Source organism: Martinezella tropici, from assembly GCF_008370325.1.
Taxonomy (GTDB): Bacteria; Pseudomonadota; Alphaproteobacteria; order Rhizobiales; family Rhizobiaceae; genus Rhizobium; species Rhizobium tropici_B.
On record NZ_VNIP01000003.1, the window covers coordinates 1 to 57,428 of the forward strand.

Sequence of the window (57,428 nt, forward strand, 5' to 3'; positions counted from 1 at the left end):
CGGCCCCCACCGTGGGGTTACCTTGAATCGGGCCGCACGCCCGAGGAGCTTGCAATGATCGGCAAGGCGCTGGCTGCTCACTCACAGTGATTGGCAGACCAATAGGTATCGATAAGGCTTTTGCCGTCCTGGTCCAGGATGGCGAAATCCCCTGGGATGATCACGAAGAAGCGCTGACCAAGGTTGGGACTTCCGGCGTCATCGCCCGCTGAAGGACCTCTCCGACCGCAAACGACGAAGCCGGGCATTCGTTCGCTGGGTTTGGCCGCCAATATGTGAATGGCGGACGGTGGCACATCTATCCGTCGCGCGACTGCCGCCCTGGCAAGCTCAGGCACATCGCCCATCGTCGGCACTGCATCGCCCGGCGCGGCTGCAAGCAGGATACTGCCTGCCATGACGAGAAGTTTCACCAGCATTCTCCCGAACACAGAACGGCAGGTCTACAACCTGTTGCAGCGATATCGCTGCAAGCCTCCGCAGCCGCCAGCTGCCCTGCGGAAAGTTTATTGCGATTCGCGGGGCGGCAGAAGAAGCGCCGCTTGCCTTCGCATCTCGATCGCGTATGAAGATTGTCCCCGTGCCGGGGAATATTTTGAAAGTCATCTTGCGAATGCGAACACGCCTGTCGACACTCCCGGCACTCGGTTTCCTTTTTGTCCTTGCCCTAACGAACGCCAGCTTCGCCTACGAGCTCGTGCGCGTTCCGCCGGGCAATCGCAACAATGTTCAGCCTCCCATACCCAACACCTCGGTTCTGCGGGCCAAGGCGTTCAACACGACATATGAGGAAAAATACCAGAAAATTGTCGGCGTGCTTCGCGAGGACAAGGACCTGATGGCTTCGATCAGAAAGGCCGCGAAGGCCTATCAGATTGATCCTATCCACATTCTCGGCGCGCTGGTCGGCGAACATACCTACAACATCACGATCGTGAACAGGGTGAAGTCTTATTACGTCAAGGCGCTTGCCTATTCGCAATCCGACTTCAAGTTCGCCTACAAGGACGTGACTGTCCAGATCTTCTTGAAGAAGCCGGAATTCGCCCGTTGCAATGCCTTCACAGGTAGCGCCGAACTCTGGGAATGCCGTGACGAAACCTGGGATAAGAATTTTCGCGGCAAGGTCGTCGATGGCGTCGCCTATGAGAACATGACATTCCAGCGCGCCTTCTTCCAGCCGTTCTTCGCAGGCCAGACCTTCGGGCTTGGTCAGATCAGCCCGTTGACCGCGATCGAGGTCAGCGATCTCGTGCATGCCACCAGCGATTTGCCGAAGCTGTCCGTCGACGATCCGCAGGCAATCTACCGTGACATCATGGACCCGGATCGCAGCGTGATCTATATCGCCGCGATCGTCAGGGATGCGATCGACGCCTATCGTGCCCACGGCTTCGACATCACAGACAACCCCGGACTGACGGCCACCCTCTATAATGTCGGACAGCCGCGGCGCCGCGCACTTGCCTTGCGGCAGGCCGCGGACGCTTCAGGCGGCAAAAAGCTGCCGGAAGAGAATTATTATGGCTGGCTGGTGAACGACCGGCTGGTGGAACTGCGCGGCTTGCTGGGAGAGCAGTGATCACGGGAGAAGCCTGCGAAGCTCTCGAAGCGATCGCGTCGGATCGGTCACCCAAGCAGAGCGATGCGGCCGTTGGCGATCTTGTTTTCGACCCAGACGCGCTCGTTCTGCCAATCGTGCCGCTTCCATCCTTCCCAGGTGAAACCGCACAGCTTGAGGTCCCATTCGGACGGCGGAAAATTCGCCAGCGCATAACCGATGCCGAGGAAACCGGTGCTTGGAAAGACGTCTCGCATCCGAGGCCCGGCAATGCCGAGCTCGCTGCAGCTATCGACATAGGTCTGCGGCGGCATGATACAGATTTCCTTGCCGGCCTTGCCCATCAGGCCGATCGCCTGCATCGTCCAGTCGGCTCTCCTGCCCTGCAGGCGCTGGAAGATGTTGGGACGAGGATGATATTTGCGAATGATGTTCGGATGATAGGCGAGCATCAGCACTCTGGCCGCCTTCAGCGCCGCATTCTCCAGAAAGTCGGGATCGATCAGCCGCCGATACAAGGTCTTGCTCGACGCGGCCAACATGATCATATCGGTGCGCTCGCCACTCTTGCCGCCGGTAAGGTTCGGCTCGTTGAAGCGCATGACAAATTGCGCGTCGTCCACGACCCGTGAGAGATCGCGCTCGATCTTGCCGTTGCCAACGATGATTGCGGTCTTGTGCGCCAATGCGGTCATCCGGAAAATAGGTTAGTGGATTAGCAATGCGTTCTGACAGAATGCTGAAGCATTGATGATGCCGAACTGAAAATCCCTGCGGAGAACTGTTCTGGCGCGTGCGGACGAATGAGAGCCTTTGCCAAATAGCCTATCTAATGGCTCTCCCATCGGCCGGCGATCATCAAGAGAGGCCCTTCTGGCAGACTTTCCTAAACTTCCGTAAACTGCCGCTTTCCAACGCCGGAACCAAGTCGAATGGACAGCTTATGAGCCTTAGGTGCTAAGGGGGGTACACGAAGGCTGTCGTCTATTACTACTTCAAGAACAAAAATCAGGTTCTCTGGGAGATCTTCCAGCGCATTCACGAAGCGTGGTGGCAGGATATGGTCGCAATTATTGAGACCGATCTTCCTGCGGATGAGCTGCTTGGTGCAATGATCCGCAAGCACGCCCTGAATTTCATGGGACGCGCGGCGTGGAAGCGTATCGACAAAAGCGGCATGTTTCAGACAACGCGCCATTCCTGTCACGATCGCAGTGCGATATTGGCCGAATGAAAGGGGACCAATCCTGCAGTCATCGGGCAGGCTGTCGTTGCCCGGCAGGCCGCGAGCGCGGAGCTCGGCGTAAGTCTCGAAATATTCCTCGAGTTCCCTGGAAATTTCGAGAGCGACCTGGTGCGGCCTCGAAGCGAGACGGAGAGGCAACAGTCGGCGAAATTGTTACCTATCCTGGGTCAAAACTTGAATTACACCCAGGATAGGTAACAAGTGGCCGCATCGAAACAGCAGCATCTGCTGCGTGACTACATCGCCGAACACCCGATCGTACGGTTCCATGAGCTGCGGCGGGCAGGCATATTCGCGATGACCATCGCCCGCGCCGTGGAGGCAGGAGAGCTGGTACGACTGTCACGCGGGCTCTACCAGCGTCCGGATGCAGATCTTGACACGCTGCAGGCTCTGGCTGAAGCAGCGAAACTGGTTCCACAAGGCGTCGTTGCTCTGACCTCCGCGCTCGCCTTTCACGGTCTTACGGATCAGATCCCACGCGAAGTACGGATGGCGGTCAGCCAGAAGGACTGAGCAGTTGCGCCCGCCTATCCGCCCATTAGAATTACGGAATTCAAGGACGCCTATATGAAGCAGGGCGTAGAGCATCATCAGATTTCCGGAGTTGCCGTAAGGATTTTTTCGGCCCCGAAGTCGCTTGCCGATGTCTGCTGCAGCAGGCTCGTTGATCGATCGGTTGCCATAGAGGCGCTGCGCGCTGCGCTCCAGCAGCGAAAGGCGAGTCCGGCGGCCATATTCCCCAACCGAAGCTGGAAATGGAAACGGCTTGGCTCTCCACGGGGCGCCCATCTCGATCAACCATGATCGTGGCGAGTACAGCTAGCAAGGCCGAGACGGCAGCTTCCATGTCGATGCTGCCGAGAATGATTTGGTAGTAAAGCTTTTGATTGGGGAGGCTTTTCTCGCCACCATTCTCCCAAGGCAGCGCGTCTTTATCGATTTGGGCGATACGATATCGAACGCCGCTCGCGAGATCCTCGGGCTTTCGAAAGGACGGAGGAGACAACACCTCCATCGCCGTCCACGCTGACAGGATGCTTTCGGGATCATTACCGACAGAGGGGCGTTCTAGGGTAGGACGGATTGGTACTGCCGAGACTGACGCTGGTCTGGGAAGAGGAGAAGCCGGGCGGCCTACTGGTGTTGCGGCAGCAACAATCGGGCTTTCCATAGCAGGTTCGTTGGTGTCAACGCGCGAGGCAGATCGTTGAGCGATTGTTCCTCTGGCCTGCATTGCTCGCTGCCGTAGCTCCTGCGCACGCTGCGTTTTTCGCTCGGAAAGTTCTTCAAGCAGGCCCTCCAAAAACTTGGGATCATCGCGCTGTTGATCGAACAGCTTTTCAAGCTCTGCTACGCCCTTCTGGATCAGTGGTCTTTTTGGCATGTAAAATATTCTCAAAATTACTGCTGGCTCTATTTGCCACCAGAAGCTGTGTAAAATCAAACATGACGATTGGAAAAATGCGGTGGCGGTCGGCGGTGCCTCGGCTATTAGCCGTGATGAGCCTGCGGGTCATCTAAGTCATGACGCACGAATCCATCGGCTTGGGACGGATGAGCCAGCTCACCAGCCGATCGAACAACTGCGAATGCTTCGTGCCGCGCCCAATTTGAATGTCTTCTGCCCGGCGGATATCAGCGCGTTTGCTCGCGACTGCGTGCCGTCCAGCATAAACCTTTAGAGTACCCGACTCATCTGCCGTGCCTTACGGGCAGCTACGGCCATCCAATCATGTAATAAACCTTGATCCATCTTGGAGAAACGCGCCCTATGTTTAAGCCATTCCAAAGTATCACCAGGATGGCAACGGGCGTAATCCTCCCGAATCAGTGCCTCATATTCCTTACGAAGCTCCGGATCTCCCGGTTCGATCGGCAACATAAGTGAATAGCACGGACATTGAGGCCCTGCACGAGATCCTCGCGGCGATCGATGTCATGGGTGAGTTCATCGAGGCCAACCTCGACGTCGGTCTGGCGAACATTATCGTCCGACAGCCTGATGCGGTTGAACGGAATGTCGCGCGCCCGCGAGAAGACGATCATCTGGACGGCGGACTTCTTCTTGGCAGCTTTTGCCATGGTGGTTTCTCCACGACGGGCGACCGAGAGCCACGCTCTCGACCTTCCAACCCGTCACGAAGCAAAGCGCCGCCCTCTCACTCTAAGAGGCAGCGACAACGACCGACGAACCGGAATGCACGAAAGCGCAAAGCCGGAAACACGGACATCCGTATTTCCGGCGCAGCGCCTCGATCGCGGCGTCCTACCGCGCGACCTTGCGGCGAAGCGTATCACGCGGCCCTCCTTTCGATTTCGGTCTCCGGCTCCGCGCCGGGGCGCTCGGCTTCCGGCAGGAAGGACAAGATCCAGTCGGCCGCCTTGCTGGCCTGCGAGGCGGCGCGGACGATGACGCGATTGTCGGCGCGCATCGTTTCGATCCATGCACCGATGTAATCGCTATGCCTCACGGTCGGGACGATTCCCATCGCCGCGCAGCAAAAGGCGCTCGATATCTCCGCGACACATTCCTCGAAAAAATAGGGCTTTGAGCCGAAGGAACCGGAGAGATCACGGTTGAGCCGGCTATGGTGGCCGCTCGCGTGACTAACTTCGTGAAGCGCAGTTCTGTGCCAGTTGATCGGCTCGAAATAGGCAGCCGGCGGAGGCACCTGGACGTAGTCGAGCGCCGGAACGTAGAACGCCTTGTTGCCGCCGATGCGGAAATCGATGTCGGTCGCCTTGATGAGCGCCTCGACGCGAGGCTCGATCATGCCGGGCGGCGGAGGCGGCGCGACGGCCTGGATCGCCTCGGGCAGACCCTCGCATTGCGCCGTGTTGAACACGGTGAAGCGTTTCAGGAAGGGAATGGCCTGGGCTTCCTCACCGGCCTCGCGGGCGCGCTTCTTCTCGTCGTCGGGAACGAAGCGGTCGGCATAGACGACGGTGGTGCCGCGCTCGCCCTTGCGGACATTGCCGCCAAGGGAAAGGGCCTGACGGAAAGTGAGCCAGCCCTGACCGGGGAACCCGTGCTCGATGACAGCTCCCCAGAGGATCAGGACATTGATGCCGCTGTAGCTGCGGCCGGTACTTGCATTGTTCGGCAGGCCGAGCGGCGCTTTCGCTGTCGACGTGCCCCACGGCTGGACCCAGGGAATACGTCCGGCCTCCAGCTCGGCGATGATCTTGTTGGTGATTTCGTCGTAAAGGTTCGCCCGGTCCGCGCCGGTGCGCACGTTGCGGTCATATCTGGACATCGCGGTTCTCCGCGACGGGCGCCGGGAGCCTCTCTCCCAGCCCTCAACCCGTCACGGCAAACCCCGTCCGCACTCTCACTCTAAAGGGGGCGCTGCGGGGTCTCCCCGCTGAAGGGGCGTGCCGGCAACGCAGTGCCGGCCAGGGGGAAGGCTTTCCCCACAAGAGCGCAAAAGTGCAAAGACGTAAATTCGGAATGCGGGATTTCAGAAGCTCGCGACAAGAAACACATGAAACGCCATGAATCGCTCGACGCCAATTCGGGTCACACCCTTGGCGAATGAAAATCAAAGGAATACCTGCGCTGCATAGAAAGATCAGGTGCAGACCTCTCCGTAGAGAGCAGTGCTTTGTTCGCCCACGAGCGCTTGGAATTCGCGGTAGCATTTCGACAGGGAAACGCATTGGGTCTTCAATTCATGCACCACGGTTTCCAGCTTGATCGGATCGCTGCCTCCCATCCCGTAGCAAGGCTTTCCGGCATTTTTGGAGGGCAGTCGCTTCATCATCTGCGTCATCCCGAGTTCCACGCGCGGCGTGAACCGATGGGTATGCTTGCTGCGAAAATCTCCTGTCGCCGTTTTGTAGTCGCCCACATCGACTTTATTGAGAGCCTTGATCAATCTTTTCCATGACCGGCAAGGTTTCGTCAGTCTCGCGGCGACCTTTTCATCAATTTCCCAATCTTCTGGAAGAGTCACAAAGTCGTCCGACCATTGCTCCCCTTGCTGCACACAATTCGCCTGATGAGAAAGGTGCGCAATCGCGAAATAACATCTTTGCTTGAGCGTGTACGGAGCAAGAAGACCCGCTGAGGCCAGATCCTGAACGAATTCGTGTAGCAGGTCGCTTTTCTGAGAAAGATCCAGCCCTTCAAGAACCGCCTGCCAGGCCTCTAGCCGCATGGTAAGGCCGATCAGGTGATTGATGCCATTGGCCAGATCCCGAGCAGCATCATCCGCCTGATCCCGATAGACCATCTGCTGACGGCCGAATTCCGCATCCAGCCTGATCGTCTGCGGCGGCTTGAACCATTTGTACGGCATGAATGGAGTGCATGGTTCAATTTTTCGAAGATATGTCCTGTATTCCGAATATTTCTTGGCAAGAAACTTGTCTGCGTGGTCCATCAAACTTCAATCCCATCTGCCGCCAGCATCGCGGCGACATCAGCAATGGACCGCAGCAAGACCAATGGGTCATCCTTTGAAGGGATGAACCCGCGGCGCAGCCAGAACCGGGCAGCCTCTTCATCGACGGCGTTGACCATCAGTGCCCGCCCACCGATCAGGCGCGCAGCCTGTACGCAACGCTGCAGGGCATGCTTCATCAAGCCTGTGCCGATCCCCTGCCCGGCCCATTCCGTATCCGTGGCGAGTTGCCCCAGAAGCAGGCAGGGAACAGGATTGGGGGGCTGCCCGGTGCGGATCGCACGGGGCAGGATCGAAGGGACAGCGCCTGTCGGCGCCAGCCCGTAGTATCCGACGACGCGCCCCCCGTCATGAACGACGACAACTGCCGTGAAACCCTTTTCCTGATTGGTAAGAGCGCGGATCTTCAGCCAGTGGTCGAGCGTCGGCTTTCCGCATGAGAATTTGGATACGTCATGCGCCGCGGTGAGCGACTCGGGAGCCGATAAAGCCACGGCTCAGCGCTTCGGCTCGTAACCGGGTTCCCACGGGGCGGGCCGCCTGAGCACTTCCATCATCTCCGGAACGATGGTGGGAGGACGGGACAGGATTTCCATGAAATCGGCAAAGCCTTCGGGACTCATACGGATAAGCCCCTGCTCCATGACGACTTCCTCTGCGGCGCGCACGGCGGCGTCCCGCACGAAATCCGTGCGAGAGCGGCCGCGCAGGCTAGCCGCGCGATCAATCATCGCGACATCCGCCTCTGGTAGGCGCATCGAGATCGGGTATTCCTTACGTTCGATAGTGGCGGCCATTGTTTTCTCCTTTCCGAGCAAGATAATATCTTGTAGCGCCAAATGCAATACGCTATCATCCACATCGTTCACTACCTATCGCGCTTTGCTGAACACGACGCCAAGGTAGCCGAGGAGGTCACATGCTTCAGAAGCAGGCTTCACGTAAATTCCATAGGTCATTTTACGACGCCAGCGCGCGCCATGCTACGCCGACGCGCGCTACAGTACGTGCATCCGCTCCGTTTCACGCCGATCATTCTCCTTTGAATTCAGTTGTTTATCTCAGCTTTGGCGTGAATTCTAAGGGCCATGACCCCGAAAGCACGCAAAGCCACAAAAACGGTTACGCCAAGCGAGCGCCGAGAACTGCTCGCAGCGATGCTTCCCGACGCGCCGGAACTGACCTTCACTCCGCGCGGAAACCCGGACCCTCGTCTTATTCAACTCGCCCGTCTCCTCGGCAGACAGATGGCGCGCAAGGACTTCGAAGCGAAGATGCGCAAACGGGGTCCGAACGGCTCCTGATGACGGGAGACCTCATTTGAAAGTTGCGATCTACGCCCGCTATTCTTCCGACAATCAGCGCGATGCCTCGATCGCCGACCAGCTTCGCATGTGCCGGCTGCAAGCCGAAAAGCAGCGCTGGCAGATTGTCGAGGAATATAGCGACCATGCGATCTCGGGGGCTTCGGCGGCACGACGTCCAGCCGCTCGGAGCGGTCCTCGCCGATCAGCACTTTTTCCAGCCCCTCGCACCCGGCCGGGATTTCCGGTTCGATGACCTCCTCAATGCGCTCGAGATGTGCGGCAAAACCCTTGCGTGGACGCGGCGTTCGTTTCGGCTTGTCCTTGGCCGCGCGGTCGAGTTCGCTCTGGATCGCCGAAAGGCCCGTTTCGACCTCTTCGAACGCAAACGAGACCTGCTCGTCATTGACACCAAGGCGCAGCCGTTCTGAGCGCTTGCCATTTTGCGTGCGCTGCAAAACCTTCATGATCAAGGTCAGGTTGGCAATCCGCTCGTTCGCGCTTTTCTCCACCGCCTCCAATCGGGCAATCTCAGTCTCGGCGGCCTTCAGCCGGGCTTCCTTCGCAGCCTGCTCACGCGCCAACGCGAGAACCATCGCTTTCAGCGCGTCAACGTCGTCCGGAAGGTCGTTAAGGGGCAAATCCATGGGGTCAAGTAGAGCACAAAAATAGCCACTTTCCCAATCATTACAGCAGCATGATTCATCTTGTCACAGGTCGGCTTCAGCCTGTTAGCAACGGCCGCCGGACATGGACCGGCCGGATCTTCTTCCAATCCAGACCGGCCAGAAGCGCCATCAATTGCGAATGGTCCAGGCGTATCCGTGCCGCCGATATGCCCGGCCAGCAAAAGCTCTGCCCTTCGAGCGTTTTCGAGTATAGGCAGACACCGCTGCCATCCCACCAGACGATGCGAACACGGTCCGCCCGTTTCGACCGGAACACATAAAGCGCTCCGTTGAACGGGTCGAGACCACCATCTCTAACCAGAGCCATCGAGGATGCCGCACCTTTGCGAAAGTCGACAGGCTGGCACGACACGTAAACGACGACACCGGATCCGATCATGCCTTGCGGACCGCCCGAAGTATCTTCGAAAGGTGATCAGGTTCAATATCGCTCGCGACGCGCACCATGACACCACCGATGACGATTTCCACCGTAGAGCTTGCCACCGGCTCAACGCGCGCGAACTTGACTTCCTCCTTTGCGGCTTCCGTCAGAGGCGCGACCATACCCGACGACAGTGCCTTGCGACGCCACCCGTAAAGCTGCGAGGGATCCAATCCCTCGGCACGTGCGATTGCCGACACATTGGCTCCAGGCAACAACGTTTGGGCGATCAACCGCTCTTTCTCCGCGTCCGACCAGTCGCGTGGCTTGCGCCGCGTCCGCACCGGCGTTGCCGTCAAAACCTCGAATGTTCGTGGCTGATTCACACTATCGCTCATAGGATTCCTCGCATGATTCACGCAGAAGATTCCCGATCAGCAGGCTAAATGATACGTGGGATTGCCTACTCGCTTACCTAATTCCGAATATTTAAGTGGCATCATTCCGGCAATCCTGCATAAATCCGCCGAAAAAATAGACCAGCCTTCTTTACCAGGGTCATTTATGAAGGCGGCCCTCGCATTAACAGGCGATCGGCAAGCCTACAAGAAATAGCGGTACTTCAACGGCAGCAGCGCCGCACCGACCGCGCTCGCATCGCCTCGCGTCTCGCTGAGAACCAGCCGCGGCCCATGCGGCGCAACGCCGTAACGATGTGGGCGCTGCGAGGGCATATTCGCACGCTCGATCATCATCTGCCCGAGGGCAGGCGGCAGCTGGCCGCCGAAGACGATCGCCTGCGGATCGATCACTCCGGTCAGCGTAGCAATCAGGCGATCGAGCATCGGCATGGTTTCGGAGAGCCAACTCTCCACGCCCGGCCAGGAAGGATCGAAATTTTGCTTCAGCTCTTCGATGGAGCCAACCTCAATACCGTTCTTACGCAATATGCGGATAAGATATTGCAGAGCTAGCCGTCGCAGCGCCTCATCCGGATCATAGATGACGCTGAACTCGCCTGCATTGCCGTGGAAACCTAGATGGGGCTTGCCCTCCAGGACGAGACCGCCACCAAATCCGTAATTGAAGGACAGGTATGCGAAGGTCTGGCACCAGCGCCCGACGCCGCGCAGGCTTTCGCCGATGGCGCCGGTCGTCGCATTGTTTTCCAGCCACACGGGCAGTCCGAACGCTTCCTCAAGCTCCGGCTGCAGATCGATCAGCGACCAGTCCCGCAAAGGTTCCGGCGCATTGAAATGACGATCTTCGCCGACGAAGAAGCCAGACATGGCGAAGCCGAGCCCGATAAGGCTTTCGCGCAGTATTTCCTGCCTCGTCAAGATGGAGTTCAGCTTTCGGACAAGCGCAGCCAGCGTTGCCTTGCGGTCACCCGGTACTCCCCGAAGCGTCTCCTGGCCGACGATATCGCAGCCGAAATCGGCAACCGACAGGGTGACCGCATCGGTATTGACGGAAATGCCGATCGAGTAAGCGGCCTTCCTTGTCAATTCGATCATCGGGCTTGGCTGCCCGCGCGTGCCCTTGAGCGGCGCACCGGCGCGGAGCAGGCCCCGCGCCATCAAGGTTTCAACCAGGCGGTGCACCGATTGCTGTGTCAGATTGGTGTCGGCCGTTATGGTCGCGCGCGGAATCGGCTCATGCCGGCGAACGATATCGAGGATGAGGCGTTCGTTTCCGCTTGCCAGCGGGGATTTCTCAAGCACTGTCATGACTGCAATTCCGCCCCCCTTGATCCCGCCTTCGCCTCTCATATCCGCGCCCGCAATCCGGCCCATTCGGCATAATCAAGAGCAGCCTGTCACAAATATTACACTTTATGTGTATTAATAACCATGCAGGCGACCGGTGCCAATGGGCATCGCGTCGGCGCGCAGCCAATGGCGTCTGCATTCCACGACGGACATCGAGCGGCGCATTCCGTCAGAACGATCACGAAAGCCATTCCCATGCACAGCCAGACTGCCACCTCGCCCTCGCCTCGCCCTGCCGATATCTATGATCTCCTCTCCCGCGCCAATCCGGACATTCTGACGATCGCACATCGCGGCCTTTGGTCGGCAGCGCCGGAAAATTCGCTGGCAGCCCTCCGCGCCGCCGCCGAACTCGGCATCGATTTCGTCGAGATCGACACACAGGCAACGGCCGACGGCCACCTCGTCGTCATCCACGACAAGACGTTGGACCGCACCACGTCGGTCAAAGGCGTCGTTGGCGCAAGCAGCTTCGCCACGGTTCGTGACGCGCGGCTGCGCGCCGGCGCCGGTGGGCAAACCGCTCTCCTGACGGATGAGCGCGTGCCGACGCTCGAAGAAGCGCTTGAAGAGGCGCGCGGACGCGTTTTCGTCAATATCGATACGAAGTTTCCGAAAGAATTGCCGCTGGTCATTGCCGCCGTCCGACGCCTTGGCGTCGAGGATCACGTCATCATCAAATCCGATATCGATCCGGAAAGCCCCAGATTTTCGGTCCTCGATGCCGATTGGTTCGGCTCTATCCCGCATATGCCGATGTTTCCCGCAAGACCAGGCAAGTTCGCCGACGATCTGCGCTTGATAGAGCCGCTGCGCGCGCCGATGATCGAAGTCAAGTTTACCAACGTCGCCGATCTCGCCGCGGGGCGCGAAGAACTGGAACGCCAGAACATCAGGCTGTGGGTCAATACGCTCGATGTGTCCCACAATGTCGATTTCAACGACAGCCGCGCGCTCAAGGATCCGGAAAGCGTCTGGGGAACGCTTATCGCAGCCGGCGTCGGCGCGATCCAGACCGACACGAATGTCGAATTCAAACACTGGTTGGCAGGCCGTTAAGCCGGAACAGATAGAACCACGCTAGTTGCAACCGGTATCGACCAAGCCGAGCCCTACCTGCGCGAGATAGGTCTCCAAGGTCTCCATATCGCCGCTCGTGACGATGGCGCCAATGTACCCATCCGGGCGCACCAATATCCAATCGCCGACGGCAGGGGCGTAGGCATCACGGAAGTGCCCTTCGTCATCGAGCATATCGCCCTTTGGACCGAATATATGAATATGCATGTCCCGACGCGGACGCACGGCCCCTCGCTCAACCTCATAGCCAAGCAGCGTCCAGTGCGTCCCTTTGAACAAATCGAACAGCCGCACGGCTCGGCCGGCTGCACCACGGACCGGTGCATCCGGTGCACGATCGCCGGCAAGGAGACCGCCAACCCGGCTTGGCTGCTCCGGCGCGAGCGAGGATTCGGGATAGCCGATATCGAGTTGATGGACCTCACGGCCGCGACGCATGTCGCCACGCTTTAAGGCATCGAGAAGTTTTGTCGCCAGGCCGAGCATTGCTGCGGCGACTGGCCTGCGTTCCTCTTCATAGGTGTCGAGCAGTGCCTCAGGCGCGCCATTGGCGACCGCAGCCAACTTCCAGCCTAGATTATAGGCATCCTGCACGCTGGTATTGAGGCCTTGACCGCCGGTTGGCGGATGAATGTGGGCGGCATCGCCGGCGAGGAACACACGATCGACGCGGTAGCGATCGGCCAGCCGCGCATTCATGCTGTATGCCGAGGCCCAGGACACGGATTGGATATGAATATCGTCGCGATTGGTGCGCTCAGCCACGATAGCCTTCAGCCCTTCGGCGGAAAGATCGATATCGCCTTCGAGAGGGATTGGGCCTTGAATCTGGAACATTCCAGTCCCGGCAAGCGGGCAGAACGAGATCTGCCGCGCCATGTTTCCTTCATTGAAGCGATGCCAGGCATCGCGAGTGAGACCCGTCAGTATGACATCAGCCACGATGGCACGCACGCCCAGGGTCTTGCCCGGAAAATCGATGCCGAGCACATGGCGCACGACGCTGCGGCCACCATCAGCGCCAACGAGCCAGCGCACGCGCAAGGTCTCGGCGCCAGCCTCGCCCATAAGACGCACCGTCACACCGTCCGCGTCCTGCTCGAAACCGATTAGCTCCCGGCCGAATTCGGCTCGATGACCCAGCTCCTCCAGGCGTTCTCGCATCAGGCCTTCGGTCAGAAACTGGGGCACCATCAGTGGAAGGTGATAAGGCTCGGCGGCGCTCGAGACTCCATGGTCCGTCGCGTCGGAGTCGACATAGCTGCCGTCCTCTCGATGTCGCCGTTCGGACGGATACAGGCCGCCGATCGCGACGAGTCGGTCGAGGATACCGAGATCTTCGAATATTTCCTGCGTTCGCGGCTGAATGCCTTTGCCGCGTGAACCGTGGAAGGGGCCATCCATCTTCTCGATCAGGCGGAAGGAAATGCCTCTCCGCGCCAGCTCGATCGCCAGCGCCAGACCGGCTGCACCCGCGCCGCAAATCAGCACATCGGCTGCAAATTTCTCTGTCATTTCGCGCTCCATATGTGTATTATGCACATATTAAGAGAGGTGTGGTTGGGTGTCAATGAAAAAGGTGCAAAATACACATATTAGTGCTCAACTGCGTGAACTTCATGGTGCGCTGGTCGAAATCGTCGGCGTCATGAACCGGCCTCAGCGTGATGAAGCGATGGTTCGGGAGGCGGGCATATCGCTCGACCGTGCGCTATTCCCGCTGCTTGTTCTGGTAGAGAGGCTCGGCCCCATCGGAGTTGTCGAACTGGCCGACCGCGTCGGGCGCGACTACACCACCGTCAGCCGGCAGGTTGCCAAGCTGGAGAGCCTCGGGCTGGTCGACCGCCAGGAAAGCGCGCAAGATCGCCGCATCCGGGAAGCTGTCATTACCGGGCAAGGAAAAGCGATGACCGATCGTGTCGACGCGGCGAGAGAGAGAATCGGCCGATCTATTTTCGCCAATTGGGACGAACGGGATATCGAAGACCTGGTGAGGCTCATGCGCAAATTCGCTGATGACATAAAAGGCGATGCGCCGGGCGCCTCAGGTGACGCAAGCTGAGACGCGCTGCAAATGAAGATAAGCCCGGCCAATCGAAAAGATTGGCCGGGCTTATCTGCGTCTTGGGAGACGGGGCTTAACGGGCGTTGTACTTCGCATCGACCTCGTTGATGGCCTTGACGTTGCCGGCCGAGCGGCCGTTCTCGTCGAAGGCCTGTGCCAGGAATGCGTCGGCAATGGCCTTGGCAAGTTCGGTGCCGATGACGCGAGCACCCATGGTGATGATCTGGGCATTGTTCGACAGCGCGGCGCGCTCTGCCGAATAGGTGTCGTGGGTCAGTGCCGCACGGATGCCCGGCACCTTGTTGGCCGAGATGCAGACGCCGATACCGGTGCCGCAGACAAGGATCGCCTTGTCGTAGGTGCCGTCGATGACGCCAGAAGCGACGCGGTCGGCGAGATTGGCGTAGAACGGATCGGCACCTTCCTCAGTGCGCGACACTTCGCTCACCTCGAAACGATCTTTCAGGTGGTCGGCGAGAACCTTGGCCAGGCCTTCGCCGGCGCTGTCTCCAGCAATAGCAAGCTTCATGATATGTCTCCTCAGAGTTTGGCGGCGCACTTGGCGAGGATGTCGAGATAGCCTTCGACGTTCCAGGCGGAGCGGCCGATAAAGAGCCCGTCTACGTTCGGGCAGGATATGAGTTCTTCGCAGTTTTGCGGATTGACTGATCCGCCGTAGAGGCATGGGATTTTTCGGCCGAGCACCTTTTGCGCGACCGCGATGATCTCGGCCTGGCGCGCATCGGCATAGGAAGGCTCAGCGGGAATCCCCTTTTCGCCGATCGCCCAGACCGGCTCATAGGCCAGCAGGATTTCAGCCTGCTTCTGAGCATCGGAAAGCTTTGAGAGCGCGCCGATGACCTGCTCGCTCAGGATCTCGGCTGCGCGGCCGCTTTCGCGATCTTCCAGCGTTTCGCCGATGCAGATGAGCGGGATCAGCCCATGACGGACTGCCGCCTCGGTTTTCAGCCCTACGGTCTCGTTGGTCTCGCCAAAATGCTCGCGACGCTCGGAGTGGCCGAGTTCAACGATGTCGAGGTTGCAATCCCTAAGCATCAGCGGCGAAATCTCACCCGTCCAGGCGCCCTGGTCTGCCCAATGCATGTTCTGGGCGCCGACCTTGACGGAGCTGTCCGAAAGGATCGACTTGACCTCGCGCACCGCCGTGAACGGCGGGATGATGAAGCGCTGGATACGGGCATCGCGCAGGGTATCGGCGGCGCGCAGGGCTTCGGCGAAAGCGCGCGCCTCGGCAAGCGTCTTATTCATCTTCCAGCTCGTGCCGATCCAATAGCGAGGCTTCTCTGTCATGTCATATCCTGGTTCGAGGCGATGGTGAGGGTGATGCCGTTCCGGCTAAATTGCTCGAGAATGGCGTCATCGGGCGCGTGATCGGTGATCACGGCATCGAAATCGGTAAGGTCGGCCATCACATGCAGGGCCGTATGGCCTATACGCTGGTGGCTGACGAGCAGGCAGCTCTTGGTCGCCGACGCAATCATCGCCCGCTTCGTGCGCACGACGTTATCGTCCATGTGATAAGCAAGCCTGCCGGAAACGGCCGGTGTCGACAGGAAGGCGATATCGGCCCTCAGCCGCGACAGCGCCTCCTCGGTGACGACGCCGAGAAAGGCGTTGAACTTCGCGGAATAGACGCCACCGAGCGCAATCAGCGTGATCCCGCTTTCATTCTTCATGCGGTCCATGATTGCGGCGTTGTTGGTGATCAGTGTCAGCGGCCGCTTCTGCAGCAGCATCTCGCCGAGAACCGCCGCCATCGAACCGTCATTAATCATGACGGTCATGCCGGGCTCGACCAGATCCAGCGCTGCGCGAGCCATCGCCAGCTTTTCATCATGGCCCTGACGCTCGCGGAAACGAAAATCGCTTTCGAACTGTGTCCCGGCATCGATGGTCGCGCCGCCGCGAACTTTGCGTAGCACACCGGCCTGCTCGAGATCCTCGAGATCGCGATGGATCGTCATCTTGGACACAGTGAAGCGATCGGCCAAATCGTCGAGATCTACGGTCTTGTGCTCGACGAGCAGATTGATGATCGATTGCTGACGCTCTTCCCGTTTCACCTTGCACTCCGGCCACTGGAGCGTTTCCGCTTTTCTTCTAATCGCGAAAACGCTCTATCCTTTTGCTTTATCCAATTCCGGATGGAAAACCGCTCTGCACTTTTCCTGGAATTGCTCTAGCCCAAAATCGAACTAGAGAAAATATAACATTGAAATCTCACAATTCAACATTTTCATTGTTACATTGAGATGATTTTATGTTTCCGCATGGATCGAAACGGCTTAGGCTTTCAGCAGCGCTTTCGCCGTTTTCTCATCCGTAATCAACCCGTAAAGGCGGCGGCTCTTGAGAACGGCGCGAATGGCTTCGACCTTGGGCAATCCACCGGAAAGCGCTACCAGCCGTTCGTTCGCGGTGCGCGGCAGCGAGGCGGAAAGCGTGCGCGCCGTCAGCGTCGTCTCGAGGATTTTGCCATCGGCATCGAAGAAATGACCCAGAATTTCGCCGACGCCGCCGGCCGCGGTAATCTCCCTGATCTCCTTCGGCTCGACCATGCCGGACAAGACGAGCTGCGCATCGGTATCGACCGTGCCGAGACCAACGAGCTTGAGATCGGCGCCGTTTGCGAGATCGAAGACTTCCTTGACGCCGCGCTGGGCAAGCAGCACGTCGCGATCTTCCCGGGTGTTGGCGAAGAAGGGCACCGGCATCACATGCGACTGCATACCCGTCTTTTCAGCGATGCGATGCATCACGTCATAGGGATTGGCCGCATAGTTTCGCGTCAGACCACCAAGGAGCGAGACGAAACGCAGATCCTTGGCGCTGACGCGGGACAGGTGATGAACCGCGGAAGAAAGCGTTCGTCCGTGACCGAGGCCGATGACCTTGTTGTTGCCGCTCTCGATCTCACGCCGCAGAAAGCCGGCTCCCGCCTGGCCTAGCGCGCGAAATTCGAAGCCTTCTTCGCCGAGGTCCGGCGCGACCTCGCAATATTGCAGGCCGAACCGGGCCGCAAGCCGCGTTTCGAGCTCAACGCATTCGACAATATCCCCATCGATCGTCACCTTGACGACGCCTTCGGCGACCGCGCGCGCGATCAGACGGTGTGCCTTCACCGAGGGCACGCCGAGGCGCTTTGCTACCTCGGACTGCGTCAGTCCACCGGCATAGTGCAACCAGGCCGCCCGCACGGCGAGCGAAGCATCCGCATCCGTCATCAACCGTTCCTTTTCATTTCGTCACGCATGGCCCGTCGCCCGCTTTTTATCTAATCATGCCGCCTAATCCGCCCTCCCGATGAGACCCAGGTAGAATCGAGACTCGGCCACTCCGGCGGCTAGATATGCAAGTCGCCAGCACCCGTGTCGATATGAGGCGCCCAAAAGGCGATGCTTTCGGCAATCTGCGAAATGACCTGACGATCGTTCGGCTCACGCTCCTTGAACGACAATTCCAGGCAGATTTCGTTATCCTTGGCGCCACCTTCGGCAAACGCCTTCAAGAGCGGTTCCGGCTGGATGCGACCCTTGGCATTGAATTCCGCCGTGAAGGGGCGATGCCCGCCCTTGTCCATCAGGCTCTGCTTGATATGGATGATCGGTGAAACCTTCGGCACGGCACGCGCCCAGGCGTAGGGGTCATAGTCATCGGAATTTGCCGAGGTGACATCGCCGTGATCGATGTCGGCCATCATCCACATCGGAATGGCGAACGGCGCCTTCGTCAATTTGTCCTGCAGCGACAGGCAGGCTTCGATCGTCTCGCCAAATTCGCGGCCGATGCTCATCGGTTCCCAGAACAGATAGGAAAGACCCGCAGCGCGGGCATGCTCGGCCACCTCGCCCCAGCAATCGATCGCGATCTCGATCAGCTCCTCACGCCGAGCCGGATCGTCATAATCCTTGTAGGTAAAGATTGCGAACTGCGTGCCGACGGAATGACCGCCGAGATCGGCAGTGATGTCGGCAAAGGTCTTGAACCAGTCAATATAATAGCGGCGAACATCCTTGTCCGGATGACCGAAATGGTTGAGGCGGCCGTAGGGGCCGGTCATGCCCGACGTTACGCGAACACCGGTGCGCTTCAGTGCCGCCTGCATGTCCCGCGTCAGCCGGCGAATGACCGGCGCCTGCCAGCTCGGATTGATGAACTCGTGCGTCAGCTGCAGATCGCGGATGCGCAGATCGTGCACCACTGTTTCGATCAGATCAGCCGGCTCGGCAAAGCGGTTCACCAGCGGGTTGGTGTTGAGTGAAAGCGTCAAGGGCATGCGTATTCTCCGGCAAGATCTGATGGTTCAGGCGGCCAGCGCCAGTTCGGCATCGAACCAGGCAGCGAAAGCCGCCTTTTCCTCAGCCGTCATGCGCAGACCTTCCTTGGTGCGGCGCATCAGCACGTCCTCGGGCGCCTGGGCCCATTCGGAAGCGACGAGATAGCGGACTTCGGCTTCATAGAGATTGCCGCCGAAATGGCGGCCAAGCTCGGCCAGCGACGTGGCTTCGCCGACGATCTGCCTGGTGCGGGCGCCATAGAGATGGCCGTAGTGATTGACGAGCGCACGCGGCATCCAGGGATAGGCCGCCCGCAGCGTATCGGCAAAGGCGACGTAATCGGCATTCGGGATCTCGCCGCCCGGAAGCGTGGCGCCCCGCGTCCAGTCGCCGCCCATCTTCGGGAAGAACTTGGCAAGCCGCTGCATCGCATGTTCCGAGAGCTTGCGGAATGTCGTGATCTTGCCGCCGAATACGCTCAACAGCGGCGCACCGCCGCTCTCGTCGAGATCGAAGACGTAATCGCGCGTCACGGCCGAAGGATTGCCCTTGCCATCGTCGAACAGCGGGCGGACGCCGGAGAAGCTTTCAAGCACGTCAGACCTGCGCAGCTTCTCCTTGAAGTAGCGATTGACCGCCGTGATCAGGTAATCGATTTCCTTCTCGTCGGCCGTCACTTCTTCCGGCTTGCCGTCATAGGGAATGTCTGTCGTGCCGATCAGCGCCTTGTCGCCTTCATAAGGGTTGATGAAGATGACGCGCTTGTCGTGGTTCTGAACGAGATAGGCCTGCTGACCGGCCCAGAATTTCGGAACGATGATGTGGCTGCCCTTGACGAGCCGGACGCTGCGCTGGCTGTTCGAGCCGACGACACGGCCGATAATGTCATTGACCCAGGGACCGGCGGCATTCACCAATACACGGGCGCGAACGGTCCGCACTTCGCCGGAACGCTGGTCACGCGTCTGGACAACCCAGTTGCCCTGATCGCGACGAGCGCTGACACAAGCGGTGCGCGTCAGGATTTTGGCACCCTTGGCGGAGGCATCGAGAGCGTTGAGGACGACGAGCCGGGCATCATCAACCCAACAGTCGGAATATTCGAAACCCTTCGAATATTGATCGAGGATCGGAGCGCCTTCCGGGTCGCGTTGAAGATCGAGCGAGCGCGTGCCCGGCAACTTTTTGCGTCCACCGAGATGATCATAGAGGAACAGGCCGAGGCGCACGAGCCAGGCCGGACGATCGGTCGGACTATGGGGAAGAACGAAGCGCATCGGCCAGATGATATGGCTTGCCGAGTTCAACAGCACTTCGCGTTCGATTAGAGCTTCCCGCACCAAACGGAATTCGTAATATTCAAGATAGCGTAGGCCGCCATGCACCAGCTTGCCGGAGCGCGAAGAGGTTCCCTCCGCCAGATCGCCCTTTTCGCACATGACAACCGAAAGACCGCGGCCGGCCGCGTCGCGGGCAATGCCGGCACCATTGATGCCTCCGCCGATCACGAAAAGATCAAAGATTTCCGGTTCCATCATGTCATGCTCCTTCGGATGCCCTTGTTCGAATGCCCTTGTTCGAATGCTCTGGGGCATCATCAAATCAATCTTCATGGGCGACGCTCGCCAGCCAGCAACAACGCTAGCGCTCGGCCAGCTTGTCCCAGGCAGGCGCAATCGCCTGCCGCACGTCCTTGTAGGCGTCGAACAAACGGTCGTAGCGCTCAACGTTTTGCGGATCCGGCTCCTCGGCCGCGCCGAGCAGCGGCGTCACCCAATCAGCAATGCAGCTGTCCATGTCCTGATAGGCGCCGATGGCGACCGCGGCCATCATCGCGACACCGGCCGCACCTGCCTCATCCCGATCCGAAATGCGGACCGGCGCCTTGACGGCGGCAGAGAGCGAACCTCGCAGCGCACGCGAACGCGCAGCACCGCCGGTGATGCGCAGTTCCGACGGCATGTCGCCCATGGCGGCGTAACAGTCCCGCGTTGCCATGCCGAGCCCTTCGACCACGGCCCTCAACATGTCGGCAAAGCCATGCCGCGTCGAAAGCCCGGTGAAGCCGGCACGAGCATGTGCATTGACGAAGGGACCGCGCTCGCCGGCTTCGGAAATATAGGGGTGATAAAGAAGGTTCGTCGGACGTGCCTCGGCAAACCAGGCATCAATGCGCGGAATGAGATCCGAGTAGGATAATACCGGGCTGCCACCCGCGGACATCAGATCGGCTGCAATCTGCAGGATCCAGTCGATATTGATGGTCGCGCCCATATTGGTCTGCACTTGCGTGACGATGCCAGGAATCGGCAAGGCGATCACATATCCAGTGCCCTCGTCGTTGAGCTGAACGTCGGGCACGACCTTGGCGCGCATGTGCACGCCCGTCGACCCGATCGTCGAACAGGCGGCGTTCTGGCCGCCGGTGCGAACGCCGGCGCCGAGCGCGGTCATCACCATATCGACATAGCCGAGGCAGACCGGCGTTCCGGCAAGCAGACCGGAAGCCTTGGCGGCTGCCTCCGTCAAAGGATGGCTAGTCTCGGTTCCATCGAGAATATCAGGCAGAAGCGAACGCCGGCGGGCAAGGCCGAGTGCATCGATGACGACCCGATCATATTGGCGATTGCGGAAATTGCCGAAGGTGAAGCTTGCCTCGGACGGATCGGTCGCCCGTATGCCCGTGAGATTGAGATAGAGCCAGTCCTTGCAGTGCAAGGCAGTTTCCGCCCGATCGAGAAGCTCGGGCATGAAACGGTCCATATGCGCGAGCTGCGCACCCTGCTGGCAGGTATTGAGACCCGTGCCGGTCGCCTCGAAACGCGCGCTGTTGCCAGCCATGGCGTTCAGCCGCGTCACCGTCGATGCGGCCCGGGCATCGAGCCATAGCCAGGCATCGTCGACCGGAGCATTGCCGGAGCCGACAAGCCATGTTCCGTCGCCCTGCCCCGTGACCGCGATCGCCGCGGTTCGGGCGGCAAGGTTCTCGACCTTCTCGCCAAGTCCGCGCAACGCGCTGATGCAATCCGACCACGTCTGACCAAGCGGCTGCGTGACCGAACCGTCTTCCCCCGTCTCGTAGCGATTTCGCACCGATGCGGAAGCGATCTGCTTTCCGGACAACTCGAAGGCAACCGCCTTCAGAACGGAAGTACCCGCATCGATGCCGATGATGATCCCGTCACTCCTAGGCATTACACGCCGGCTCCACCATCATGCGCCCCGCGATAGGGGCTTTGGCATACATCACGAACATCTTCATTCCTCCCCACGCGGCCATGAGTACAGTTTTGCCAACTCGCGCGCATCGCCGCCACATCCACGCTCACAGGAGCAGCCGCGAACGGCCATTTTGCGCATTCAATACTCCGAGCAACCGAATCCGACACAACGGCACTCAATCCGGCACATCTTATAACACAAAGATATCACCGCATCAGTAAAATTTTTCTGGTCTTGTAATTTTTTTCATATAAAATGAGCGCTGTCAATTCCCCCACCACCCACGGCAAGAACTACAACGGGGAGGAAATTCGCAAGCGGGTGATCGACAGATGCCAGCCGGACTTTAATCGAAGCATTGCAGAAGTTTTCTCGAAATATATCATATAAATCAATTCGTTAATGAATATTCTTTACGGAAATTCGATCTGAGGAACGCCAGTGATAAAAGCCTTGAATGACACACGCCAAGCGGAAGTTGCGGATCATTCAGGAAAGAAAACATTGGCGTGCACGAAGACAAGCGATAGGCAGGATGCGTCAAATCGCAGTTGACACGCTCAAGAATTCATAACATATAAAACGAAGTTATTAACATACTTATATCACATTTATCGCATAGATGCGATGCTTGTGAAGCCGAATTGGGTGACTGGAGGAGACAGCCGCCCATATGCTGAGGAGGCTCCTGATGTTGAATTTCCATGCCGACAGCGTAAGCCGAACGGAGCGCCTTCAGGCCCGAAACCCGAGACGCGGCTTCCGCTGACCGGATCACGACACTTTTCTCCCCCTTCTCCATCAGGCAATCCGGCTCATATGCCGAAGGTCGTTTGAACATGAATACGCAGACTCAATACGCACCCGCCAAACCGGCAGGCTCCAAGTTCAAAATCGTCGCGGGCATCGTCGCCGTGGTGGTCGTGATCGGCGCCATCGCGACCGATACCAAAGTCGTCAAGATCGGTTCCGCACACGACGTGCGCGAACAGGGTTTCCAGCCGGAAAGCTATGGCGCCGAGGAATTCCCGAAGGTGCAGGCGGATGTCGAAAAGCGCGCCGTCGATGCCGTGACGCTCGCCAATGCCGTTCTGGCCGACAAGAAGGCAGCCGGCACAAAATACGGCGTTGCCACCACCACCGGACCCGTTCTTCCCGTTTCGTTGACCGGCACCTTCGGCGAGCGCAAGGCCAATCTCAACGAGTTCAAGGTCGATGGCTTGCCTGACGGCGTCACAATCCGGGTGCAAACAGGCCCCGCGATCAATGGCACCGATCTTCGCGACGCCACGGGCAAGATCGAATTCGGCCAGTTCACCAACCAGATCGAATATCAGGACGCCGGTTCCGCCATCAACAACGATATGAAGAAGGCGACCCTCGGCACCCTGGACCCCGAAAAGCTTACCGGCAAGACGGCAACGGTTATCGGTGTCTTCAAGCTCATCAATCCGAAGAACTGGCTCGTCACCCCGGTAAAGGTCGACGTGAAATGAGCCAGGTCCAGCACAATGGCGTGACCACGGGCGAAGTCGTTCTCGCCGCCCGCAACGTCGCCAAATCCTATGGCAGCGTCCATGCGCTGAAGGGCGTCAATTTCGATATCCGTCGCGGCGAAGTCACCACGCTCTTCGGCGAAAACGGCGCCGGCAAGTCTACGCTGATGAAGATCCTGTCCGGCGTCATCCAGCCGACCTCGGGAGATATCATCCTCGATGGCCACCCCATCAGCTTTGCCTCATCGACGCATGCGCGCGGCTGCGGCATTTCCATCATCCACCAGGAATTAAGCCTGGCGCCCAATCTCAGCGTCCGCGACAACATCTTCATGGGTCGCGAGATCATGAAGGGCGGCGTGGTCGATTTTGCCGAGGAAGAGCGCCAGACCCGCGCCCTGATGGAGGAGCTGGAAGAAAATATCGATCCGCTCACACCGGTCGAGGATTTGCGTCTCGGCCAACAGCAGATCGTCGAGATCGCGCGGGCGCTATCGGTCAACTCCCGCATCCTGATCATGGATGAACCGACCTCGGCATTGAGCGCCAGCGAAGTCGAAGTCCTCTTCAAGGTCATTCGCGACTTAACGAACCGCGGCGTCTCGATCGTCTATATCTCGCATCACCTGGAAGAGGCGCTGCAGATCACCCATCACGCCGTCGTGCTGCGCGACGGCAATATGACGGCGTATGCCGAACGCAAGGACATCGATCTTGAATGGATCGTGCGCAACATGGTCGGCGACAATTTCGACCTCGGCAGCCCGCCGACCGGCCACAGAATAGGCGACGTGGCGCTGACGATCGACAATCTCACCGTGCCAGGCCCTTCGGGCGCGGCCTATAATGCAGTCGATCGCATGTCGCTTGCAGTCCGCGCCGGCGAGATCGTCTGCATCTACGGGCTGATGGGCGCCGGGCGCACCGAGCTGCTGGAATGCGTGGCGGGACGCCTGCGATCGAGCGGTGGTCGTGTGCTGCTCGGCAATACCGACGTCGGCGGCCTCAGCATCGCCGGCCGCATTGCGCAAGGCCTGGTCCTGGTGCCGGAAGACCGGCAGCGGGATGGCCTTGTCCAGACGATGACCGTCGGCTCGAACCTGTCGCTTGCCAGCATCGGCGCCTTCACCAAGGGTCTCTTCACCTCGGGTGGCCGGGAGCGGTCGCTGGTGAACGACTCTATCCGCAAGGTTCATATCAAGACCGATGGCGGTGACGCCGCAATCGGCTCTCTGTCCGGCGGCAATCAGCAGAAGGTCGTCATCGGCAAGATGCTGGCGACCGAGCCGAGAGTGATCCTGCTCGACGAGCCGAGCCGCGGCATCGATATCGGCGCGAAGGCCGAAGTCTTCAAGCTGCTCGCCGAGCGCGCCAAAGAAGGCCTGGCGGTGATCTATTCGACGTCGGAAGTCGCCGAATGCCTGAGCATTGCCCACCGCATCATCGTCATGCACCGCGGCAAGATTTCCGCCGAATTCGGACCCGACGTCACCAAAGAGAAGATCATGGCCGCCTCCGGCGAAGCAGTGGTCGCGCACTAGCCGCATTCATGGAGCACTGATTATGTCAGTCACGAACATCACAGAAAAGAAACCAATTGCGAACGGACAGCGGCGGAATTTCAATCTCGTGCGGCTGATCCTGGAAGGGCGCGCCTTCTTCGCGCTGATCGTCATCATTGCGGTCTTCTCCTTCCTGTCGCCCTATTATTTCTCGCTCAGCAATTTCCTGACGATGGCTTCGCATGTCGCCATCTTCGGCATCCTCGCCATCGGCATGCTGCTTGTTATCCTCAATGGCGGCATCGACCTTTCGGTCGGCTCGACGCTCGGTCTTGCCGGCTGTATTGCCGGCTTCCTGATGCAGGGTGTCACGCTTTCGAGCTTCGGCGTCATTCTCTACCCACCGGTCTGGGCCGTGGTCGTGCTGACCTGCGCGCTTGGCGCGGTGGTCGGCGCCGTCAACGGCGTGCTCATCGCCTACTTACGCGTTCCGGCCTTCGTCGCATCGCTCGGCGTTCTCTATGTCGCCCGCGGCATCGCATTGCTGATGACCAACGGCCTCACCTACAACAATCTCGGCGGCCGTCCCGAACTCGGCAATACCGGCTTCGACTGGCTTGGCTTCAACCGCCTCGCCGGCATCCCGATCGGCGTCATCGTGCTTGCCGTGCTTGCGATCATCTGCGGTCTCGTTCTCAGCCGCACGGCCTTCGGCCGCTGGCTCTACGCCTCTGGCGGTAATGAGCGCGCTGCCGATCTTTCCGGCGTTCCGGTCAAGCGCGTCAAGATCATCGTCTATGTCCTGTCGGGCGTCTGCGCTGCCGTCGCTGGCCTAGTGCTTTCCTCGCAGCTGACATCAGCCGGCCCGACCGCCGGCACCACCTACGAACTGACGGCAATCGCCGCCGTCGTCATCGGCGGCGCCGCCTTGACGGGCGGCCGTGGCACGGTGCGCGGCACCATGCTCGGCGCCTTCGTCATCGGCTTCCTGTCCGACGGCCTCGTCATCATCGGCGTGTCGGCCTACTGGCAGACGGTCTTTACCGGCGCGGTCATCGTGCTCGCCGTGCTCATGAATAGCATCCAGTACGGACGCCGAACCAAGTCCGGCTGACACCTGCACGAACTTGTCACCGACCGGTGAATAATGCCGGCCGGGGAGAGGACCGCCGGCTCGCCGGCATCACCAGAGCTCATCAAAAGGGAGAGAGACTAATGTTCAAAAAAGCTTTGCGTACCGTCATGGCAGCGGTTGCCGTGGCGCCGCTTCTGACGGGAGCAGCATGGGCTGCCGGCCAGATGACGGTCATCGTCAACGATCCATCCAACCCCTATTGGTTGACGGAAGGCAATGTCGCCAAGGCGACCGCCGAAAAGCTCGGCTATACGGCAACGGTTGGCGCCCACAAGGGCGATACCAACACCGAGAGCAACCTGATCGATACGGCAATCACCAACAAGTCGGTCGCCATCATTCTCGATCCCGCCAATGCCGATGGTTCGGTCGGCGCGGTCAAGAAGGCTGTTGCAGCCGGCATCCCGGTTTTCCTGGTCAACGCTGAAATCAACCAGGAAGGCCTTGCCAAGGCTCAGCTCGTTTCCAACAACGCCCAGGGTGCGGCCATCGGCGCTCAACAGTGGGTCGAAGCCGTCGGCGACAAGGGTAATTATGCCGAACTCTTCGGCTCGCCCTCCGACAACAATGCCGCTACCCGTTCGAACGGCTACGAAACCGTTCTGACCCAGTATCCGGACCTGAAGAAGGTTGCCAAGGAAGTTGCCAACTGGGACCGCACCCAGGGTCACAACAAGATGCAGTCGATCCTGCAGGCGCACCCGGACATTATCGGCGTGATCTCCGGCAATGACGAAATGGCGCTCGGCGCGATTGCCGCTCTCAAGGAAGCTGGCAAGCTCGCCAACGTCAAGGTCGGCGGCTTCGACGGCTCGCCGGACGCTGTTGCCGCCATCAAGGCCGGTGAACTGCAGTACACCGTCCTGCAGCCGGTCGCCACCTTCTCGGCAGAAGCCGTCAAGCAGGCCGACAGCTTCATCAAGACCGGCAAGACCGGTGCCACGAGCGAAAAGCAGCTCTTCGACTGCATCCTGATCACCAAGGACAATGTCGACAAGTATACGGCACCCTTCGTTCTATCGGAATAATGCGATCGGGGGCGCCGGAAGCCGGCGCCCCACCCTTTGACCGCCATCGGCGACACTCTGCCCGAACATCAGGCAGAACTTGCAGAACTGCCAGCAGCGAATTGCTTTTTATGCCTTTTCCCATAGCATGGCATTCGCTGCGGCAAGGGAACATCCGCAAGGTTCAGCGCTAGAGGCCGACGTGACAGATAAGACAAGCCCCGTATCATTCCTGCAAGATGAACTGCCGAGCGACAGCCGGCATTCCCGTCAGATCGCCCGGCGTCAGATGATCGCCGAAGCCGTCATGGCGGAAGGCTCCATGCGCATAGAGGATCTGACCGATCGTTTCGGCATCAGCCTGATGACGGCGCATCGCGATGTCGACGAGCTGGTCAGCCGGGGCCTTTTTCGAAAGACTCGCGGCATCGTTTCAGCCGCTGCCACCAGCCTGATCGAATCGAGCGACGTTTATCGTGCCAACCGCCAGGCGAGTGAAAAAAAGATGATCGCGGCTGCAGCAATGCAGTTCATCGAGCCCGGCCAGGCGGTCTTTCTCGACGATTCCACCACTGTCCTGCAGATGGCTTCGCTGCTGCCCGCCAAGGTGCCGCTGACGGCGATCACCAATTCGCTGACACTGATGAATGCGCTGAAGGACATGCATGACGTGACGCTTCTGGCGCTCGGCGGGCAATATTTTAATTGGTGCAACGCCTTCATGGGCCGCATGACGATCAACGAAATCAATCGCTTGCGGGCCGATGTCACCTTCATCTCGATGTCGGCGATCATCGATGACGTCGTCTTCCACCAATCACCCGAGATCGTCGACATCAAGCGGGCGATGTTCGACAGCGCCGCCAAGCGCATCTTGATGATGGACCATACCAAGTTCGAACGGCGCGCACTGCACAGTTTCGCGCATTTGAGTGAGTTCGATGTCGTGATCGTCGACGACAAGACGCCGGCCGCTCATCTGGAGCGCATGCGCAACAAGAATATCAATGTGGTTGTCGCCAAAGGCGACAAGGAGCGGTCCTGACGATCAGGCCCATGCGGTCGGCCCAGGAATAGTTCACGATCAGGAGTATCGAGAATGCCGAGTCTGCTCGGAATTGACAGTGGCTTGACCGTCACCAAGGCCGTCATCTTCGACGTCGATGGAACGCCGCTTGCCGTCGCGCGCCGCCGCGTAACCCAATTCATGCCGAAAGCCCGCCATGTCGAACGCGACATGGACGAACTCTGGGCCCGGACGGCCGATGCCATTGCTGAGGCGATCAAGCTCAGCAATCGTCCCGCCAGTGACATTCAGGCGATTGCCGCCACCGCACATGGCGACGGCATCTATCTGCTCGACAAGGCAAGCAAGCCCCTCGGACGCGCCATTCTCTCGCTCGACAGCCGCGCCGGCTCGGTCGTGGAGCAATGGCTGAAAAGCCCGGTTGCCGACGAGGCCCTGTCGCTGACTGGACAATTGCCGCACGTCTCTGCCCCATCGGCACTGCTTGCCTGGATCAAGGCCAATGAGCCCGAGCGCTTCGCCGCGATAGGACATATTCTAAGCTGCAAGGACTGGCTTCGCTTCTGCCTGACTGGGGTTGCCGGTACCGACCGAACCGAAGCAAGCACCTCCTTCACCAATGTCTCGACACAGGATTACTCCCCTGATGCGCTGAAGCTCTTCGGCGTTGGCGAGATGACTGATGCTCTGCCGCATGCATCGAGATCCGACGAAGTCGTGGGATACGTCACCGAAGCCGTTGCCAAGCAGACGGGCCTTGCCGAAGACACGGCAGTCGTCGCCGGCCTGCATGATGTCACCGCCTCTGCCCTTGGGGCCGGCGGCTACGCTAACGGCGTCGTTGCTGTCATCGCCGGCACCTATTCGATCAACGAAACGCTTTCCTCGGAACCACGCGTCGACGGCCGCTGGTTCTGCCGCAATGCCATCGCATCGGGCCAATGGAACAACATGTCGATTTCGCCGGCATCATCGGCGAATTATGAATGGTTCCTGGACAAGCTCTGCGCCAGCGAAACTGCGAGCGCCGAAGCAGCGGGCCAGTCGATCCATGCGGTGCTCGGTCCCGAGATCGAGGCGGCGTTCAACCGGCCATCGAGTGCGCTCTTCCACCCGTATCTGTTCGGCTCACCCTATGGCGCCAATGCCAGCGCCAGTTTCTTCGGACTTGGCGGCTGGCACGATCGCGGCGACATGCTGCGAGCGGTGCTCGAAGGCATCGCCTTCAACCATAAGATTCACGTCGATGCCTTAAGTGACGGTTTTTCCTTCGATCAGGCGAGATTGGCAGGCGGCGTGTCGCGCAACCCGATCGTCGTGCAGATGTTCGCCGATATATTCGGCATGCCTGTTACCGTGACCGAAACCGATGAAGCGGCCGCATGGGGTGCCGCCCTTTGCGCCGGTGCCGGTATCGGTGTCTACGCCAGCCCGCAGAGCGATCCGCGCGATCTTGGCAAGATCGCACGGACCTATCATCCGGACCCCGCCCGCAGCGCCGATTATCGCATCCGCTACGACCTCTTCCGGGACATTGCCGAAGCAATGATGCCGCTCTGGCCGCGGATCGGCAATCTCGCAACCCAACACGCCCAAGACTAGACCGAAAATGCGCCGCGCCGACAGGCTCTATCGCGGCAGCTCAGCAGGACGATGATGTTATGACCGATAGGACCGCCGATCTCAAACAACGCTTCTCGCAACTGCAAGACGGAGATGTCGATGTCATCATCCTCGGCGCTGGGGTCAACGGTGCCGGTCTGTTTCGCGATCTGTCGCTGCAGGGCGTCAATTGCCTCATCGTCGATAAATCGGATTTCGGCTCGGGGACGAGTGCGGCACCTTCGCGGCTGATCCATGGCGGCCTGAAATATCTCGAAACCGGCGAATTCGGTCTGGTTGCCCAGTCGGCGCTCGAACGGAATCTTTTATTGAAGAATGCGCCGCATTGCGTCGAGGCGCTGCCGACCTTCGTGCCAATCTTTTCCTGGACGCGCGGCATATGGGCCGCCCTTCGCACGCTGACGGGCTCAACGACCGCTCCGCGCAGCCGCGGTGCCGTGCTCATCAAGATCGGGCTTGCGCTCTACGACTTCTTCGGCTCGCGCAGCCGCGTCATGCCGCGCCACAGGTTCCTGCTGAAAAGCAGCGCGCTCAAGGAAATGCCGCATGTGACGCCTGAGATCGTGGCGGGCGGCATCTACTACGACGCCAAGATCAGCCGGCCGGAACGGCTGGTCTATGAGTTGATCAATGACGGGCTGGAGGCGCACAAGGGCTCGCTGGCGGCAAATGCGACAAGACTTGTTTCCGCGGCCGATGGCCGGCTGACCTTCCAGCGTTCGGATGGCTATGCCTTTTCCGTCAAGCCTAAGCTCGTCGTCAATGCCGCGGGCCCCTGGATCGATCACGTCAATGCCGCTCTCGGCGCACCGGCCCATCTAATCGGCGGCACCAAGGGATCGCATATCCTGCTCGACCATCCGGAACTGGTGCGCAGCCTGAACGGCCATATGATCTATTTCGAAGCCGATGACGGCCGCATCTGCCTTGTCTACGGCTATCTTGGCCAGGCCCTTGTGGGATCGACCGATATTCCTTGCGACGATCCAGACAATGTGCGTTGCGAGGAACCCGAAATCGACTATTTCCTGGACAGCGTGAGATCGCTGCTTCCAAGCCTTCGCTTCGATCGCGATCAGGTGACCTACAGCTATAGCGGCATCCGCCCCCTGCCCGCCTCGGACGCCTCGTCACCGGGCTTGATCAGCCGCGATCATTCCGCACCGGTCTTTGAACCACGGGCCGGACGTCCCTTCCCGATCATCTCGCTGGTCGGTGGCAAATGGACCACATTCCGCGGCTTTGCCGAGGAAGTGGCCGATACCGTGCTGGCGCGCCTTCAGCGCAGCCGCAAGACATCCACCGAGCAGCTCGCCATAGGCGGCGGCCGAGATTTCCCGGTAAACGCCAACGAGCGTGCGAGCTGGATCCGATCGGTCGCGGCAAAGGTCGGAGTCGAAGCCAGCAGAGCGGATGAGTTGCTCAGCCGATACGGCACGACCGCCGCAAAAATCCTTGCCCATCGCTCAGAATATAGCGACAGCCAGCGCATCAGCGGCGCGCAGCATCACAGCGCGCTTGAAATCGATTGGATCGCACGGCAGGAGTTGGTCGTTCATTTGTCCGATATCGTCTTCCGCCGCACGACCATGGCGATCGAAGGTCTGCTGACGATGCAGGGTTTGCGCGAAATCGGCGCGATCGCCGCAGCGGCCCTGCAATGGGACGCACAGCGAGCTAACAAGGAAATCGGTGATGTGGTCACGGCGCTATCGAAACTCCATGGCCAGACACTGAGCGAAGAGAGCGTGCGCCGGGCGGCAGGCCCGGCCGCACGCTGATCATCTGGCTTTAGGAGAAAACCGGGTCGAGCGAACCAGATTTGTAACGCTTGGCCATTTCGGCAACGGAAAGCGGCTGGATGCGTGAGGCATGTCCGGCCGTTCCGAACTGCTCGAAGCGCTCCTTGCAGAGCTTCGTCAGCGCCGCCATGGCGGGCTTCATATATTTGCGGGGATCGAACTCGCTCGGATCCTCCTGCAGCACGCGGCGGATCTGGCCTGTCATCGCCATGCGGCCGTCGGTGTCGATGTTGATCTTGCGCACGCCGTTCTTGATGCCGCGCTGGATTTCTTCGACCGGTACGCCCCAGGTCGGCTTCATCTGGCCGCCATATTTGTTGATGATCTCCTGCAGTTCCTCAGGCACCGAGGAGGAACCATGCATGACGAGATGCGTGTTGGGCAGCTTGCTATGGATCTCCTCGATCACATTCATCGCCAGCACCGAGCCATCCGGCTTGCGCGTGAACTTATAGGCTCCATGCGAGGTTCCCATGGCGATCGCCAGGGCGTCGACCTTGGTCTCCCGCACGAATTTGACCGCCTCATCCGGGTTGGTCAGCAACTGATCATGAGACAGCTTGCCTTCCGCCCCGTGACCATCCTCAGCCTCGCCCATGCCGGTCTCCAGCGAGCCCAGCACGCCAAGCTCACCCTCGACAGAAATGCCGCCGAGATGCGCCATGTCGGTCACCGTCTTAGTCACGCCGACATTGTAATCCCAATCGGCGGGCGTCTTGGCATCCGCCTTCAGCGAGCCATCCATCATGACCGACGTGAAGCCGGCCTGGATCGCCGTCATACAGCTCGAGGGATCATTGCCGTGATCCAGATGCACGCAAACGGGAATATGCGGATAAATCTCGACGACGGCATCCATCATGTGCTTCAGCATGATGTCGTTGGCATAGGCCCTGGCACCCCTCGATGCCTGCATGATCACTGGCGCGCCGACGGTATCGGCCGCTTCCATGATGGCGAGCGCCTGTTCCATATTGTTGATATTGAAGGCAGGAACCCCATAGCCGTTTTCAGCGGCGTGATCGAGCAATTGCCTTAAGGTGATACGTGCCATTCAACTCTCCCTGGGCCATGATGGGCGGTCAAGATCGCGCGGATGATGCCGCTCTGCGCGGCTGCACAAACAGAATGCCCGTCGATACCCGACCTCGTCTCCAAAGATCGGCAAACCGACGCTCCTGCCGCGGCATCATTCATAACAAATAGAAATGACAAAATAACAATTTCTATGACATTTTGTTGTGATTTCCATGAAGAAATTGTTCTTGGATTATGACGACCGGTTTCGGATTCTCGCGAAGAAATCTGCCAGTGGGCCGCCTGATCTTCTGCTGCACACTCAAGCCACCACCGAATGCCGCCAGCGCCGCCCTTCGCTTCAAAGCGCGACATTCCATCATTGGCTTATCCATTCCATATAAAAAACATTTGACGACTGGTTGCTTAACTGTTTTCTATGGATAAAAAACAAACACTGACTGGACTGGTGAATGCCTGCACCTTGCTCCAGTCAAGCGTTATCAATCAACATTGAGGGAAGGAGCAGCCTGGCGTGAGCTCGCGGATCATTCAATTCGGCACTAGCCGGTTTCTGCAAGCCCATGCGGCATTCTTCGTGCATGAGGCAAGGCAATCAGGCCAGGATGCCGGACCCATCACCGTAGTTCAGGTTTCCGGTGCCAGCAGCCGCAGCGGCCGCGTCGGCGCCTTCGGCAATGCGAAAGGATATCCAGTCATCATTCGCGGCATGGTAGGCGGGCAGCCTGTCGATCGCACCGTGCAGGTGACCAGCGTCGATCGCGGTCTCTCCGCCGTCGAACACTGGGACGAACTATCGAAGCTCTTTGCCGAGGAAGCCGAATTTGTCATCTCCAATACCGGCGATACCGGCTACCAGACATGGCAGGAAGAAGATGGTTTTGGCGCGGATGGCCAGGTGCCGCGCTCCTTCCCAGCCAAACTTGCCGCACTGCTGGTCAAGCGCTGGCAGGTGTCCGCTCGCCCCTTGGTCATCCTTCCCTGCGAGCTGGTGACAGGCAATGGCCGCATCCTGAAGCAGGCCGTGATCGACTGCGCCAGGCTCAACGCTCAACCCGCAGGGTTCTTCACCTGGCTAGACGACCATGTCGCCTTTGCCGAGACCCTGGTCGACCGCATTGTTTCCGAGCCGATAGAGCCGATCGGCGCCGTTGCCGAACCCTATGCGCTATGGGTGATCAAGCACGCCCCGGGCGTCCGCCTGCCATGCAGCCATCCGAGCATCGTGCTGACAGACGATCTTGAGCCATACGAGCGCCTGAAGCTGCATATCCTCAATCTCGGCCATACCGTCCTTGCCGAAATCTGGCAACGCGAAAACCGGCCGGCGGGTGAGACGGTGCGCGCCATACTGGCCGACAGGGAAATACGTGCAAGGCTGGATGCGCTCTACCAAAGCGAAGTGCTGCCCGGCTTTGCCGCAAACGGCATGGGCGATGATGCGAAGGCCTATGTGGCAACAACGCTAGACCGCTTCCTCAATCCCTTTCTGGATCATCGCATCGCCGACATCAGTCAGCATCACCGCGAGAAAGTGGCACGCCGCATTCACGCCTTCCTGGATTGGGCGGACAAGGCAGGCAGTCCCTCGGACGCTCCTGTCCTTAGAGAAATCGCAGCGCGCCATGCCGTAATCGAAGCAGCGCCGTGATGTCCACGCAGAGTTTCGAAGCAAAGCGCAGGCACCGCGGGAATATGGAATATGATGAATGAACCGAGGGCTGCCGGCTCGCCGTTTTAGGAAAGTCGACAAGCACACATTTAAACACCAGCGGCCGGCATCGCCAGCCTTTCGAGAGTGCATTACCATGAAGACATTGATCTGCAATGAACCCGGCCGGCTCTCCCTGATCGAGCGCGATGTCCCGACGCCCGCTAGAGGCGAGGTGCTTGTGCGCATCCGACGCGTCGGCATCTGCGGCACGGATTTCCACATTTATCAGGGCAAGCATCCCTTTCTCGAATATCCGCGTGTCATGGGCCATGAACTGTCCGGCACGGTGGAGGATGCAAATGGTTCGAGCCGCCTCAAGAAGGAAGAAAATGTCTATATCGTTCCCTATCTTGCCTGCGGCAAATGCGTTGCCTGCCGGCGCGGCGTGACCAATGCCTGCCAAAACATTGCCGTGCTGGGCGTGCATCGTGATGGCGGCATGAGCGAATTCATCTGTGTGCCAGAGCAGAATGTCATTTCCGCCGGCAAGGCCTCGCTGGACGAAGCTGCGATGATCGAGTTCCTGGCGATCGGCGCCCATGGCGTCAAGCGTGGCGGCATCACCGCCGCCGACCGCGTTCTCGTCGTCGGCTCAGGCCCGATAGGCATGTCCGCTACCATCTTCGCCAAGGCACGCGGCGCCGACGTCACGGTCATGGATGTCCGCCAGGACCGATTGGATTTCACCACCGCTTCGCTCGGTGGCGATCGGACACTCATCGCCAATGACGAGGCCGAAGCCCATGCGAAACGCCTCACCGGCGGCGATTTCTTCGACGTCGTTATCGACGCGACCGGCAACACCAAGGCCATGCAACGCGGCTTTGGCTTCGTCGCCCACGGTGGCCGCTACGTCCTCGTCAGCGTCGTGCGCGACGACATCACCTTCTCCGACCCGGAATTCCACAAGCGCGAAACCACTCTCTTCGCTAGCCGCAATGCGCAGCCGGACGATTTTGCCGAGGTCGTAAAACAGATGGAAAATGGCCGGGTGCCGACGAAAGCGCTGAACACGCACCGGGGTTCGCTTGATGATGCGCCATCGCTCTTTAAGGATTGGCTGCGGCCCGAGGCAGGCGTGATCAAGGCAATAGTTGAGGTCTAGATGCTGTGCGACTTAACCGATTGAGCCTCACAGCTCCAGTCGCAATGATGTTGTCACTACCGCGTTTGCGGTCATGAACCTCCACCACTCTTTCCCTGTTCAGGAGTGCCCACAGAATTGGAAAAATTATCGAGCTAACCCAGGCGGAAAATTCGTTTATCTCGTATTCGGCGCCAGGCTGCCAAAACGTTCATCATGAAAAGCTGATATAAGCACCATATATTGCATAGGCGACCGGTTATTTATTGCTTGCGGTTGCCAAATATTGCAGTCAGCTGCCACCATCGATAGGCTGATTGAAAATAGATTCCGCACCTTTAAGCATCAAGAAAGAAAACCTGCCAGTCGGCTTGCCGCGTGGCGGGTGGTTGTTGCAGATTGATAATGGTCAGAACAGATATGCAAAATCTCCACCTCCAAATGCTTGAGGCAGAGTCAATTCATATACTCCGCGAAGTTGCAGCGACGTTTTCCAACCCAGTGATGTTATATTCAGTCGGCAAAGACTCGTCAGTACTGACGCATCTTGCCATGAAGGCATTCTATCCCTCTAAGCCCCCGTTTCCATTTTTGCACGTCGATACAACATGGAAGTTCAAGGAGATGATCGCCTTTCGTGATCGGGTAGTCGCCGAATACGGTCTTGAGTTTCTTGTGCACACGAATAGTGACGGGATCGAGCAGCGCGTAAATCCGTTTACACATAGTTCCAATATCTATACTCAAATCATGAAGACCGAGGCCTTGAGACAAGCGCTCGACAAATACGGCTTCGACGCCGCATTTGGGGGAGCCCGGCGTGACGAAGAGAAATCGCGTGCCAAAGAGCGGATTTTTTCGTTCCGCACCGCCAAGCACGCCTGGGATCCCAAAAATCAGCGACCTGAAATGTGGAAGACCTATAACACGCGTGTGAATAAGGGGGAATCGATCCGGGTGTTCCCGTTGTCGAATTGGACCGAAGCCGACATATGGCTGTATATCATGCAAGAAAACATCCCGATCGTACCACTCTATTTTGCGGCAAACCGACCCGTGGTTAATCGTAATGGCACGTTGATCGTGATCGATGACACGCGGATGCCGATTACTGCGCAGGAAGCAATAGAGGAACGAATGGTTCGTTTTCGTACTCTCGGTTGTTATCCTCTCACTGGAGCCATCGAGTCTTCTGCCGAAACGCTTGAGGGTGTGGTTAGAGAAGTGCTTGGAGCTCGCACCTCGGAGCGGCGGGATCGCCTTATCGACAACGATCAGGCTGGCTCGATGGAGAAGAAAAAACGTGAGGGCTATTTCTGATGAGAGATGGCAGCGGGCCCTATCCTTCTCTTGATGATACAACCCACGCCGATCAAGGCAACAAACCGCTTCTGCGCTTCCTGACGTGTGGTTCGGTGGATGACGGAAAATCAACGCTCATAGGACGCTTGCTTTACGACACCAAAAGCCTCTTTGACGATGAGCTTTCCACCTTGAGGAAAGAAAACACGCAATATGGCACGACAGGCAATGATATTGACCTTGCGCTTCTGCTCGACGGCTTAGATGCGGAGCGCGAACAAGGCATCACCATCGACGTGGCGTATCGGTTTTTCTCCACCCCGAAACGCGCCTTCATCGTGGCGGATGCTCCCGGCCATGAAGAATATACGCGCAATATGGTGACGGGCGCCTCGACGGCCGAGCTTGCCATTGTCCTGATCGACGGCCGTCACGGGGTGCAGCAGCAAACGAAGCGTCACAGTTTCATCGCGTCCGTGCTTGGGATTAGCCATCTTGTCCTCGCGGTCAACAAAATGGACCTTCTCCTCTATGAACAGGATGCGTATGAGAAGATCGTGACCGATTATATGGCGTTCGCGGAGGGGCTTGGTTTCAAGTCCGTTACGCCGATACCAATATCCGCCCGTTATGCCGCTAATATAACCACAAAGTCAAAAGAGACACCGTGGTATGACGGGCCTTCGTTGCTAGACCATTTGGAAACTGTCTCGATCGACCGCGATGGCTCGAAAAAACCATTTCGCTTTCCAGTCCAATGGGTCAACCGACCAGATCTCAATTTTCGAGGCTTTTCCGGCCAAGTTGCATCGGGAAGTGTCTCGGTGGGCGATGCCGTTACAGTGGCAAAATCCGGCCAACAGACAACTGTGAGGCGGATCGTCACCTATAATGGAGATCAAACCACGGCGGTCGAGGGACAGGCCGTCACGCTGGTATTGAATGATGAAGTGGAGGTAGCACGCGGAAATCTGCTGGTATCTCCGAGGGAAAGGCCCAACGTTGCAGATCAGTTTCAGGCTCACATCATCTGGTTCAGCCACGATCAGTTGATCCCTGGGCGTCCCTATATTCTGAGAACTGAGACCGATAGCACGAGCGCAACAATTACAGCGCTGAAATATAGCATTGACGTCAATACTTGCGCGCATCAGCCGGCAAAAACGTTGTCGGTTAACGAGATTGGTGTCTGCAACCTTTCAACGCAGGACTCGATTTGCTTTGACAGCTATGCCGAAAATCGCACGACCGGCAATTTTATATTGATAGATCGATTTTCGAACGCAACAGTCGGCGCCGGACTAATTGTGCATTCTCTCCATCGTGCACAGAATGTTCATTGGCAAGCACTTACGATCAATAAGGCGGCGCGTGCAGAACAGAAAGGCCAGCGCCCGGTCGTTTTATGGTTTACCGGCCTTTCAGGATCCGGCAAATCAACCATTGCCAATCTCGTTGAGAAACTCCTTCATGCAAAAGGCAAGCACACCTTCCTACTTGATGGAGACAATGTTCGCCATGGCTTGAATCGCGATCTTGGTTTTACCGCGGAGGATCGTGTTGAAAACATCCGTCGTATTGCAGAGGTGGCTAAGCTAATGACGGACGCCGGGCTCATCGTGCTGGTATCGTTTATCTCGCCGTTCCGATCCGAGCGGCAAATGGCGCGCGAGCTGATGCCGGAGGGCGAGTTCATCGAGGTCTTCGTTGATACTCCGCTCGAAGAATGCATGCGGCGCGATCCCAAGGGTCTGTATAAGAAGGCGGTGGCGGGACAGGTACCTAATTTCACCGGCATTACATCTCCATACGAGGCGCCAGAAAACCCGGATATCCACCTGCATACCGTTGGCCATGATCCTTTGGAATTGGCGCTACGTGTTGAAAGCTCTCTGACACAGCGGTGAATCTCTTCAGTGCCGGCGGTCGCCATTCCGTCAGCTCCTCGGCAACCGATTTCGTTTCGACCGCCTGCTGAAGCGCGCTTTGGCAGGCCGGATACTCAAAGGCGTAACCTTGTAGTCATAACAGGAAGTCCATCGACCAGATCTTCTTATCGGATGGCCTGCTGCTTCGGCATTGTCGCAATCAAGCGGCAAGACAATGACCCCGGCCGAAAGATAGTTCTTCCGGCCCGGTATTCAGTCGTTTTCATCCATAGTTCGAAATGTCTATACCGGTGACAGCGGGTCCAGCGAGGGCCACGACAGGGCGGCGAACCGTGAAGATCCGAACGCCTGCACATGCTGATATAGCGCCGCTAGCGACCTGTGGATATTTTTGGTAGCAACCAGCACTATACATTTTACGACACCTTCGTTAAAAATACGTCAGTCGACCAAACGCGACCATATGTTCCTAGACGTCAAACGGAGTTGGAACTTTCCAGTGCACATCATGACTTCCCGCGAAAAAATGCTCGCGCGTCGCATTATGCTAACTCTTATGCCAATCTTCGGCGCCTTAACCATTTTTGCGCTTTTTACGCTGTCCATGATCGGATAGGTGCAGATTTAAGAACATCTGGTTCCGGCACCAAGCTATTAATTCCGTCGGTTAAACGCCCCTTTAGCAGGGGACGCTTTACAAGCTTAAGATGCTAAAACGGCGTATACCTTGCAAGGGCTGCCTTTGACGACAGCCAAAGGCCACGCGCATGGTGTAATTGGTTCTCTTTAAACCTTCTCCAACATCAGTAGCTCGTCCAGCCTCTGCCGCCTGCGGATCAATCGATGCTCGGTGCCGTCGATAAGCACCTCGGGTGCATAGAGGCGGCTATTGTAATTCGACGACATCGTCGCCCCGTAGGCGCCGGCGCCGTGGAATAGGAGATAATCGCCGACATGGGTTTCGGGCAAATCGCGGGTCTCGACGGTGCCGGTGTCCGTCTGCGTGAAGACGTCGCCGGATTCGCATAAGGGGCCGGCGACGACGGTCGGAAAAATCGCGCCCGCAGCATTGCGAGGTGTCTTGCCCGGGATCACCGATATCTCATGATAGCTGCCATACATGGCAGGTCTGGCAAGATCGCTGAAACCGGCATCGACAAGCACGAAGCGATTCCGGCCCATCATCTTCACAGCCCTCACCTCGGCAAGCAATATGCCGGAATCCGCGGTCAGGAAGCGTCCCGGCTCGATCTCCAGCCGGATAGGATGGGCGAAATGCGCTTCGATCTCGCGCCGTGCCGCATTCCAGAGTGAAAAATAATGAGCAGGATCAATTTCCTCCTCCCCCTCTTTGTAGGGCACGGAAAGACCGCCGCCGGCCGAGATCGCCTCGATATCGACATCAAGCACCCGGCAGAAACCGACCATCGCGCCGCAGACGCGCTGCAGGTGCCCATAATCGACGCCGGAGCCGATATGCATATGCAGGCCGACCAGCGTCAGGGAATATTGGCGCGTCAGCGCCACGGCCTCCTGCAATTGCTCGAACCAGATGCCATGCTTGCTGCTTTCGCCGCCGGTATTGGTCTTCTTGCTATGGCCATGTCCAAAACCGGGATTGATGCGCAGCCAGACTCTATGGCCAGGCGAGCGTTCGCCGAGCTGATGTAACATGTCGATGGAGCCGATATTCACCTCGACCTTGTCGGCAACGACGCGATCAAGGGTCGGCCGGTCGAAGACATCGGCGGTGAAGACCAGCTCCGCCGCAGCCGATGCGCCACCGGCGGCAAAGCCGGCCCGCGTCGCCCGCTCGATCTCGCCGAGCGAGACGGCGTCGACATGCACACCCTCCTTGCGCATCTCTTTCAGGATATGAATGTTCGAACAGGCCTTTTGCGCAAAGCGAATGACATCGAAGGCGGAGAGTTGCGCGATACGGCGACGGATCGCAGCGGCATCGTAGATCCAGAGCGGCGTTCCATATTCGCCGGCAAGCGCGCTTAATGTTTCATGAGAGGGAATGGTCATTTTGTCTCAATCGGTCCGGGCGGGAAAGGTCAGCAATGAATAATAGTATGGGCGGAGCGACAGTACTACTCCGCCCACCTTCCGACGCAACGGTAATGAGCCCGCCTAGCGTTTCGCTGCCGCAAGCGCCTGCTCGAGATCGGCAATGACGTCCTTCGCCGCATGGAGCCCGACATTCAGGCGGATCGTGCGGTCGCTGACGCCGAAGCGCGCGAAGACATTGGTCTCTGGGGAGATGCAGAGCGCAGCTCTGGCCGGCACCACCAGGCTCTCCGGCCCTCCCCAGCTGACGCCGATGCGGATGAGGCGCAGCGCGTCGACGAAATCGGCAACGTCGATACGGTCGGAGACCTCGAAGGAAAACAGCGCCCCGAAGCCGCTGAAAGTGCGCTTTCCGGGATGATCGCCAAGCGCCGGATGCATGACATTGGTCACATCCCCGTGCGCCTGCAGCCAGGATGCCACTTCAAGGCCCGCTTCATGATGATGGCGCATGCGGAATGGCAAGGTCTCGAGATTGCGCAGGACAAGCCATGCCTCGAAAGGAGCGAGCTTCGCACCCGTATAGGGGTAGATTTCGCTGTTGATGCGGTCGATATGCACCTTGGAGCCGGCAACGAGGCCGGCAACGGTGTCGCTTTGCCCGCCGAGATATTTCGAGGCGGCGTGAATGACGATATCGACGCCGACAGAGAGTGGCTTCTGGTAGAGCGGCGTTGCCCAGGAATTGTCGACCATGGTCACGACGCCATGACGGCGGGCCGCCTCGGCGATGGCGGTCAGATCCTGCAGTTCGAAAACCATCGAGGTCGGGTTTTCGAGATAGGCAAGCTTGGCGCCGGGAAGCGCTGCGATCATCGCCTCGGTATCCGTGCCATCGATATAGTCGACGACGACACCGAAGCGCTTCAGAACCTTTTCGAAAAAGCGGAAAGCATCACTATAGACATGCCGAACGGTGACGATGCGATCGCCCGGCCCGACGAAAGTGAGAATTGCGGCTGCGATAGCGCCCATGCCGCTCGAAAAGGCTCGCGCTTCTTCCGCGCCTTCCATCTCGGCGATCTTGCGCTCTAGAAGCCGAACGGTCGGATTATCGCCGCGTGAGTAGATCGGCTTCTTCGAGCGGCCGGCAAAAACATCCTCCAACTCCTTGTAGCTGTCGAACAGAAAGAGAGATGTCTGGTAGATCGGCGGCACCGCCGCGTCGAAAGGATCGTCGCGAGGCGGCATCAACGCATCCGGAATGGCGTGTCTGTAGGCATCGAATCTCGGGGTCTCGTTCATGACGTTCCTCATGGTCAGGGGTGAAGTGTCGGTTGGCCGGCGAGGCTGGGTGCATCCGCCGGCAAAATGGCGAACCATTCCCGCCGAGCGACGAAAAGGCCAAGAATGGCGGCGAGGATGGCAGCGACTGCGGGTGCTGCGGAAACGCCGGCAAAGCCCATCCAGAGCGGCAGCAGAAGAAGAAGCGGGATCAGCAGATAGCCTTGCGGCGCGAGTCCGACTAGGGCTGACAAGCCGGCCCTGCCCCGCGATTGCAGCATCACCAGCAGCACGGATTGAAAGGCTGCCAGCGGGAAGACCGGAAAGAGTGCATGCAGCCACGACACCGCTTCACCGACAACCGGCGGACTATCGGTGAACAGGTGCGCGATCGGTTCCGCAGCCAGGAACAGCAGGGCTGAATAGAGCAAAGCCACCGGTACGGTCACCGCCAGCATAAAACGGATAACCGCCTTCAACCGCTGGGCATCGCCGGCACCGAAGGCGTGGCTGACGACGCTTTGTGCTCCAAGGCAAAACCCGAACAGAGGAAGCTGCCCCAAAGTCAGCAGCCGGATGGCGATCGCTGTCGCGGCCACACCCGTGTCGCCGCCATGAACCGCGGCCTCCCGCATCAGGATGAGAAAGCCGACGCCGGTCACGATGCTGGTCGCGGCGGCGGGAATGCCGATCCTCGCGATCGGCCGCAACAGCTGCCAACCTATCAGGCCACCGGCGATGCTGACCGTTCCCCACTTGCGAACAAAATAGGCAAGATAGCAGGCAAGTGCCGCGATGGAGGAAACGATCGTCGCCAGCGCCGCGCCGGAGGCACCGAGCTTGAAGAGGAAAATGAAAACGGGATCGAGGATGGCGTTCAGGGAGAAGCTCGCGATGAGCACGATCATCGAGAAGCGCGAATTGCCCTCGGCAATAGCTATGAAATCGCAGACTGCCTGCAAAAGCCCCAGCGTTACGCCGAAAGAGAGCAGCCGCCCGTAATCCAATCCCGGCGCAAGAAGATTGTCGCTTGCGCCGAGCGCACCGACGAAATCAGGCAGCCCTAGATAGATCGGCACGGAGAGGGCGATGCCGAGCGGGATCGTCGCCGCGAGCGCTGTTGTGGCAACCGAGGAAGCGGCTTTCAGGTCGCCCTCGCCAAGATGGCGCGCCAGAAGCGTGGCAAGTCCGATCCCAAGCCCCTGCCCTGCTGCCGCGACAAGCAGAAACAGCGGCATGACGAGGCTGATGCCGGCCAGCACATCCGGCCCCAGAGCGCCGAGAAAGATCGCATTGATCGCATGATGGCCGGCGCTGGCGGCCAATCCCGCCACCGCCGGCAGCGCGACCGTCAGAACGAGCCGCATGATGCGCGGATCGTTCATGTCGACGGCTGCCTTCATCGCGCCGCATCTCGCGCCAGCGAACCCAGAACGGGCTGACCGTCTTCATCGGACAAGCCTGTGAGATCCGGCGACAGCAGCCGATCCATGAAGAAGCGCTCGCGCAGCAGCATGACCAAAAGCGCCTTCTTGTGCGGAAACTGGATGTGCTTGATCTTGGCGAAACCGGACCGGTCGAGATTGCGGATCTGCTGGACATGATGATGGATCGGCTCGCCAACGATGCGGCGGGTGCGCGGATCGGCCAGGAACATGTAGTGCATCAGCGATGGCAGCCAGGCGCTGACGAAGGCCTTTCCGCGGAAATCGCCTTCGCCGATCGCCACGTGCCAGCCGCGATCATAACCATCGGCCTCGTAGTGCGGGCCGGTCCGGTCTTCCTTGGCCCAATAGAGCTCGAAATAGCCGAAGGGCACGCCGCCGAACGTTCCGATCAGCGGCAACGTCCGCGGATCGGCAAGTCGGCCCGCGATGAAATCGCGATGATACGAAAGATCGCCGCTGTCTTCCCATATGGCGGCGACCCTGGGATCGTTCATCCAACGATGGAAATGCGGAAGATCGGCTTCGATATCGGCGACATGGAAGCCAAGTTGCGTGTTCAGCCAGGGAATGAAGCGGCTGTAGACAGGGCCGACTGGCTTCGGCGGCCTTTGCGGATGAAGGATGTTATTCGTCAGGACCGGTACTTCCGGATAGGCGGTGGGTACGCTTCCAATCCAGGATTTTGCCTGCTGAAAGAAGGATTCGGGGCGAACGATCAAGCGATCGCCGTGACGCTCGATCGCACCCGCTCCCGTGAGGCGCTTCGCAAGGCCGTGGTCTGCAAGTTCGATTTCGAAGTAAACCACGTGCGGATTACATGTGAGAATGGCTTCAAAGACGGCATTGACGATATCCTCTCCGGAAGCAGGCGAAGCGGCTAAAGATATGGTGTCAAAGACCAATAGGTCGGCGGCGGGCCTCGGGAGAAAGCCCGAGGCAACCCCAATGCCATTTTGCTCGACGCGAAAACTGCCTGACGCCTGTCCTGACGATACGATGAGCGGTTGAACATAGCCGCGTGCGTGACTTGCAAAGCCTGACGCCGGCAGGCGCAAGTCAGATGATCGCTCCGCCGCCTTTGCACCCCTTAACGCTACGGAAGCATCCATCTTTTTCTCCATATTTCGAAGCCGTGCACCATCCAAGAGCGACGAATGAGCAAGCCACTAGTTCCGGAGTGACGAACGGCATCAGGCAAAATTCAAAATATTTTCCAAAATTATTTTTTTGAGATTTCTCTGAATTTCTCCCGTCTCTGTTCGTCATGCAGCTACATCTAGGTATTTTTCGGAACATCGGGATTTACCGACATAGGAAAGTCAGCACAGCGGGTCGGTTAAACTCAATGTCTATTATAGATATTGAGGAAAATATCTCATTGTATTGTGATCTTTTGACTATGCATTACGGAATATTATGGGAGAGCGGCGAAGAAATGACCATCCATGATCGGAACGCCAAGGCAGTGAATGACTCCGATTGCGTCGCCAAATGCTCGCTGTCGCCGGCGCAATCGCGGATCTGGCTCTTGTCCGAGACGGGCAATGAAATCGTCTATGGACGGCAAATACTCGCCGTTGCTTTCCCGTCAGTGCCGCTTGCTGTGGCACGTCGAGGTCTTTCCATGCTTTCGCGTCAGCATCCTCTTATCACATCGGAGTTCGAGGCGCGGGCGGGCGGCGCTGTTCAACAGGTCCTGAGAAACGATCGCACGGTCGACATCATCGAAACGGAGCTGGGTGCCGGCGACGATCTGAGCGCAGCGTTGACCGCGGCCGCCATCGCCGAGCGGGCCCGATCGATTGATCTGACGAACGGCAATCCGGCACACTTCATTCTGGCCGTACAGAACGGTCAAGCCGTCGGTGCCTTATTTTCCCTGCATGCCATCCTAGCCGATGCGGCGACACTCGATTTGCTGGCAGCGGATTTCCTTCGCAATATCGACGGCAACCCACCGGCGGACCTCGCGGAAACCACGTTGGCGGACGCAGCGTCGTGGATGACCGGCAATGGTGCATCGCGCAATCCCGCACCCGAGCTGATCGATTTCTGGTTTCAGCGGCTGACGGCACAAGAAAATATCGCATCGCTGCTGCCGCAGACATCGGCGGCCCAAGATATCGTCGACGAGGCCTGGTTCGAGCATGTGCTTGAAATCGCGCTGCCGGAGCGCCTTGCCCAGATGCCGTCGACCAAAGAAATGTCCCGCGACCTTCTCGCAGCACTCGGGATCGCCCTGCGCCGGCATTCCGGCTACGGCACGCAAAGGGTCGGCCTCGTCACTCGACCGGAGAAACAGACGATCGCAGCGCGCAGCGAAGACGTGCTGATCCTGACGGCCGAGCTCAACGGCGCCATGGCGCTGGGCGAAGTCTGCACGGCATTCGCAGAGGAAATCGAGACCGCCGCCCGGCATGCCCTGCCCTTTGAGGCGCTTGCCGATGCGCTGCTGCGCCGGGATGAGCTGTTCGACACGACGGGGCTCGTCAAGACGCTTCTCGATGTGCGACCGCGCCTGCGCTTCCTGGAAACGACACCGGATAGCGCAGCAAGCCACAGCGTCGTCGAGCCCCAGGCACGCCGCGACGCCGAGCTGGTCGTCACCGTTTCCCCCGTTTCCGATCACCGGCTTCGCATCGGCTTCGGTTTCGATCCACAAAAACATGACCAGAAGCAGATTTTCCGCTTTGCCGATGATCTCGCCATCGCGCTCGCGCGGCTGGATACCAATCCCGGCGAAGAGATCAGACACGTTCCGTTCGTTTCGCCGGAAGAGCTGGACAGGCTCTCCGCGCCCTATCCCGACGCGCCGGAACCGGACGATGGCACGCCGATCCATGAGGTCATCTCCGCATGGGCGAGACGACGGCCGAATGCCTTCGCCGTGGCTCAGGGCGGGAAGTCGGTCACGCACGGCGAACTTGACGCTGCCGCCAACCAGCTGGCTCACCGCCTGATCGCGCTGGGCGTAGGCCCGGAGAAGCGCGTCGCCATCGCACTCGAAAAATCGATCGATGCCATCATCGCCATTCTGGCCGTTCTGAGGTCGGGCGGCGCATTCACGCCGGTCGAGCCCGATCACCCGGAAGCGCGCAATCGCCATATCCTAACGGAGCCGGGGCTCTCGCTGGTCATTTCCCGCGCTCGCCACATCGCAAACCTCCCAAGCGATATTGCAACGCCCTTCCTCAATCTCGACGCCGTCGACCTTTCCTCGGAGAGCAGCGAAACGCCCGCGACCGTGATTGCACCGCAGCAGCTTGCCTACGTGATCTACACCTCGGGCTCGACGGGCGTGCCGAAAGGCGTTGCGGTCGAGCACGGCCCGCTGGCACATCATTGCAAGGCGACCCTGCGCATCTACGAGATGAGCGAGGAGTCCTGCGAATATCCCGTTCTTCCCTTCACCTCCGACGGCGGCCACGAACGCTGGATGGTGCCGCTGATGGCCGGTGGCGGCGTGGTGCTGACACAGGACAAGCTCGCCACGCCCGAAGATGCCTTCGCGATGATGAAGCGCCATGGCGTCAACAATGCCAGCCTGCCCACGAGCTATGTACGCGGCCTTGCCGAATATGCCGGCGAGAACAGCGAGATACCGCGGCTGAGGCTCTATTCCTTCGGCGGCGAAGCTTTGTCGCAGGCGGTATTCGACATGATCACCGAGAACCTGAAGGCGCAGCTGCTGATCAACGGCTATGGTCCGACCGAAACGATCATGACGCCGATGATCTGGAAAATCCCCGCGGGAGCCCGCTTCGAGGGGACCGTCGCGCCGATCGGCCGCGGCGTCGGCGATCGACGCATCTATGTGCTCGATGCCGATCTTGCGCCCGTTCCGGTCGGTGTGATCGGTGAAATCTACATCGGCGGCAGCGGTCTCGCGCGCGGCTATCTCGGCCAGCCGGAGCTGACGGCGGATCGCTTCATTCCGGATCCATTCTCGCCCAACGGACGGCTCTACAAATCGGGCGATCTCGGCCGCTGGCGGGAAGACGGTATCGTCGAATTTGCTGGTCGCGTCGATCACCAGATCAAATTGCGCGGCTTCCGTATCGAGCCAGGCGAAATCGAAGCCGTGCTGCGATCGGATCAGCGCGTCGCCGAGGCGGTCGTGCTGCTGCACAATGAAGGTGGGCGCAGCTCGCTCGTCGCCTATGTGGTGCCCCGCGAAGGCGAGAGCTTGAGCGTGACCGAATTGCGCCGCGCCGCCATGACGGCCCTGCCCGATTATATGCTGCCGCAAACGATTATGCTGATCGACAAGCTGCCGATGGGACCGAACAGCAAGCTGGACCGCGCGGCCCTGCCGGCACCGCGCATCGAACGCGATATGATCGTCCCGGCCAGTGACAAGGAAAAGGCGATCCTCGACGCCTGGAAGGAAATCCTCGACATTGGCGATATCGGTGTCACGGAGAATTTCTTCGATATCGGCGGTCAATCGCTGGCAGCCGTTCGCATCGTCTCGCGCCTGAAGATGCGCCATCCCGAATGGCCGCTGACGATCGCTGACATGTTCAATCACCCCACCGTGCGCGATCTTGCGCTCGCGATCGACGGCAATCGCGACGAGGCTGGCGTCGACGTGGTCTATCTTCGGCGGAACGGCGACCGGCCGGTGCTCTATTGCTTCCCCGGTCTCCTCGTCAGCACGCGCGAATATATGCGCCTGGTCGACTATCTCGGCCCGGAACAACCGGCAACGGGTTTCATCTGCTATTCGCTGACCGAAACTAAGACGCTCAGCACCCGCGTCGAAGATATCACCGCGCGCTATGTCGAGGCCGTGCGCAGGAAAGCCAAGGGTCGGCCTTGCGCCTTCCTCGGCTGGTCGTGGGGCGGACTGCTCGCCTATGAGGCCGCGCGTCAGCTCGGCAGTGACATCGACCTGCGCATGATCGGCATGGTCGACGTCTGCGACATGGACGAGGAATTCACCGTCGGCATCATGCCGCGCTTCGAAGATGGCGCACGGGACCGCACCCATGCCGCCGTTCAAGGCTGGCTGGCAACCACACCGATGCGCGAGGATTGGCAGAGGCTTTTCGCCGCCATGAACGAGGAGGTCTACGAACAGTTCCTCCATCATGTCGTCAAACACAACGTCAAGCTGCCGACAGACGGTCCGGACATCGGCTCGGAGGAGCACACGTTCTGGATCCTCATCGACAATGCGATGATCTTCCGAAACTACCGCCTTGAGCAATCCGATTTCCGCATCCACGCCTTCGCGGCCGAAGATTCCCTCACGCGCGCCCTTAATGTCATCGATTGGCGGCGCTATTCGCAAAACGCCACCGCCTCGGAGATCGTCACCGGCACCAATCATCTGACGATCATCGGCAAGACGCCCTTTCACCAGCGTTTCGCGCGACGGCTCGATCACGCTTTTGAGCCAGCCCCCCTGTCCGCTGGCATCATCAAGTAACCTCCTCTTTCGATTTCATTCTGGAGCTGCATCATGACATCGCACGTGCTCGACCTCGCCGGGGCCGGAATTGGTCCGTTCAACCTCAGCCTTGCCGCCCAGCTCGACTCCGTCCCGGAGCTCTCGGTCCGCTTCTTCGAACGGCGCCCATCCTTCGCCTGGCATCCGGGGATGATGCTGCCGGGCGCGGAGATGCAGACGTCCATCCTCAAGGATCTGGTGACCGCTACCAACCCGACAAGCCCCTGGAGCTTTCTCTCCTATCTTGTTGCCCATAAACGCTTTTATCAGTTTCTTAATGCGGAATACGAAGCCGTTCCGCGCAAGGAATTCGCCGATTATCTCGGATGGGTCGCACGCGGGCTGACCTCGCTTCGCTTCGACGCAAGCGTGCGCGAGGTCCACGCCAATGACGGCTTCTTCTCCATCGCCACCGACGATGGCGCAATCGGTGCCCGCAATCTTTCCGTCGGCGTCGGCAAGGTCCCGGCTCGCCCAGCTTGGGCGGAACAACTGCCGAAATCCATGACCTTCCACAGCAGCGAAGCGACGCAGCGCCTCATCGATGTGAAAGCTCCGCGTGTCGCCGTTATTGGCGGCGGCCAGAGTGGGGCCGAGATCGTCGATGCGCTCCTGGATCTGAACGCCGTCTCGACCATTCACTGGATCAGCCGCCGGCCGAATTTCGAGCCGCTCGATGCGACGCCCTTTACCAACGAACTGTTCACGCCGGGCTATATGGAACGCTTCCATGGGCTGCCCGAGGAACTTCGGCTCACCCATATGCGCCGGCAGGTGCTGGCAAGCGACGGCGTTTCCGCCTCCACCCTAAAAAAGCTCTATCGGCGCCTCTATGAGCGCAAGCTCGAAACGGCAGACGCCCCGGACCACGGCATCTCGCTGCGTCCCTTCCGCAACGTCATCGCAGCCGAGCAGGATGGCCCCGAAATCCGGCTGACCATGCGCAACGGTTTCGATGACAGTGTCGAAACGCTGACTGTCGATATGATCGTCCTTGCGACCGGCTATCGCTTTGTCCTTCCGGAATTCCTGCATTCGCTCGAAAACCGCATCGAACTGAGCTCCATCGGCGAGCCGGTGCTGGAAAGCGACTTCTCGCTGGCATGGGACGGCCCGCATGAAAACCGCATCTTCGTTCTCAATGCCGGCAGACACAGCCACGGCATTGCCGAACCGCAACTCAGCCTCGCGGCGTGGCGCAGCGCCGTCATCGCCAATGCCCTGCTCGGCCGCGAACATTTCAATATCGGTCAGCTCGATCCCATCGTTCAGTGGGAAACGCAGGGGCATACGTTGCAGACCTCGCACCTGGGACAGGCGGCGGAATAAAGTGGCCATCCCCCTCAAGGGAGAAGATGTCGCGCAGGTCGAGCTTCATAGCCTGCATCTGCGCGACGGACTTGATGTCCCGAACTGGATATTGAGCGAACAGGAAAGACACCGTGCCGCGGCATTTCGATCGACCGAGGCGCGGCGTCTTTTTGTCGCCGGGAGGTTCCTTTGTCGCCGCATCCTCGGCAATCTGCTCGGCTGCCCGCCGCAGGCGCTCACCATTGCGATTACATCGTCGGGCAGGCCTTACCTGCCCGACCATCCCGATATCGACTTCAATATTTCGCATACACACGATCGAGTAGCGCTTGCGATCTGTCGCGGCGGCCGCATCGGCATCGATATCGAACGCCCGGATGCATTTTCGGAAGACGAGGCCAGCGAGATCATGCCCATGATCCTTTCCGAGCAAGAGCTCAATCAGGTTCGTCAATTGGACAGGCAACATCGCCGCGATGCTCTCCTCGCCTGCTGGCTTCAGAAGGAGGCTGCACTGAAATGCCTTGGTCACGGCTTTCTCACCGACCCGCAAAGCGTGATGCTCGCACCTGAAGATACAACTTCCAGCATCAATAATCAGGTATCGGGTGAACCGATTTTCATCCGTTGCGGCCGGATCGGTGACCGAGAAGCTGGGGATTTTCAATGGGCTATCGCGACATCAAGGCTCGTGGCAGAGCCGCGATGGCAGCATCACATAAGCGGGATTTCCTTATAGATTGCATCGGAAAGTTAAAATAAAATCAGGTGCATACGCCATGATTTAGGAGAGGCTGCACTTTTCCACTCCGCTATCTTGACTCTTATTATCATGTTTTATAGGTTCCTCTCAAAAAGAGGGGCACACAGAAATGCAACTTTGGATTTCAGCGAGAGCCCGACATGATTGCCAACCATTCGCAGTCGACTTCCAATGAGCAACTCCAAACAGCACTTCACGCCTACCCGAAACTTCTCTCCGTCGCGCGCAGGATCACGGGTTGCATGACCTTGGCCGAAGACGTCGTGCAGGAGGTTCTCCTGCAGCTGGTCTCCAAGCCGCTCGGAGAAAACATAGCGGCACCCACCTCCTATGTGATGCGCATGGTGCGCAATCTGGCCACTGATTATATGCGGCGGCAGCAATATGAACGTGGACTGTTCGTCGAGGAAGAGATCGGAGGCAATACCTCGGCCTATGGAAGCCCGGAAGAACATCTTCATGAGGCCGAGGCCTACAAGGCCTTTCGTTGCACGGTCGAAGCCATGCCCGCCAGAACCCGCAAGTTCTACGAGGAGCACTATTTTGACGACATTCCTCAGAACATCATCGCCAAGGAGGCCGGCGTGTCATGCGCCCTTGTTTGCGGCCTTCTGCGGGAGGCGCATTCGCGTTGCCTCGCCGCCATCTCGCTTGAAGCCGATCATAGTTGTGCCGCCACTAGCAACCACCGGCGCCACCGATCCGCACGGGTTCAGGAGATGCGCACCTGATGGGAATACGCCGCTATCCTCTGCAAACGACGCTCAACCGACAGGATAAGGAAAAGTAGATGCAGGAAGCTATCGAGATAACCGAATCCAAAGGTACGATCTGTCGTGAAATCATGTCGGAGCTTACGGAGTGGTTCACCGACCCCAATGTCGTCGAAGCCTGCGCAGGCGCCGTCGAAACCCTGCCGATGTTCGGATGTGTCGAGGCAGATACCATCTCCGGCTTCGTTTCGTTGCGCGCCCATCCGCCGGCCGCCATGGAAATCCTGGTGATTGCCACCCGACGCCGATATCATCGCAGCGGCGTCGGCAAACGGTTGCTGGCGGCAGCCGAAACATTTGCGCGATCTTCCGATTGCAAACTCTTGACGGTGAAGACGCTCGCACCGCGTGGCAGAGACGAACCGCAATATGAAAAGACGCGCGCCTTTTATGACAGGAACGGCTTCATCCGCGCCGAGATATTCCCGACGCTCTGGCGTGAGAGCGATCCATGTCTTTTCTTCGTCAAACCCTTGATTTCAATCAATTAACTGAGCCGCTTCGCCGGCAAGCAACATGTCAGGAAGCCGGAGCGCTTCAGCAGGGACAATAATGAAAGACGAAACTAACGCCCGAAACGATCAGCATCATGCAACGGTTTTCACGACGGAAGGCCTGCGTTTCGAGGTCGATGGCAAAACCATTCTTCATCCGCTCGATATCAGCTTCAAGGCTGGCGAGATCTCCGGTCTGATCGGCCACAACGGCTCCGGCAAATCCACGCTGATCAAGTTGCTGGCCCGGCAGATCCAGCCGACGGGCGGCCGCATTCTATTCGACGGCGTTGCCGCCGGCTCCTATGACATGCGTGCTTTCGCGCGTGCCGTCGCCTATTTGCCGCAGGACACCTCATCGGCTGCCGGCATGAAGGTCGAGGAGCTTGTCGCCTGCGGGCGCTATCCCTGGCACGGAGCACTCGGCCGCTTCACCGATCTCGACCGCGAGAAGGTGGAGACGGCAATGAAGCTGACGCATGTCGATACGCTTGCGGGGCGAATGGTGGATACGCTTTCCGGCGGCGAGCGCCAGCGCGTCTGGATCGCCATGCTGGTTGCGCAGGACAGCCGCTGCCTGCTGCTCGACGAGCCGACCTCGGCGCTCGACATCGCCCATCAGATGGAAATTCTCGGGCTTGTGCGGGACCTTTGCCGGACGAAGGACTTAAGCGTTATTCTCGTCCTGCACGACATCAACGTCGCAGCGCATTTCTGCGATCATCTGCATGCACTGAAGCAAGGGCGTCTGATTGCCGCCGGTCCTTCGCCAAGCCTCATGAACGCTGAGACGTTGCATACGATCTACGGCACCAACATGGGCGTCACGGCTCACCCCGTGCATGGGACGCCGCTTGCTTATGTCATTTGAACGCAGTTTCGAGACTCTGAAGTTATCCCGCCGCACGCTTCTTGCTGCCGCAGCACTTTTTGCCGTTCCAGTGTCGGGAATGGCGGCCGAAACGACAACGGGGCCGATCGTCTCGCTGGACTATGGCTTGGCCTCGACACTGCTTGCCCTTGGTATTACGCCGGCCGCCATTGCCTCCCTTGCCGATTGGAACACCTGGGTCGTCGAGCCGAAAATGCCTGATGGCGTCATCGATCTCGGCACCACCAGCGAGATCAATCTCGAGGTCTTGGCTAGCGTCAAGCCGGCGCTGATCCTGACGACACCCTATCTTGCTCCCCTGAAGCCGCGGCTGGAAGCGATTGCCCCGGTCATGGAACTGACAATCTATGCCGAAGGCGGCGAGGCACTGGAGCGCTCCATCGTGGCGACACGGTTGCTGGCCGACGCCATCGGTCGTCGAGCCCAAGCGGAAGATTTCCTTGCCCGGTCCGAGCAATTCTTCGACGATTGCGCAAACCGGGTGAAGAAGCTCAACCCTCCACCGCTGGCGCTGATCAATTTCGTCGACCAGCGCCATGCCCGCATCTACTGCGGCGCCGGCCTCTATCAGAACGTCATGACTAGGATCGGCCTGAAGAATGCGTGGACCAAGCCCGGGGACTATTGGGGTTTTGAAACGATCGGCCTGGAACAATTGGCAACGCTCGACCAAAGCCTGCGACTGATCGCATTCGGACCGTTACTTCCGCCCAACGTGCTCGACAACCTGCAGGATAGTTCGCTGTGGACGAGCCTCCCCTTTGTGCGTGCCGGGCGCGTATCGGTGCTGCCGGGCACCTTGATGTTCGGCATGGTGCAGGAAGCGGAGCGCTTCGCCCGTATCCTGCTCGATCATCTGGAAACATTCGCATGACCCGCATCGAGGCGAACAAGACCTTCGGCGCTCCGGCCGTAGCGCTGACACTGCTGGCGCTCGCCGGGCTCCTTTCCTGGCATCAACTGGCGCCCGATCTCGCACGGCTGACCGAGCAGGAAGCAGGTTACGATCCGCAGCGTCTGCTGCTGCTCTATTCGACGCTTCCGAGAATTGCGACGGCGTTGCTGGCCGGCGCCGCCCTTTCGCTGTCGGGAAGCCTGCTGCAGCAGGTGCTGCGCAATCCGCTGGCCTCTCCCTCGACGCTCGGCATTTCCGCCGGCGCCAACCTTGCGCTCGTCGCCGTCATGCTCGCCTTTCCCGCCCTTCAAGGCCTCAGCCGCGATGCTGTCGCCCTGTTCGGAAGTGCCGCCGCCGCCGCAGTCGTTTTCCTCATCGGTGCGAGACGCGGCTTCTCGCCCTTGGCACTCGTGCTTGCCGGGCTGATCGTCGGCGTCTGGAGCGGCGCGCTGGCCGCCATTCTCGTCCTGATGAACGATCGCTATCTCTCCGGCCTCTTCATCTGGGGCGCCGGATCGCTGGCACAGCAAAGCTGGACCATTCCGCTTTCTCTCCTCCCGAAAATCGCTGTCCTCTCCGGTGCTGCCTTGTTGATGGCGCGACCACTCTCGCTCATGGAGCTCGGCGACAGCGGCGCCAGCGGACTTGGCCTATCGGTGAAACGCACGCGCATCGCCGCCGTCTGCGTTGCGATTGCGCTTGCCGCTATCGTCACCAGTGGGGTCGGCGTCATAGGCTTCATCGGCTTGATCGCGCCACGGATCGCTGAGCTTGCCGGTGCCCGGCGGATGAAGAGCCAGCTCGTTTGGTCCCCCCTCATCGGCGCCGGACTATTGCTTCTGACGGATGACGTATTGGTGATCCTTTCCGGAACATCCTCGACCTTCCTTCCGACAGGAGCCATTACAGCCTTGCTCGGCGCGCCGCTGCTGCTTCTGATGCTACCGCGTCCGAAGACAGTACAGCGCAGCGTCCCAAATCCGTCGCAGGATGCGAACCGCGCTATCCGAACGCCAAGAGTGCTGCTGGTCGCATCAATCCCGGCACTCGCCCTCCTGCTGGCCGGCGCTGTCTTCTTCGGGCGCACTCCGGATGGCGCGTGGACTTTCCTCACCTATCTGCATTGGCCCGATGTGCTGCCCTATAGGCTACCGCGCATCATCGGCGCATTTGCCGCCGGCTCGATGCTGGGCGTTGTCGGCGCCATCCTGCAGCGGCTGAGCGGCAACGAGATGGCAAGCCCGGAGGTGCTGGGCATTTCCGCGGGCGCCACCTTGGGCGTCACCGCCGCGCTCTTTCTCCTGCCTGCTCCAGGTATTGTCGCGCAACTCGGCTTCGGCGGCCTCGGCGCTTTCGCCGTTCTCGTCGCCATTTTCCTTTTCGGCATCCGAGCCGGCTTCGCGCCCGAGCGCGTGCTTTTGACGGGTATCGCGCTCGGAGCCATGCTCGATGCCTTCATCAGCGTGCTCGCCGCCGGCGGCGATCCGCGTGCGATGATCGTCATGCAATGGATGAGCGGATCGACCTATCTTGTTGACATACCAAAGGCAATTTCCGCAACCGTGGCGGCGATAGCGGGCCTTGCGCTTGCCTTCCTCGCGCATCGCTGGCTCGATCTCCTGCCGCTCGGACCGCAAGCAGCACAAGCGATCGGCATCCGCGTCAATCTCGCTCGCGCCGGCCTCTTTGCGCTCGCCGCAACCATGACCGCCGCCGCCACCCTCGTCCTCGGTCCCTTGAGCTTCATCGGCCTCATGGGCCCGCATCTGGCGCGTGAGCTCGGACTGCGACGCGCGGCACCCCAACTCGCCGGCGCCACCCTCGTCGGCGGCGGCCTCATGGTGCTTGCGGACTGGTTCGGCAGAATGATCGCGTTTCCATATCAGATGCCCGCCGGCCTCGTCTCGGCACTGGTGGGGGCGCCAGTGCTGATGATGCTACTGATGAAGAGGCGGTGATATATAGCGACAGGGCAACGGGTGTGTTTGATATCCAGCAAGTCTACCCCTCGTACCAAGAGGAACTGCCGTTCGCGGATAATTTTCACTCGAAGAGTTCAGCATCTGTGAACAAGGGCTGGCGTTGATCCTTAGGCGAGAGGCCTGGCTGATCTGCCAGCTTCCAGTCGATGCCGATCTGCGGATCATCCCAACGAATACCGCGATCACTTTCGGGCGCATAATAATTGGTGGTCTTGTAGAGGAACTCGACATGGTCGCTCAATGTCAGGAAGCCGTGCGCGAATCCTTCCGGGATCCAAAGCTGGCGCTTGTTTTCTTCCGACAAGAGTACGCCAACCCATTGCCCGAACGTTGGCGAAGACTTCCTTATGTCGACGGCGACGTCATAGACTTCACCAACCACGACCCTCACGAGCTTGGCTTGCGCGTGCGGCGGCAGCTGATAATGCAACCCGCGCAGAACGCCCTTTCCAGATCGGCTATGGTTGTCCTGCACGAAATCGGCGCCTCGTCCGATTGCGGTCTCGAACTTCACCTTGCTGAAGCTTTCAAAGAAGAAGCCGCGATCATCCGCGAACACCGCGGGCTCGATGATCTTGACGTCCGGAATGGCGGTATCGATGGCTTTCATTCGTCTTCCTGCTTCGATAGAGAATGTTCGGTGACAAGCGGCGCGATAGCCGGCGCGGCATCGCTAGAATATCTGTTCGCGCAGGATTCCCAGAAGATATTGCCCGTAAGCGTTCTTTTTAAGCGGAAGCGCCAGCGCCTCGACCTTTGAGGCGTCGATCCAGCCGCTGCGATAGGCAATCTCCTCCGGGCAAGCGACCTTCAGGCCCTGGCGGTTTTCGATGGTGGCTATGTAGTGGCTCGCCTCCAGCATCGATTCATGCGTTCCAGTATCAAGCCAGGCATAGCCGCGCCCCATGGTCTGCACGTCGAGCTGTCCGGCGTTCAAATAGTGAATATTGACATCGGTTATCTCCAGCTCGCCGCGTGGCGAAGGGCGGATGGATTTCGCGACTTCGACCACGCTCTCATCATAGAAATAAAGGCCGGTGACGGCATAATGGCTCTTCGGTTGGCTCGGCTTCTCCTCCAGGCTGATCGCTCGCCCCTTCTCGTCGAACTCGACGACACCATAGCGCTCCGGGTCGTGCACGTGATAGGCAAAAACGGTGGCGCCAGTCGCCTTGTCACTCGCCTCGTGGAGAAGCCGCGTGAAATCATGCCCGTAGAAGATATTGTCCCCCAGCACCAGGGCGGACGGGGCACCATCCAGAAACTCCTCACCAATCAGAAATGCTTGCGCGAGCCCATCCGGGCTTGGCTGAACTGCATAGCTAAGCTCGATCCCCCATTGGCGGCCATCTCCGAGCAATTGTTCGAAACGGGGCGTATCCTGCGGTGTCGAGATGATGAGGATTTCGCGGATACCAGCCAGCATCAGGGTGGTGAGCGGGTAGTAGATCATCGGCTTGTCGTAGATCGGCAAGAGCTGTTTGCTGAC

Annotated in this window: 52 protein-coding genes and 2 pseudogenes (1 of these 54 running past the window's edge); 25 read left to right on the top strand and 29 right to left on the bottom strand. The window is 59.2% G+C overall.

Going from position 1 to position 57,428, the window contains the following annotated elements; all coding sequences use genetic code 11:
- Positions 1 to 77 precede the first annotated feature (77 nt).
- Entirely contained in the window at positions 78 to 419 is a 342-nt protein-coding gene (locus FP026_RS02970; protein ID WP_246665215.1) for a hypothetical protein, read from the bottom strand.
- 194 nt (positions 420 to 613) lie between these two features.
- On the opposite strand from FP026_RS02970, the gene FP026_RS02975 reads away from it, so the two are divergent.
- On the top strand, positions 614 to 1,582 hold the full coding sequence (locus FP026_RS02975; RefSeq protein WP_188112505.1) for a DUF1402 family protein: 969 nt from the start codon (positions 614 to 616) through the stop codon (positions 1,580 to 1,582).
- Between the two features lie 47 nt (positions 1,583 to 1,629).
- On the opposite strand, the gene FP026_RS02980 is transcribed toward FP026_RS02975, so the two are convergent.
- Entirely contained in the window at positions 1,630 to 2,247 is a 618-nt protein-coding gene (locus FP026_RS02980) for a hypothetical protein (RefSeq protein ID WP_246665216.1), read from the bottom strand.
- Positions 2,248 to 2,447: 200 nt separating this feature from the next.
- Positions 2,448 to 2,945 carry a hypothetical protein gene (locus FP026_RS02985; protein ID WP_149633156.1) on the bottom strand — a complete coding sequence of 166 codons (498 nt, stop codon included), beginning with the start codon at positions 2,943 to 2,945 and terminating at the stop codon, positions 2,448 to 2,450.
- Between the two features lie 63 nt (positions 2,946 to 3,008).
- Here FP026_RS02985 and FP026_RS30445 point away from each other — a divergent pair, with 63 nt between their 5' ends.
- Complete coding sequence (locus FP026_RS30445) at positions 3,009 to 3,323, top strand: type IV toxin-antitoxin system AbiEi family antitoxin domain-containing protein (protein ID WP_246665217.1); 315 nt, start codon at positions 3,009 to 3,011, stop codon at positions 3,321 to 3,323.
- A gap of 40 nt (positions 3,324 to 3,363) precedes the next feature.
- Here the strand turns inward: FP026_RS30445 and FP026_RS30450 are convergent, their stop codons facing one another.
- Positions 3,364 to 4,194, bottom strand: a complete 831-nt coding sequence (locus FP026_RS30450) for a hypothetical protein (protein WP_246665218.1) — start codon at positions 4,192 to 4,194, stop codon at positions 3,364 to 3,366.
- Between the two features lie 82 nt (positions 4,195 to 4,276).
- Between FP026_RS30450 and FP026_RS30455 the strand changes: the two genes are divergently transcribed.
- Entirely contained in the window at positions 4,277 to 4,492 is a 216-nt protein-coding gene (locus FP026_RS30455; protein ID WP_432444085.1) for a hypothetical protein, read from the top strand.
- A gap of 145 nt (positions 4,493 to 4,637) precedes the next feature.
- Here the strand turns inward: FP026_RS30455 and FP026_RS03005 are convergent, their stop codons facing one another.
- From FP026_RS03005 to FP026_RS03025, 5 genes are all read right to left on the bottom strand, one after another.
- Positions 4,638 to 4,892, bottom strand: a complete 255-nt coding sequence (locus FP026_RS03005) for a hypothetical protein (protein WP_432444086.1) — start codon at positions 4,890 to 4,892, stop codon at positions 4,638 to 4,640.
- Positions 4,893 to 5,104: 212 nt separating this feature from the next.
- Positions 5,105 to 6,067, bottom strand: coding sequence for an ArdC family protein (locus FP026_RS03010; protein WP_149633158.1), 963 nt, complete (start codon positions 6,065 to 6,067; stop codon positions 5,105 to 5,107).
- Positions 6,068 to 6,382: 315 nt separating this feature from the next.
- The gene (locus tag FP026_RS03015; RefSeq protein ID WP_149633159.1) at positions 6,383 to 7,195 is read right to left on the bottom strand and encodes a hypothetical protein; all 813 of its coding nucleotides are present in this window, start codon (positions 7,193 to 7,195) and stop codon (positions 6,383 to 6,385) included.
- Positions 7,195 to 7,710, bottom strand: coding sequence for a GNAT family N-acetyltransferase (locus tag FP026_RS03020; RefSeq protein WP_149633160.1), 516 nt, complete (start codon positions 7,708 to 7,710; stop codon positions 7,195 to 7,197). Before FP026_RS03020 ends, FP026_RS03015 begins: the two co-directional genes overlap by 1 nt.
- 3 nt (positions 7,711 to 7,713) lie before the next feature.
- Positions 7,714 to 8,013, bottom strand: coding sequence for a DUF1778 domain-containing protein (locus tag FP026_RS03025; protein ID WP_149633161.1), 300 nt, complete (start codon positions 8,011 to 8,013; stop codon positions 7,714 to 7,716).
- Positions 8,014 to 8,536: 523 nt separating this feature from the next.
- On the opposite strand from FP026_RS03025, the pseudogene FP026_RS03035 reads away from it, so the two are divergent.
- Positions 8,537 to 8,644 (top strand): annotated as a pseudogene (locus FP026_RS03035) (hypothetical protein); the annotation flags it as partial.
- Here the strand turns inward: FP026_RS03035 and FP026_RS03040 are convergent.
- From FP026_RS03040 to FP026_RS03055, 4 genes and pseudogenes are all read right to left on the bottom strand, one after another.
- Positions 8,601 to 9,167, bottom strand: a pseudogene (locus tag FP026_RS03040) (transposase domain-containing protein); the annotation flags it as partial. The pseudogenes FP026_RS03035 and FP026_RS03040 overlap by 44 nt on opposite strands.
- A gap of 76 nt (positions 9,168 to 9,243) precedes the next feature.
- Positions 9,244 to 9,516, bottom strand: a complete 273-nt coding sequence (gene tnpB / locus FP026_RS03045) for an IS66 family insertion sequence element accessory protein TnpB (protein ID WP_246665219.1) — start codon at positions 9,514 to 9,516, stop codon at positions 9,244 to 9,246.
- A gap of 68 nt (positions 9,517 to 9,584) precedes the next feature.
- Entirely contained in the window at positions 9,585 to 9,971 is a 387-nt protein-coding gene (locus tag FP026_RS03050; RefSeq protein WP_149633164.1) for a transposase, read from the bottom strand.
- 204 nt (positions 9,972 to 10,175) lie between these two features.
- Positions 10,176 to 11,303 carry an ROK family transcriptional regulator gene (locus tag FP026_RS03055; protein ID WP_149633165.1) on the bottom strand — a complete coding sequence of 376 codons (1,128 nt, stop codon included), beginning with the start codon at positions 11,301 to 11,303 and terminating at the stop codon, positions 10,176 to 10,178.
- Positions 11,304 to 11,540: 237 nt separating this feature from the next.
- On the opposite strand from FP026_RS03055, the gene FP026_RS03060 reads away from it, so the two are divergent.
- Positions 11,541 to 12,404, top strand: a complete 864-nt coding sequence (locus FP026_RS03060) for a glycerophosphodiester phosphodiesterase family protein (RefSeq protein WP_149633166.1) — start codon at positions 11,541 to 11,543, stop codon at positions 12,402 to 12,404.
- Between the two features lie 21 nt (positions 12,405 to 12,425).
- Here the strand turns inward: FP026_RS03060 and FP026_RS03065 are convergent, their stop codons facing one another.
- Positions 12,426 to 13,940 (bottom strand): FAD-dependent oxidoreductase, encoded by a 1,515-nt coding sequence (locus tag FP026_RS03065; protein ID WP_149633167.1) that lies wholly within the window; start codon positions 13,938 to 13,940, stop codon positions 12,426 to 12,428.
- 55 nt (positions 13,941 to 13,995) lie between these two features.
- Between FP026_RS03065 and FP026_RS03070 the strand changes: the two genes are divergently transcribed.
- Positions 13,996 to 14,487 (top strand): MarR family winged helix-turn-helix transcriptional regulator, encoded by a 492-nt coding sequence (locus FP026_RS03070; protein ID WP_149633168.1) that lies wholly within the window; start codon positions 13,996 to 13,998, stop codon positions 14,485 to 14,487.
- 76 nt (positions 14,488 to 14,563) lie between these two features.
- Here FP026_RS03070 and FP026_RS03075 read toward each other — a convergent pair whose 3' ends face one another.
- The 7 genes from FP026_RS03075 to FP026_RS03105 form a co-directional block, all read right to left on the bottom strand.
- Positions 14,564 to 15,019 (bottom strand): RpiB/LacA/LacB family sugar-phosphate isomerase, encoded by a 456-nt coding sequence (locus FP026_RS03075; RefSeq protein WP_149633169.1) that lies wholly within the window; start codon positions 15,017 to 15,019, stop codon positions 14,564 to 14,566.
- 11 nt (positions 15,020 to 15,030) lie between these two features.
- Positions 15,031 to 15,801: a triose-phosphate isomerase gene (locus FP026_RS03080; protein ID WP_149633170.1), complete on the bottom strand. Its 771-nt coding sequence runs from the start codon at positions 15,799 to 15,801 to the stop codon at positions 15,031 to 15,033.
- Positions 15,798 to 16,574, bottom strand: a complete 777-nt coding sequence (locus FP026_RS03085; protein ID WP_149633171.1) for a DeoR/GlpR family DNA-binding transcription regulator — start codon at positions 16,572 to 16,574, stop codon at positions 15,798 to 15,800. The genes FP026_RS03080 and FP026_RS03085 overlap by 4 nt, the downstream gene beginning before the upstream one ends.
- A gap of 222 nt (positions 16,575 to 16,796) precedes the next feature.
- Complete coding sequence (locus FP026_RS03090) at positions 16,797 to 17,735, bottom strand: sugar-binding transcriptional regulator (protein ID WP_149633172.1); 939 nt, start codon at positions 17,733 to 17,735, stop codon at positions 16,797 to 16,799.
- A gap of 119 nt (positions 17,736 to 17,854) precedes the next feature.
- Positions 17,855 to 18,787, bottom strand: a complete 933-nt coding sequence (locus FP026_RS03095; protein ID WP_149633173.1) for a sugar phosphate isomerase/epimerase family protein — start codon at positions 18,785 to 18,787, stop codon at positions 17,855 to 17,857.
- 27 nt (positions 18,788 to 18,814) lie between these two features.
- A complete protein-coding gene (locus FP026_RS03100) occupies positions 18,815 to 20,326 on the bottom strand; it encodes a glycerol-3-phosphate dehydrogenase (RefSeq protein WP_149633174.1) in 1,512 nt (503 codons plus the stop codon).
- A gap of 103 nt (positions 20,327 to 20,429) precedes the next feature.
- Entirely contained in the window at positions 20,430 to 21,983 is a 1,554-nt protein-coding gene (locus tag FP026_RS03105; RefSeq protein ID WP_149633175.1) for an FGGY-family carbohydrate kinase, read from the bottom strand.
- A gap of 866 nt (positions 21,984 to 22,849) precedes the next feature.
- On the opposite strand from FP026_RS03105, the gene FP026_RS03110 reads away from it, so the two are divergent.
- The 7 genes from FP026_RS03110 (at position 22,850) to FP026_RS03140 (ending at position 31,581) form a co-directional block, all read left to right on the top strand.
- Positions 22,850 to 23,506, top strand: a complete 657-nt coding sequence (locus tag FP026_RS03110; protein ID WP_149633176.1) for a DUF2291 domain-containing protein — start codon at positions 22,850 to 22,852, stop codon at positions 23,504 to 23,506.
- Positions 23,503 to 25,047: a sugar ABC transporter ATP-binding protein gene (locus FP026_RS03115; protein WP_149633177.1), complete on the top strand. Its 1,545-nt coding sequence runs from the start codon at positions 23,503 to 23,505 to the stop codon at positions 25,045 to 25,047. Before FP026_RS03110 ends, FP026_RS03115 begins: the two co-directional genes overlap by 4 nt.
- A 22-nt stretch (positions 25,048 to 25,069) precedes the next feature.
- Positions 25,070 to 26,122 (top strand): ABC transporter permease, encoded by a 1,053-nt coding sequence (locus FP026_RS03120; RefSeq protein WP_149633178.1) that lies wholly within the window; start codon positions 25,070 to 25,072, stop codon positions 26,120 to 26,122.
- 101 nt (positions 26,123 to 26,223) lie between these two features.
- A complete protein-coding gene (locus FP026_RS03125) occupies positions 26,224 to 27,171 on the top strand; it encodes a D-ribose ABC transporter substrate-binding protein (RefSeq protein WP_149633179.1) in 948 nt (315 codons plus the stop codon).
- Positions 27,172 to 27,439: 268 nt separating this feature from the next.
- Positions 27,440 to 28,195 (top strand): DeoR/GlpR family DNA-binding transcription regulator, encoded by a 756-nt coding sequence (locus FP026_RS03130; protein ID WP_246665248.1) that lies wholly within the window; start codon positions 27,440 to 27,442, stop codon positions 28,193 to 28,195.
- Between the two features lie 54 nt (positions 28,196 to 28,249).
- Positions 28,250 to 29,779, top strand: a complete 1,530-nt coding sequence (locus FP026_RS03135) for an FGGY-family carbohydrate kinase (RefSeq protein WP_149633181.1) — start codon at positions 28,250 to 28,252, stop codon at positions 29,777 to 29,779.
- 59 nt (positions 29,780 to 29,838) lie between these two features.
- Complete coding sequence (locus FP026_RS03140; protein WP_149633182.1) at positions 29,839 to 31,581, top strand: glycerol-3-phosphate dehydrogenase/oxidase; 1,743 nt, start codon at positions 29,839 to 29,841, stop codon at positions 31,579 to 31,581.
- 10 nt (positions 31,582 to 31,591) lie between these two features.
- On the opposite strand, the gene fba is transcribed toward FP026_RS03140, so the two are convergent.
- Positions 31,592 to 32,656 (bottom strand): class II fructose-bisphosphate aldolase, encoded by a 1,065-nt coding sequence (fba, locus tag FP026_RS03145; protein ID WP_149633183.1) that lies wholly within the window; start codon positions 32,654 to 32,656, stop codon positions 31,592 to 31,594.
- Complete coding sequence (locus FP026_RS03150) at positions 32,638 to 32,994, bottom strand: hypothetical protein (RefSeq protein ID WP_149633184.1); 357 nt, start codon at positions 32,992 to 32,994, stop codon at positions 32,638 to 32,640. The genes fba and FP026_RS03150 overlap by 19 nt, the downstream gene beginning before the upstream one ends.
- 160 nt (positions 32,995 to 33,154) lie before the next feature.
- Between FP026_RS03150 and FP026_RS03155 the strand changes: the two genes are divergently transcribed.
- From FP026_RS03155 to cysN, 4 genes are all read left to right on the top strand, one after another.
- Positions 33,155 to 34,291: a mannitol dehydrogenase family protein gene (locus FP026_RS03155; RefSeq protein WP_149633185.1), complete on the top strand. Its 1,137-nt coding sequence runs from the start codon at positions 33,155 to 33,157 to the stop codon at positions 34,289 to 34,291.
- Between the two features lie 157 nt (positions 34,292 to 34,448).
- On the top strand, positions 34,449 to 35,459 hold the full coding sequence (locus FP026_RS03160; RefSeq protein ID WP_149633186.1) for a zinc-binding alcohol dehydrogenase family protein: 1,011 nt from the start codon (positions 34,449 to 34,451) through the stop codon (positions 35,457 to 35,459).
- 384 nt (positions 35,460 to 35,843) lie between these two features.
- Entirely contained in the window at positions 35,844 to 36,758 is a 915-nt protein-coding gene (gene cysD / locus FP026_RS03165; protein ID WP_246665220.1) for a sulfate adenylyltransferase subunit CysD, read from the top strand.
- A complete protein-coding gene (gene cysN, locus FP026_RS03170; protein ID WP_149633187.1) occupies positions 36,758 to 38,647 on the top strand; it encodes a sulfate adenylyltransferase subunit CysN in 1,890 nt (629 codons plus the stop codon). The genes cysD and cysN overlap by 1 nt, the downstream gene beginning before the upstream one ends.
- Positions 38,648 to 39,415: 768 nt before the next feature.
- Here the strand turns inward: cysN and lysA are convergent.
- The 4 genes from lysA to FP026_RS03190 all read right to left on the bottom strand — a co-directional run bounded on the left by lysA (position 39,416) and on the right by FP026_RS03190 (position 44,483).
- Complete coding sequence (gene lysA / locus FP026_RS03175) at positions 39,416 to 40,660, bottom strand: diaminopimelate decarboxylase (RefSeq protein WP_149633188.1); 1,245 nt, start codon at positions 40,658 to 40,660, stop codon at positions 39,416 to 39,418.
- Between the two features lie 105 nt (positions 40,661 to 40,765).
- Complete coding sequence (locus FP026_RS03180) at positions 40,766 to 41,947, bottom strand: PLP-dependent transferase (protein WP_149633189.1); 1,182 nt, start codon at positions 41,945 to 41,947, stop codon at positions 40,766 to 40,768.
- 14 nt (positions 41,948 to 41,961) lie between these two features.
- Positions 41,962 to 43,329: an MATE family efflux transporter gene (locus FP026_RS03185; protein WP_149633190.1), complete on the bottom strand. Its 1,368-nt coding sequence runs from the start codon at positions 43,327 to 43,329 to the stop codon at positions 41,962 to 41,964.
- Positions 43,326 to 44,483 carry a GNAT family N-acetyltransferase gene (locus FP026_RS03190; RefSeq protein ID WP_149633191.1) on the bottom strand — a complete coding sequence of 386 codons (1,158 nt, stop codon included), beginning with the start codon at positions 44,481 to 44,483 and terminating at the stop codon, positions 43,326 to 43,328. The genes FP026_RS03185 and FP026_RS03190 overlap by 4 nt, the downstream gene beginning before the upstream one ends.
- 326 nt (positions 44,484 to 44,809) lie before the next feature.
- Here FP026_RS03190 and FP026_RS03195 point away from each other — a divergent pair, with 326 nt between their 5' ends.
- The 8 genes from FP026_RS03195 to fhuB all read left to right on the top strand — a co-directional run bounded on the left by FP026_RS03195 (position 44,810) and on the right by fhuB (position 55,915).
- Positions 44,810 to 48,808 carry a non-ribosomal peptide synthetase gene (locus FP026_RS03195; protein ID WP_149633192.1) on the top strand — a complete coding sequence of 1,333 codons (3,999 nt, stop codon included), beginning with the start codon at positions 44,810 to 44,812 and terminating at the stop codon, positions 48,806 to 48,808.
- Positions 48,809 to 48,841: 33 nt separating this feature from the next.
- Positions 48,842 to 50,158, top strand: coding sequence for a lysine N(6)-hydroxylase/L-ornithine N(5)-oxygenase family protein (locus FP026_RS03200; RefSeq protein ID WP_149633193.1), 1,317 nt, complete (start codon positions 48,842 to 48,844; stop codon positions 50,156 to 50,158).
- A 1-nt stretch (position 50,159) separates the two neighbouring features.
- A complete protein-coding gene (locus tag FP026_RS03205) occupies positions 50,160 to 50,879 on the top strand; it encodes a 4'-phosphopantetheinyl transferase family protein (RefSeq protein ID WP_246665221.1) in 720 nt (239 codons plus the stop codon).
- Between the two features lie 164 nt (positions 50,880 to 51,043).
- A complete protein-coding gene (locus tag FP026_RS03210; RefSeq protein WP_149633195.1) occupies positions 51,044 to 51,634 on the top strand; it encodes a sigma-70 family RNA polymerase sigma factor in 591 nt (196 codons plus the stop codon).
- A 59-nt stretch (positions 51,635 to 51,693) separates the two neighbouring features.
- Positions 51,694 to 52,167 (top strand): GNAT family N-acetyltransferase, encoded by a 474-nt coding sequence (locus FP026_RS03215; RefSeq protein ID WP_149633196.1) that lies wholly within the window; start codon positions 51,694 to 51,696, stop codon positions 52,165 to 52,167.
- Positions 52,168 to 52,228: 61 nt separating this feature from the next.
- The gene (locus tag FP026_RS03220) at positions 52,229 to 53,041 is read left to right on the top strand and encodes an ATP-binding cassette domain-containing protein (RefSeq protein ID WP_149633197.1); all 813 of its coding nucleotides are present in this window, start codon (positions 52,229 to 52,231) and stop codon (positions 53,039 to 53,041) included.
- A complete protein-coding gene (locus FP026_RS03225) occupies positions 53,031 to 53,936 on the top strand; it encodes an iron-siderophore ABC transporter substrate-binding protein (protein WP_149633198.1) in 906 nt (301 codons plus the stop codon). Before FP026_RS03220 ends, FP026_RS03225 begins: the two co-directional genes overlap by 11 nt.
- On the top strand, positions 53,933 to 55,915 hold the full coding sequence (fhuB, locus tag FP026_RS03230; protein WP_149633199.1) for a Fe(3+)-hydroxamate ABC transporter permease FhuB: 1,983 nt from the start codon (positions 53,933 to 53,935) through the stop codon (positions 55,913 to 55,915). The genes FP026_RS03225 and fhuB overlap by 4 nt, the downstream gene beginning before the upstream one ends.
- A gap of 85 nt (positions 55,916 to 56,000) precedes the next feature.
- Here the strand turns inward: fhuB and rfbC are convergent, their stop codons facing one another.
- Both rfbC and rfbA read right to left on the bottom strand, forming a co-directional pair.
- Positions 56,001 to 56,549, bottom strand: a complete 549-nt coding sequence (gene rfbC / locus FP026_RS03235) for a dTDP-4-dehydrorhamnose 3,5-epimerase (RefSeq protein ID WP_149633200.1) — start codon at positions 56,547 to 56,549, stop codon at positions 56,001 to 56,003.
- 63 nt (positions 56,550 to 56,612) lie between these two features.
- Positions 56,613 to 57,428: the 3' portion of a glucose-1-phosphate thymidylyltransferase RfbA gene (rfbA, locus tag FP026_RS03240; protein ID WP_149633201.1), read on the bottom strand. Its footprint extends 72 nt past the window's final position; 816 of the gene's 888 nt are visible here — the last part of the coding sequence; the start codon falls outside the window, past its right edge; the stop codon is at positions 56,613 to 56,615.

Excerpts from the sequence above, each read along its gene's own strand:
- FP026_RS02970 (WP_246665215.1), bottom strand. The coding sequence starts at position 419 with ATGCTGGTGAAACTTCTCGTCATGGCAGGCAGTATCCTGCTTGCAGCC.
- FP026_RS02975 (WP_188112505.1), top strand. The coding sequence starts at position 614 with ATGCGAACACGCCTGTCGACACTCCCGGCACTCGGTTTCCTTTTTGTC.
- FP026_RS30450 (WP_246665218.1), bottom strand. The coding sequence starts at position 4,194 with ATGCCAAAAAGACCACTGATCCAGAAGGGCGTAGCAGAGCTTGAAAAG.
- FP026_RS03005 (WP_432444086.1), bottom strand. The coding sequence starts at position 4,892 with ATGGCAAAAGCTGCCAAGAAGAAGTCCGCCGTCCAGATGATCGTCTTC.
- FP026_RS03010 (WP_149633158.1), bottom strand. The coding sequence starts at position 6,067 with ATGTCCAGATATGACCGCAACGTGCGCACCGGCGCGGACCGGGCGAAC.
- FP026_RS03015 (WP_149633159.1), bottom strand. The coding sequence starts at position 7,195 with ATGGACCACGCAGACAAGTTTCTTGCCAAGAAATATTCGGAATACAGG.
- FP026_RS03025 (WP_149633161.1), bottom strand. The coding sequence starts at position 8,013 with ATGGCCGCCACTATCGAACGTAAGGAATACCCGATCTCGATGCGCCTA.
- tnpB (WP_246665219.1), bottom strand. The coding sequence starts at position 9,516 with ATGGCTCTGGTTAGAGATGGTGGTCTCGACCCGTTCAACGGAGCGCTT.
- FP026_RS03050 (WP_149633164.1), bottom strand. The coding sequence starts at position 9,971 with ATGAGCGATAGTGTGAATCAGCCACGAACATTCGAGGTTTTGACGGCA.
- FP026_RS03055 (WP_149633165.1), bottom strand. The coding sequence starts at position 11,303 with ATGACAGTGCTTGAGAAATCCCCGCTGGCAAGCGGAAACGAACGCCTC.
- FP026_RS03060 (WP_149633166.1), top strand. The coding sequence starts at position 11,541 with ATGCACAGCCAGACTGCCACCTCGCCCTCGCCTCGCCCTGCCGATATC.
- FP026_RS03065 (WP_149633167.1), bottom strand. The coding sequence starts at position 13,940 with ATGACAGAGAAATTTGCAGCCGATGTGCTGATTTGCGGCGCGGGTGCA.
- FP026_RS03070 (WP_149633168.1), top strand. The coding sequence starts at position 13,996 with ATGAAAAAGGTGCAAAATACACATATTAGTGCTCAACTGCGTGAACTT.
- FP026_RS03075 (WP_149633169.1), bottom strand. The coding sequence starts at position 15,019 with ATGAAGCTTGCTATTGCTGGAGACAGCGCCGGCGAAGGCCTGGCCAAG.
- FP026_RS03080 (WP_149633170.1), bottom strand. The coding sequence starts at position 15,801 with ATGACAGAGAAGCCTCGCTATTGGATCGGCACGAGCTGGAAGATGAAT.
- FP026_RS03090 (WP_149633172.1), bottom strand. The coding sequence starts at position 17,735 with ATGACGGATGCGGATGCTTCGCTCGCCGTGCGGGCGGCCTGGTTGCAC.
- FP026_RS03095 (WP_149633173.1), bottom strand. The coding sequence starts at position 18,787 with ATGCCCTTGACGCTTTCACTCAACACCAACCCGCTGGTGAACCGCTTT.
- FP026_RS03100 (WP_149633174.1), bottom strand. The coding sequence starts at position 20,326 with ATGATGGAACCGGAAATCTTTGATCTTTTCGTGATCGGCGGAGGCATC.
- FP026_RS03105 (WP_149633175.1), bottom strand. The coding sequence starts at position 21,983 with ATGCCTAGGAGTGACGGGATCATCATCGGCATCGATGCGGGTACTTCC.
- FP026_RS03110 (WP_149633176.1), top strand. The coding sequence starts at position 22,850 with ATGAATACGCAGACTCAATACGCACCCGCCAAACCGGCAGGCTCCAAG.
- FP026_RS03115 (WP_149633177.1), top strand. The coding sequence starts at position 23,503 with ATGAGCCAGGTCCAGCACAATGGCGTGACCACGGGCGAAGTCGTTCTC.
- FP026_RS03120 (WP_149633178.1), top strand. The coding sequence starts at position 25,070 with ATGTCAGTCACGAACATCACAGAAAAGAAACCAATTGCGAACGGACAG.
- FP026_RS03125 (WP_149633179.1), top strand. The coding sequence starts at position 26,224 with ATGTTCAAAAAAGCTTTGCGTACCGTCATGGCAGCGGTTGCCGTGGCG.
- FP026_RS03130 (WP_246665248.1), top strand. The coding sequence starts at position 27,440 with ATGATCGCCGAAGCCGTCATGGCGGAAGGCTCCATGCGCATAGAGGAT.
- FP026_RS03135 (WP_149633181.1), top strand. The coding sequence starts at position 28,250 with ATGCCGAGTCTGCTCGGAATTGACAGTGGCTTGACCGTCACCAAGGCC.
- FP026_RS03140 (WP_149633182.1), top strand. The coding sequence starts at position 29,839 with ATGACCGATAGGACCGCCGATCTCAAACAACGCTTCTCGCAACTGCAA.
- fba (WP_149633183.1), bottom strand. The coding sequence starts at position 32,656 with ATGGCACGTATCACCTTAAGGCAATTGCTCGATCACGCCGCTGAAAAC.
- FP026_RS03150 (WP_149633184.1), bottom strand. The coding sequence starts at position 32,994 with ATGTCGCGCTTTGAAGCGAAGGGCGGCGCTGGCGGCATTCGGTGGTGG.
- FP026_RS03160 (WP_149633186.1), top strand. The coding sequence starts at position 34,449 with ATGAAGACATTGATCTGCAATGAACCCGGCCGGCTCTCCCTGATCGAG.
- cysD (WP_246665220.1), top strand. The coding sequence starts at position 35,844 with ATGGTCAGAACAGATATGCAAAATCTCCACCTCCAAATGCTTGAGGCA.
- cysN (WP_149633187.1), top strand. The coding sequence starts at position 36,758 with ATGAGAGATGGCAGCGGGCCCTATCCTTCTCTTGATGATACAACCCAC.
- lysA (WP_149633188.1), bottom strand. The coding sequence starts at position 40,660 with ATGACCATTCCCTCTCATGAAACATTAAGCGCGCTTGCCGGCGAATAT.
- FP026_RS03180 (WP_149633189.1), bottom strand. The coding sequence starts at position 41,947 with ATGAACGAGACCCCGAGATTCGATGCCTACAGACACGCCATTCCGGAT.
- FP026_RS03185 (WP_149633190.1), bottom strand. The coding sequence starts at position 43,329 with ATGAAGGCAGCCGTCGACATGAACGATCCGCGCATCATGCGGCTCGTT.
- FP026_RS03190 (WP_149633191.1), bottom strand. The coding sequence starts at position 44,483 with ATGGATGCTTCCGTAGCGTTAAGGGGTGCAAAGGCGGCGGAGCGATCA.
- FP026_RS03195 (WP_149633192.1), top strand. The coding sequence starts at position 44,810 with ATGACCATCCATGATCGGAACGCCAAGGCAGTGAATGACTCCGATTGC.
- FP026_RS03200 (WP_149633193.1), top strand. The coding sequence starts at position 48,842 with ATGACATCGCACGTGCTCGACCTCGCCGGGGCCGGAATTGGTCCGTTC.
- FP026_RS03210 (WP_149633195.1), top strand. The coding sequence starts at position 51,044 with ATGATTGCCAACCATTCGCAGTCGACTTCCAATGAGCAACTCCAAACA.
- FP026_RS03215 (WP_149633196.1), top strand. The coding sequence starts at position 51,694 with ATGCAGGAAGCTATCGAGATAACCGAATCCAAAGGTACGATCTGTCGT.
- FP026_RS03220 (WP_149633197.1), top strand. The coding sequence starts at position 52,229 with ATGAAAGACGAAACTAACGCCCGAAACGATCAGCATCATGCAACGGTT.
- FP026_RS03225 (WP_149633198.1), top strand. The coding sequence starts at position 53,031 with ATGTCATTTGAACGCAGTTTCGAGACTCTGAAGTTATCCCGCCGCACG.
- fhuB (WP_149633199.1), top strand. The coding sequence starts at position 53,933 with ATGACCCGCATCGAGGCGAACAAGACCTTCGGCGCTCCGGCCGTAGCG.
- rfbC (WP_149633200.1), bottom strand. The coding sequence starts at position 56,549 with ATGAAAGCCATCGATACCGCCATTCCGGACGTCAAGATCATCGAGCCC.